49 protein-coding genes (1 of these 49 running past the window's edge) are annotated in these 57,671 nt (G+C 47.9%); 34 read left to right on the plus strand and 15 right to left on the minus strand.

What is annotated here, in order from left to right; translation table 11 throughout:
- The 4 genes from EQP46_RS04835 to EQP46_RS04850 form a co-directional block, all read left to right on the plus strand.
- A partial coding sequence (locus tag EQP46_RS04835; protein ID WP_129492577.1) for a transposase occupies positions 1 to 892 on the plus strand: 892 nt, incomplete at its 5' end.
- Positions 893 to 1,483: 591 nt separating this feature from the next.
- The gene (locus tag EQP46_RS04840; protein WP_129492578.1) at positions 1,484 to 2,668 is read left to right on the plus strand and encodes a pentapeptide repeat-containing protein; all 1,185 of its coding nucleotides are present in this window, start codon (positions 1,484 to 1,486) and stop codon (positions 2,666 to 2,668) included.
- A 336-nt stretch (positions 2,669 to 3,004) separates the two neighbouring features.
- The gene (locus EQP46_RS04845; protein WP_129492579.1) at positions 3,005 to 3,604 is read left to right on the plus strand and encodes a class I SAM-dependent methyltransferase; all 600 of its coding nucleotides are present in this window, start codon (positions 3,005 to 3,007) and stop codon (positions 3,602 to 3,604) included.
- Positions 3,605 to 3,644: 40 nt separating this feature from the next.
- A complete protein-coding gene (locus tag EQP46_RS04850; RefSeq protein ID WP_129492580.1) occupies positions 3,645 to 4,202 on the plus strand; it encodes a GNAT family N-acetyltransferase in 558 nt (185 codons plus the stop codon).
- Between the two features lie 67 nt (positions 4,203 to 4,269).
- Here the strand turns inward: EQP46_RS04850 and pyrC are convergent, their stop codons facing one another.
- A complete protein-coding gene (pyrC, locus tag EQP46_RS04855; protein WP_129492581.1) occupies positions 4,270 to 5,298 on the minus strand; it encodes a dihydroorotase in 1,029 nt (342 codons plus the stop codon).
- A gap of 374 nt (positions 5,299 to 5,672) precedes the next feature.
- Here pyrC and EQP46_RS04860 point away from each other — a divergent pair, with 374 nt between their 5' ends.
- The 3 genes from EQP46_RS04860 to EQP46_RS24195 all read left to right on the plus strand — a co-directional run bounded on the left by EQP46_RS04860 (position 5,673) and on the right by EQP46_RS24195 (position 6,869).
- Complete coding sequence (locus EQP46_RS04860) at positions 5,673 to 6,011, plus strand: hypothetical protein (RefSeq protein ID WP_129492582.1); 339 nt, start codon at positions 5,673 to 5,675, stop codon at positions 6,009 to 6,011.
- A 208-nt stretch (positions 6,012 to 6,219) separates the two neighbouring features.
- On the plus strand, positions 6,220 to 6,558 hold the full coding sequence (locus EQP46_RS04865; RefSeq protein WP_129492928.1) for a ribosomal maturation YjgA family protein: 339 nt from the start codon (positions 6,220 to 6,222) through the stop codon (positions 6,556 to 6,558).
- On the plus strand, positions 6,555 to 6,869 hold the full coding sequence (locus tag EQP46_RS24195; RefSeq protein ID WP_167482750.1) for an antibiotic biosynthesis monooxygenase family protein: 315 nt from the start codon (positions 6,555 to 6,557) through the stop codon (positions 6,867 to 6,869). The genes EQP46_RS04865 and EQP46_RS24195 overlap by 4 nt, the downstream gene beginning before the upstream one ends.
- A 9-nt stretch (positions 6,870 to 6,878) precedes the next feature.
- Here EQP46_RS24195 and EQP46_RS04875 read toward each other — a convergent pair whose 3' ends face one another.
- Entirely contained in the window at positions 6,879 to 7,649 is a 771-nt protein-coding gene (locus tag EQP46_RS04875) for a class I SAM-dependent DNA methyltransferase (protein WP_129492583.1), read from the minus strand.
- 266 nt (positions 7,650 to 7,915) lie between these two features.
- Here EQP46_RS04875 and EQP46_RS04880 point away from each other — a divergent pair, with 266 nt between their 5' ends.
- Both EQP46_RS04880 and EQP46_RS04885 read left to right on the plus strand, forming a co-directional pair.
- Positions 7,916 to 8,326, plus strand: a complete 411-nt coding sequence (locus EQP46_RS04880) for a DUF1330 domain-containing protein (protein WP_129492584.1) — start codon at positions 7,916 to 7,918, stop codon at positions 8,324 to 8,326.
- A gap of 9 nt (positions 8,327 to 8,335) precedes the next feature.
- Positions 8,336 to 8,842: a GNAT family N-acetyltransferase gene (locus EQP46_RS04885; protein ID WP_240671653.1), complete on the plus strand. Its 507-nt coding sequence runs from the start codon at positions 8,336 to 8,338 to the stop codon at positions 8,840 to 8,842.
- Between the two features lie 72 nt (positions 8,843 to 8,914).
- Here EQP46_RS04885 and EQP46_RS04890 read toward each other — a convergent pair whose 3' ends face one another.
- Complete coding sequence (locus EQP46_RS04890) at positions 8,915 to 10,918, minus strand: methyl-accepting chemotaxis protein (protein ID WP_129492585.1); 2,004 nt, start codon at positions 10,916 to 10,918, stop codon at positions 8,915 to 8,917.
- 453 nt (positions 10,919 to 11,371) lie between these two features.
- On the opposite strand from EQP46_RS04890, the gene hinT reads away from it, so the two are divergent.
- From hinT to EQP46_RS04930, 8 genes are all read left to right on the plus strand, one after another.
- On the plus strand, positions 11,372 to 11,722 hold the full coding sequence (hinT, locus tag EQP46_RS04895; protein ID WP_102318925.1) for a purine nucleoside phosphoramidase: 351 nt from the start codon (positions 11,372 to 11,374) through the stop codon (positions 11,720 to 11,722).
- The gene (locus EQP46_RS04900; RefSeq protein ID WP_129492586.1) at positions 11,722 to 13,185 is read left to right on the plus strand and encodes a COG3014 family protein; all 1,464 of its coding nucleotides are present in this window, start codon (positions 11,722 to 11,724) and stop codon (positions 13,183 to 13,185) included. The genes hinT and EQP46_RS04900 overlap by 1 nt, the downstream gene beginning before the upstream one ends.
- On the plus strand, positions 13,185 to 13,571 hold the full coding sequence (locus EQP46_RS04905) for a YcfL family putative periplasmic lipoprotein (RefSeq protein ID WP_017009066.1): 387 nt from the start codon (positions 13,185 to 13,187) through the stop codon (positions 13,569 to 13,571). The genes EQP46_RS04900 and EQP46_RS04905 overlap by 1 nt, the downstream gene beginning before the upstream one ends.
- Before the next feature lie 33 nt (positions 13,572 to 13,604).
- The gene (gene lpoB / locus EQP46_RS04910) at positions 13,605 to 14,195 is read left to right on the plus strand and encodes a penicillin-binding protein activator LpoB (protein WP_017009067.1); all 591 of its coding nucleotides are present in this window, start codon (positions 13,605 to 13,607) and stop codon (positions 14,193 to 14,195) included.
- A gap of 3 nt (positions 14,196 to 14,198) precedes the next feature.
- On the plus strand, positions 14,199 to 15,071 hold the full coding sequence (locus EQP46_RS04915; protein WP_240671654.1) for a phosphotransferase: 873 nt from the start codon (positions 14,199 to 14,201) through the stop codon (positions 15,069 to 15,071).
- Between the two features lie 19 nt (positions 15,072 to 15,090).
- Complete coding sequence (locus EQP46_RS04920; protein WP_129492587.1) at positions 15,091 to 15,942, plus strand: DUF6279 family lipoprotein; 852 nt, start codon at positions 15,091 to 15,093, stop codon at positions 15,940 to 15,942.
- 190 nt (positions 15,943 to 16,132) lie between these two features.
- Positions 16,133 to 16,675: an alpha/beta hydrolase YcfP gene (gene ycfP / locus EQP46_RS04925; RefSeq protein ID WP_129492588.1), complete on the plus strand. Its 543-nt coding sequence runs from the start codon at positions 16,133 to 16,135 to the stop codon at positions 16,673 to 16,675.
- Positions 16,676 to 17,029: 354 nt separating this feature from the next.
- Complete coding sequence (locus tag EQP46_RS04930) at positions 17,030 to 18,322, plus strand: NAD(P)/FAD-dependent oxidoreductase (RefSeq protein ID WP_129492589.1); 1,293 nt, start codon at positions 17,030 to 17,032, stop codon at positions 18,320 to 18,322.
- A gap of 93 nt (positions 18,323 to 18,415) precedes the next feature.
- On the opposite strand, the gene EQP46_RS04935 is transcribed toward EQP46_RS04930, so the two are convergent.
- The 5 genes from EQP46_RS04935 to EQP46_RS04955 form a co-directional block, all read right to left on the minus strand.
- Complete coding sequence (locus EQP46_RS04935) at positions 18,416 to 20,737, minus strand: bifunctional diguanylate cyclase/phosphodiesterase (protein ID WP_129492590.1); 2,322 nt, start codon at positions 20,735 to 20,737, stop codon at positions 18,416 to 18,418.
- A 334-nt stretch (positions 20,738 to 21,071) separates the two neighbouring features.
- On the minus strand, positions 21,072 to 21,623 hold the full coding sequence (locus EQP46_RS04940; protein WP_240671655.1) for a GNAT family N-acetyltransferase: 552 nt from the start codon (positions 21,621 to 21,623) through the stop codon (positions 21,072 to 21,074).
- A gap of 106 nt (positions 21,624 to 21,729) precedes the next feature.
- On the minus strand, positions 21,730 to 22,548 hold the full coding sequence (locus EQP46_RS04945) for a peptidoglycan binding protein CsiV (RefSeq protein WP_026024965.1): 819 nt from the start codon (positions 22,546 to 22,548) through the stop codon (positions 21,730 to 21,732).
- 39 nt (positions 22,549 to 22,587) lie between these two features.
- Complete coding sequence (gene mfd / locus EQP46_RS04950) at positions 22,588 to 26,052, minus strand: transcription-repair coupling factor (protein WP_129492592.1); 3,465 nt, start codon at positions 26,050 to 26,052, stop codon at positions 22,588 to 22,590.
- Between the two features lie 11 nt (positions 26,053 to 26,063).
- Complete coding sequence (locus EQP46_RS04955; RefSeq protein ID WP_129492593.1) at positions 26,064 to 26,630, minus strand: PilZ domain-containing protein; 567 nt, start codon at positions 26,628 to 26,630, stop codon at positions 26,064 to 26,066.
- A gap of 351 nt (positions 26,631 to 26,981) precedes the next feature.
- Between EQP46_RS04955 and lolC the strand changes: the two genes are divergently transcribed.
- The 3 genes from lolC to lolE are packed head-to-tail and all read left to right on the plus strand — an operon-like array spanning position 26,982 to position 30,116.
- A complete protein-coding gene (gene lolC / locus EQP46_RS04960) occupies positions 26,982 to 28,178 on the plus strand; it encodes a lipoprotein-releasing ABC transporter permease subunit LolC (RefSeq protein WP_129492594.1) in 1,197 nt (398 codons plus the stop codon).
- Positions 28,171 to 28,875, plus strand: a complete 705-nt coding sequence (lolD, locus tag EQP46_RS04965) for a lipoprotein-releasing ABC transporter ATP-binding protein LolD (RefSeq protein ID WP_129492595.1) — start codon at positions 28,171 to 28,173, stop codon at positions 28,873 to 28,875. Before lolC ends, lolD begins: the two co-directional genes overlap by 8 nt.
- Positions 28,872 to 30,116, plus strand: a complete 1,245-nt coding sequence (gene lolE / locus EQP46_RS04970) for a lipoprotein-releasing ABC transporter permease subunit LolE (protein ID WP_129492596.1) — start codon at positions 28,872 to 28,874, stop codon at positions 30,114 to 30,116. Before lolD ends, lolE begins: the two co-directional genes overlap by 4 nt.
- A 256-nt stretch (positions 30,117 to 30,372) precedes the next feature.
- Here lolE and EQP46_RS04975 read toward each other — a convergent pair whose 3' ends face one another.
- Positions 30,373 to 30,924, minus strand: coding sequence for a DUF2062 domain-containing protein (locus EQP46_RS04975; protein ID WP_129492597.1), 552 nt, complete (start codon positions 30,922 to 30,924; stop codon positions 30,373 to 30,375).
- A 32-nt stretch (positions 30,925 to 30,956) separates the two neighbouring features.
- Here EQP46_RS04975 and EQP46_RS04980 point away from each other — a divergent pair, with 32 nt between their 5' ends.
- The 5 genes from EQP46_RS04980 to kdsB are packed head-to-tail and all read left to right on the plus strand — an operon-like array spanning position 30,957 to position 36,955.
- On the plus strand, positions 30,957 to 33,221 hold the full coding sequence (locus EQP46_RS04980; RefSeq protein ID WP_129492598.1) for a DNA internalization-related competence protein ComEC/Rec2: 2,265 nt from the start codon (positions 30,957 to 30,959) through the stop codon (positions 33,219 to 33,221).
- A gap of 35 nt (positions 33,222 to 33,256) precedes the next feature.
- The gene (msbA, locus tag EQP46_RS04985; protein ID WP_129492599.1) at positions 33,257 to 35,011 is read left to right on the plus strand and encodes a lipid A ABC transporter ATP-binding protein/permease MsbA; all 1,755 of its coding nucleotides are present in this window, start codon (positions 33,257 to 33,259) and stop codon (positions 35,009 to 35,011) included.
- A gap of 3 nt (positions 35,012 to 35,014) precedes the next feature.
- Positions 35,015 to 36,043: a tetraacyldisaccharide 4'-kinase gene (gene lpxK, locus EQP46_RS04990; protein WP_129492600.1), complete on the plus strand. Its 1,029-nt coding sequence runs from the start codon at positions 35,015 to 35,017 to the stop codon at positions 36,041 to 36,043.
- Positions 36,024 to 36,203 carry a Trm112 family protein gene (locus tag EQP46_RS04995; RefSeq protein ID WP_129492601.1) on the plus strand — a complete coding sequence of 60 codons (180 nt, stop codon included), beginning with the start codon at positions 36,024 to 36,026 and terminating at the stop codon, positions 36,201 to 36,203. The genes lpxK and EQP46_RS04995 overlap by 20 nt, the downstream gene beginning before the upstream one ends.
- Entirely contained in the window at positions 36,203 to 36,955 is a 753-nt protein-coding gene (gene kdsB, locus EQP46_RS05000) for a 3-deoxy-manno-octulosonate cytidylyltransferase (RefSeq protein ID WP_129492602.1), read from the plus strand. Before EQP46_RS04995 ends, kdsB begins: the two co-directional genes overlap by 1 nt.
- A gap of 118 nt (positions 36,956 to 37,073) precedes the next feature.
- Here kdsB and elyC read toward each other — a convergent pair whose 3' ends face one another.
- Positions 37,074 to 37,922: an envelope biogenesis factor ElyC gene (elyC, locus tag EQP46_RS05005; RefSeq protein WP_129492603.1), complete on the minus strand. Its 849-nt coding sequence runs from the start codon at positions 37,920 to 37,922 to the stop codon at positions 37,074 to 37,076.
- A gap of 112 nt (positions 37,923 to 38,034) precedes the next feature.
- On the opposite strand from elyC, the gene cmoM reads away from it, so the two are divergent.
- Genes cmoM through mukB form a run of 4 tightly spaced genes read left to right on the plus strand, consistent with a single transcriptional unit; the run spans position 38,035 to position 45,385 of the window.
- Entirely contained in the window at positions 38,035 to 38,814 is a 780-nt protein-coding gene (gene cmoM / locus EQP46_RS05010) for a tRNA uridine 5-oxyacetic acid(34) methyltransferase CmoM (protein ID WP_192545477.1), read from the plus strand.
- Positions 38,815 to 38,869: 55 nt separating this feature from the next.
- Positions 38,870 to 40,192 carry a chromosome partition protein MukF gene (gene mukF, locus EQP46_RS05015; RefSeq protein WP_129492605.1) on the plus strand — a complete coding sequence of 441 codons (1,323 nt, stop codon included), beginning with the start codon at positions 38,870 to 38,872 and terminating at the stop codon, positions 40,190 to 40,192.
- Positions 40,173 to 40,928 (plus strand): chromosome partition protein MukE, encoded by a 756-nt coding sequence (mukE, locus tag EQP46_RS05020; RefSeq protein ID WP_129492606.1) that lies wholly within the window; start codon positions 40,173 to 40,175, stop codon positions 40,926 to 40,928. Before mukF ends, mukE begins: the two co-directional genes overlap by 20 nt.
- The gene (gene mukB / locus EQP46_RS05025; RefSeq protein ID WP_129492607.1) at positions 40,925 to 45,385 is read left to right on the plus strand and encodes a chromosome partition protein MukB; all 4,461 of its coding nucleotides are present in this window, start codon (positions 40,925 to 40,927) and stop codon (positions 45,383 to 45,385) included. The genes mukE and mukB overlap by 4 nt, the downstream gene beginning before the upstream one ends.
- 119 nt (positions 45,386 to 45,504) lie before the next feature.
- On the opposite strand, the gene EQP46_RS05030 is transcribed toward mukB, so the two are convergent.
- From EQP46_RS05030 to EQP46_RS05045, 4 genes are all read right to left on the minus strand, one after another.
- Positions 45,505 to 47,787: a methyl-accepting chemotaxis protein gene (locus EQP46_RS05030; protein WP_240671656.1), complete on the minus strand. Its 2,283-nt coding sequence runs from the start codon at positions 47,785 to 47,787 to the stop codon at positions 45,505 to 45,507.
- Between the two features lie 198 nt (positions 47,788 to 47,985).
- The gene (locus tag EQP46_RS05035; protein WP_129492608.1) at positions 47,986 to 48,492 is read right to left on the minus strand and encodes a GNAT family N-acetyltransferase; all 507 of its coding nucleotides are present in this window, start codon (positions 48,490 to 48,492) and stop codon (positions 47,986 to 47,988) included.
- 29 nt (positions 48,493 to 48,521) lie between these two features.
- Positions 48,522 to 49,217: an aspartate/glutamate racemase family protein gene (locus tag EQP46_RS05040; protein ID WP_129492609.1), complete on the minus strand. Its 696-nt coding sequence runs from the start codon at positions 49,215 to 49,217 to the stop codon at positions 48,522 to 48,524.
- 293 nt (positions 49,218 to 49,510) lie between these two features.
- Positions 49,511 to 50,725 carry an EAL domain-containing response regulator gene (locus tag EQP46_RS05045; RefSeq protein ID WP_129492610.1) on the minus strand — a complete coding sequence of 405 codons (1,215 nt, stop codon included), beginning with the start codon at positions 50,723 to 50,725 and terminating at the stop codon, positions 49,511 to 49,513.
- A 320-nt stretch (positions 50,726 to 51,045) separates the two neighbouring features.
- Between EQP46_RS05045 and EQP46_RS05050 the strand changes: the two genes are divergently transcribed.
- Positions 51,046 to 51,942, plus strand: a complete 897-nt coding sequence (locus EQP46_RS05050; RefSeq protein WP_129492611.1) for a DMT family transporter — start codon at positions 51,046 to 51,048, stop codon at positions 51,940 to 51,942.
- 65 nt (positions 51,943 to 52,007) lie between these two features.
- On the opposite strand, the gene EQP46_RS05055 is transcribed toward EQP46_RS05050, so the two are convergent.
- Positions 52,008 to 52,493 (minus strand): MarR family winged helix-turn-helix transcriptional regulator, encoded by a 486-nt coding sequence (locus tag EQP46_RS05055; RefSeq protein ID WP_129492612.1) that lies wholly within the window; start codon positions 52,491 to 52,493, stop codon positions 52,008 to 52,010.
- 344 nt (positions 52,494 to 52,837) lie between these two features.
- Here EQP46_RS05055 and EQP46_RS05060 point away from each other — a divergent pair, with 344 nt between their 5' ends.
- From EQP46_RS05060 to EQP46_RS05075, 4 genes are all read left to right on the plus strand, one after another.
- Positions 52,838 to 54,094, plus strand: coding sequence for an imelysin family protein (locus EQP46_RS05060; RefSeq protein WP_129492613.1), 1,257 nt, complete (start codon positions 52,838 to 52,840; stop codon positions 54,092 to 54,094).
- Between the two features lie 151 nt (positions 54,095 to 54,245).
- Positions 54,246 to 55,625 carry a di-heme oxidoreductase family protein gene (locus tag EQP46_RS05065; protein WP_129492614.1) on the plus strand — a complete coding sequence of 460 codons (1,380 nt, stop codon included), beginning with the start codon at positions 54,246 to 54,248 and terminating at the stop codon, positions 55,623 to 55,625.
- A gap of 9 nt (positions 55,626 to 55,634) precedes the next feature.
- Positions 55,635 to 56,663: an imelysin family protein gene (locus EQP46_RS05070; RefSeq protein ID WP_129492615.1), complete on the plus strand. Its 1,029-nt coding sequence runs from the start codon at positions 55,635 to 55,637 to the stop codon at positions 56,661 to 56,663.
- Between the two features lie 3 nt (positions 56,664 to 56,666).
- Positions 56,667 to 57,671 carry the 5' portion of a DUF1513 domain-containing protein gene (locus EQP46_RS05075; RefSeq protein ID WP_240671657.1) on the plus strand. Its footprint extends 99 nt past the window's final position, so only the first 1,005 of its 1,104 coding nucleotides appear in the window; its start codon is at positions 56,667 to 56,669; the stop codon falls past the right edge of the window.

Consider the following 57,671-nt stretch of genomic DNA (forward strand, 5'->3'; position numbering starts at 1 on the left):
TCGTCGGTCATTTCTCTGTGGCTATGATGAGCAAGCGCAACAAAGTTACGAACATCGTCGAGAGTGGATTGAAAAACGACTACTTGCACTGGCAGGTGCGTTTTGTATCGATGTATGCGCTTACGCCATCATGAGTAATCATTATCATGTGGTTTTGCATATCAATGCTGAAAAGGCAAAAGCGCTGTCAAATATAGAGGTGGTTGAACGTTGGCTCGCTTTTCATCATGGACCCGCGTTAATTCGACGCTTTATTCAGGGAGATAAACTGTCTGAGGCGGAAACTGAAAGGTGCAATGAGATTATTGAAGCGTGGCGAGAGCGGCTTGTATCAATCAGTTGGTTTATGCGTCTGATCAATCAACACGTTGCCTCAGAAGCGAATAGAGAGGACAACTGTACCGGACATTTCTGGGAAGGGCGCTTTAAAAGCCAAGCATTGCTTGATGAGAAAGCCGTCGCCGCAGCCATGGCCTATGTCGACTTGAACCCTGTACGTGCAGCAATTGCCGAGACACCAGAAACGTCGGATTATACGAGCGTGAAAGCGCGCATTGATGCGATAGAAAGTAATAAAACCTCTCCACCAGGCTTGTTTCCTTTTGCAGGCAACCCACGAGAGAATATGCCAGATGGTATTCCTTTTCGGCTAATGGATTACCTCGCATTGGTTGATTGGACAGGAAGGCAAGTGCGGGACGATAAACGTGGACATATCGATATTACTTCGCCGCCACTGCTCGAAAGGCTAGGGTTTGATGCCAAAAGTTGGTTGACCACATGCACGCAAATTGAGCAAGGTAGTATTGTCGGCACAGAAGCCGCTATAAAGTCTGCGTTACCTCACCTGCAGCGGAAGCGATTTTCCGGCTTTCGGTTGCCAAACCGCTAATAAAAACTCTCCTCTAGAACAAACGATGTCTCAGGCGTTAGCCTGAGGTTTTTGCTGCGTGTCATTCAGTCAAACTCCGTAATTTCTTCTCCGACTGAGCGCTATGATAGCTTTGGTCTGCAGAATGACGTGCTCGACAGAGAAAATGCGTCTTTCTGGATTTTCAACTGGGATGAATTTTAAACGCGCCTGTTCCCAATTAGGAAGACTGTCTGTCCCTGGTTAGGACGCCTGTCCCCAATTAGGAAGACTGTCTGTCCCTGGTTAGGAAGGCCATATCACATTTTCTTTAATTTCGTTTTAAATTTAATTTTGTTATGTCTGAATAAAACCAATAAAGGGTTTGTTGTGCGGTATAAAAATAACAAAGTTATTAATGTAACGTTTTGTATGATGATTATGGATGAGGCGAGTTTAAATAACCGCACTTCATGTTTGGTTGGAGTTAGGCATTAAAAGCATACAAGTCGTATAGGAATTTATACTTGCACGTGGTCGATACGGTTTTGTCGAACTCAGAGTGAATAGAGTGTTTTTTTTTGCTTATACTTTCGTTTTATTTGGTCGTTTTTTCAAAGGTTAATTGTAAATATGGATACGATTAAATTGGTTGAAGAAAGCTTTGCGAAACTGCCCGATGGAAAGAAGTTCGCAGAGCTTTTCTATCAACGGATTTCAGAGCATTCGCCGCACCTGATGCCACTTTTCGCGAATACCTCGATGACAAAAATGGCCGACAAATTACTTGCGGCGCTGACGGCAATGGTTGCCGCTTTGCATGATCCGGAAAAGTTGCAGAATATGCTGGGACCACTGGGGCAGCGGCACTTGTCTTACGGTGTGCTGGAGTCGCATTATTCGATAGTCGGTCAAACCTTACTTCAAACGTTCGAGGAAGAGCTAGGAGAGGAATGGACGGATGATTACGCAGCTGCTTGGTCAGAGGTTTACAGCAACGCCGCAAAGATAATGCAAGAGGGTGCAGCAAAAGCGAAAGCACAAAACCAAAGCGCCACTGAGACAGTCAAGAAACCCGTAAAAACGGGCGCTTTGGCATGGCTGTATTCTCTGCCAGTGCCAAAGCTATTGGCCTTTTGGTTGGCACTGTCTGTGGTGGTATTGGAAATTGCCGCCATATATGGGGTGCCGAATTGGACAAGGTTACTCAGTGCCTGCTCATTGGTGCTGTTAATCCTGACGATGCTTCGGGGTAATAACGATGCAGAAAAAGCCGGAATTTTAGAATGTTGGAAAACGATTGATAGCTCCCACGGCGTAAAAACATCCCGGGCGAGGCAGATTGCGATGGAGCGCCTAAACGAAAAGAAATGCGCAATGAACAGACTGGATCTGGCAGAAGTGTGTTTGATGAAAATATCATTGGATGGTGCTGACCTGAGTGATTCCAACTTGAGTGAGGCAGACCTGACGGAATCATCGCTGGCAGGGGCAAATTTTACCAAAGCGCGGTTAGACAAAGCGTTGTTGGTGAGTGTCTATGCGCCGAAAATAGACATGTCATTTGTCACCCTGGCCAAGGCTAATCTTTCATCATCCAATTTGGAAAAGGGCTCGTTTCTTTTTTGCAACATGAAAGGGGCCAATCTATCAGGCGCCAATTTGAAGGGCGCAAATCTAACTGGTGTCTTGATGGACAAAAATACCTACCTATCGGGGGCTGATCTTCGAGGAGCGATCATAGATGACAGTATGCTGGAGCAAGCCTATACCATTGGAACGATTATGCCTGACGGGAGTGTAGCCACCGAGGTATAGTATGTATAAAGGCGATAGGTTTCTGATTTATTTTAAGATCATTAAAGCAGCTCAGACCATGAACCAAAAATCTGACTCCAATTTCTATTTGGAGAACCAGAGTGCTCTGTCGTGATGCGGGATCTTTTTCATCATGTAAATACAGCCTGAAATCCTCGTTACTCCTCAGAAAGTGAAACAAATGAAAACCGTAAGGCTAATTTTTCGCGTTCCAGCCATTCCTTACTGGCGTAGATATGTCATGCTAAAACACAAATAGACGGTCACAGAGCGCCGGCGGCTGGACTACTAAGCGCGCTGCTTCTCACCAAAACCGCCCAAAAAGGAGCGCATGGCGTGAAACCGCAGCAGATAGGTCAGGCTTATAACCAAATCACTCACCTTTGGGAGAGTGAGCGCTTCAACATGAACAACGGTATTGAGCAGCACAAGAAAGCCATCGCGTTTGTTGATGCGCGAGGAAAAGCGCTGGATATTGACTGTGGTTGCACAGGCCGTTTTATCGAGCTGTTGTCTCATGAAGGCTTTACGCCAACAGGGCTTGATGTTTCGACCGAAATGCTAAAAATTGCGCAAAAGCGCTATCCTGATACCGACTTTGTTCTGGCGGATATTTGCGAATATACCCTGCCTGAAAAGTATGACTTCATTACAGCATGGGACAGTATTTGGCATATCCCGCTCTCGGAGCAACGCGCAGTGCTCACCAAAATTATCGAGAATCTGAATGTGGGCGGTGTGTTTATCTTTTCTTTCGGCGGTACCGCCGCTGAAGGCGACCACACTGACGATTATATGGGGCCAGAAGTTTACTATTCTTCGTTAGGCACGAATGGCTTTTTGTCTCTATTCATCGAACTAGGTTGTGTGATCAGACACTTGGAGTTTGATCAATATCCAGAGCTTCATACCTATCTGATTGTCGAAAAAGCGTAATCACGGCCCATTTCCAGCTCTTTACTCAGAGAGAGGCATCATGACCTTAGAAACCACCAGACTCTTGCTCAGGCAATGGAAAGAGGATGATTACTCGGCTTTTGCTGCATTGAATGCAAGCCCAGAAGTCATGCGCTATTTTCCGGCTCAATTATCTCGCTCAGAAAGTGATGCACTCGCAAAGCGATCACAGTCTCTTATTTCAGAGAGGGGCTGGGGTTTCTGGGCGGTTGAGCTTAAAGACGCGGGGCAGTTTATTGGTTTAGTTGGCCTCCATACGCAGGACGAGAATAGTGGTATTCCTCAAGCGCCTCTTGTTGAAGTCGGTTGGCGTTTAGCGTCAGAATTCTGGGGGAAAGGCTACGCGTCTGAAGCTGCCGAGAGGGCATTGAGGTTTGCCTTTGACGAGCTTAATTTATCATCGGTATATGCGTTTACCGCGTTAGATAATGTGCCCTCTCAGGGGGTAATGATAAAAATTGGTATGGTGAACAGCCATAATGACTTTGATCATCCGATGCTACCAAAAGGACATCCGCTAGAGCGGCACTGTTTATACAAAATCACGCGAGAGCAGTTTTTAGCCAAATATGAGTGATGGGTTTTTCGAAATAAAAAAGCCGAGTGCATCACTGCACTCGGCTTTTTTTGTTGGTCAACGTGGCTTATTTCACTGTCCAACTAATGCTTTCGCCTGCGCGAATAGGCACAACAACATCTGAACCAAACGGCATGGTGTCGGCAACTGACCACTCTTCTTTGGTCAGTGTTACCGTGTCACTGTTACGTGGAAGGCCATAGAAGTCTGGGCCGTTTTGGCTAGCAAACGCTTCCAAGTTATCCAGCTTGCCTTCTTGCTCAAATACTTCTGCGTAAAGTTCAAGGGCAGCATGTGCGGTGTAAGATCCGGCGCAACCACAGGCCGATTCTTTCGCGCCTTTGGCGTGAGGTGCTGAGTCAGTGCCCAAGAAGAATTTTTTGCTGCCACTGGTGGCGGCTTCAACCAAGGCTTTTTGGTGGGTGTTGCGCTTTAGGATTGGTAAGCAGTAAAAGTGCGGCTTAATGCCACCAACAAGCATATGGTTGCGGTTATACATCAGGTGGTGCGCTGTGATGGTTGCAGCAACGTTGTCGTTGGCATTTTTCACAAAATTTGCCGCATCTGCTGTAGTGATGTGCTCAAGAACGATTTTTAGCCCCGGGAAATCGTTAACGATAGGCGCTAATACGGTATCGAGGAACGCCTTTTCGCGGTCGAAAATATCAACGTCATGATGCGTAACCTCACCGTGAACAAGCAGTAACATGCCGACTTCTTGCATCGCTTCTAACACAGGGTAGATTTTGCGTGCTGATGTAACACCTGAATCTGAGTTGGTTGTTGCGCCTGCTGGGTAGAGTTTCGCCGCTACCACAACACCTGATGCTTTCGCTTTTCTGATTTCGTCAGGGGTGGTGTTGTCGGTGAGGTAAAGCGCCATGAGGGGTTCGAACTGTGCAGAAGGTTTTTCAGCCATGATGCGATCGCGGTAAGCGATGGCCATTTCGGTGTTTGTAACAGGAGGAACGGTGTTTGGCATGATGAGCGCGCGACCATTGTAGCGGCTGATGTCTTTGACGGTATTTGTCAGTACGTCACCATCGCGAAGGTGAACATGCCAGTCGTCAGGGCGTGTAATTGTTAGTGTGGTCATTAAGGCGTCCCTCCATAGCTAAAATATCGGATTGGAGCCTGTCAGCAAGGAATGTGAGAAAAAAGCAAACGCTTGCGCTCAGGCGGCAGGATAATAGAGTAAAAGGCGCGGTATTTCATCATCTTTCTCACTCAAGTGTCATTTTGGTGCGTCTTATCATGCCCCCATGTCATTAAAAAAGTCAGGCGTTATGGCGCTGTTTTCCCGCGCGGATAAGGCATTTACACGTTGAAGCATTAGCAGTGTTAACGGCTTTTCGAATTTATAATGGTGTAAATAATATTTGAAAAGGTTTGCTTAACAATTGAGCGATTGTTCCTGATTTGAACTATTCTGCTTTTTATAATGAACTGAAAACGCTTGGAGTTTTTTGCATGGGAAGCGCATCTCTTGTACCAGAAGGAATGAAGTTAAGTGTTATTTGTCGTCTCGAACCTGGGTGCCTCGGGCCACAAGGCGCCAGCAAGATAGACGATTTTTGTCAGTACATTGAACAAGACATGCTGGCGTTAAATACCGATTACATTGCGCTGAATGTCGTGCCAAGAAACGATAAAACCCTTCCTGAGATGCAATTCAATGTGATGGGGAAAAAAATGAGCCGAGCACAAGCCTCGCAATATCTAGAACGCCTAGAGAAAAGCTTGGATGATTTCGAAGCATCATTGGAAGATAAACTTGAGATTTTGATCGACAAGTACATGGGGTATTGAGCCTCCTTCAGCACTTGCACCACACTTTTTGAATAGACCGCTGAATTGACGGGCTGTTAAAGTCCGTTAAGGCACTCACTCACAAACAAAAACCATGCTTTTGTATTCTTAACGCATGTTATAACGCCTCTATATTTTTCTTTTCATCAATCGATTTCCGCGCCTTCTGTTTATGATCACATTCAATAGACATTACTTTCTTACGAGCATGGTGTTGTTCGTTATTCTTGTCTGCATCGCCATGTTCGTCAGAGACAGCTTTGTTCGTCCGTTTCTCGGTGATGTGTTGGTCGTGATATGGATGTACACATTTCTCGCTGCATTTCTCTCGGTTCGCCCTTTGGTGTTGTCACTGTTTGTGTTGGCGTTTGCCTACTGTGTCGAAATTGGTCAGTATTTCCGTTTAGTGGACGTACTCGGTCTGCAAAGCAATAAAATCGCAAGCATCGTTATCGGATCGACATTTGATTGGCTTGATCTGTTGGCGTATACGCTAGGGTGGGGTGTGATTTGGCTGTTTCAAAAACAACAGGGAGAAGAAATATGATCGCCAGGGAATGGAAAGCGACGTGTCCAAAGAAGCATGAAGAAGGGTCTATTGGGTATTTGTATGAGACGGGTGTGAAAGAGTCGTCTGAGACACCTGGATTTCTCGGTGCGCAGATATTTCAACGGGAAGTAGATGAAAGCGTTGAAATTACGTTAATAACGTACTGGGAAACGCTCGAATGTATTACTGCATTTGCTGGTGAGAATATCGACGTGGCTAAATTATACCCTGAGGATGCTCACTACGAACTGGTGCCAGATCACCATGTGAATCACTACCACGTGGTTGAAAACACGTGGCAGCGATAACGCAATCGATTAAGACTTTTTCACACAGGCCAACAGCGCATTGCCAGATGCGTTATCCCAAGAAATGATTTTGTCGTAATCGTGCTCGAAAACGTAAACGTCAAAGTAAGGCGCGAGCAGGTCTTGTAACTCGCTAAAGCTCACCGCAACCATTGGGTGTTCATCGTGCCAGATTTGCGTTTCGCTTTCGGTTGTTTTCTCTATACTCAATCGTAGCGATTGTTTGTCGCCCTCGCCGCCGTAATGCCAGCACGACTGAAACACAAAATGGCTACCTTCTTTTTCAGCACTATGACGAACAAACGAGTCATTGTTGATCTTGTCTTTGTCCACCGCGTTAAAGCAAAAAATGCCTTCAGGGCTCAGTGCGTGATAGGCGCTTTCAATTAAAGCTTTCAGTCGTTCTGTTTCACCGCTGTAATGCATCGAATACAGGAAACAGGTGATCAGATCTTTCGGTTCATCCACCGTAAACGTACACATGTCTTGAAGTGAAAATTGCGCTTCAGGGCAACGTGATTGCGCGATATCTAACATGGGTTGGTTGATGTCCAATCCACTGCTTTGATAGCCATAATCAAGGAAATAGCGAACATGCGGACCTGTACCACAAGCAAGATCAAGGTGGCGGTTTCCTTTGTTGCCAAACAGTTGATGCAGCCTGTGAATAGTTTGACTTTGCGCTTCGTAGTTGATGTCTACGCACATCAAATCATAGTAGCCAGACAAATCGGTATAGAGAGCATTAGACGACGCTTCAGAGGACGTATTGAACGACATAATAACCTGGTGGCTTGAGCCGAAAAATTGGGGTGGCGCATAGTATACTAATCGAACGAAAATGCGAAGTGTGTCACATCAAAAGATTCGTTGTTTTCATTCATTTCCCCTCTATGTGGTGTCGCGTTCGCCGCCATCCCTTTACACGGCTTTCACTCTTTTTGCGATGTGGCACTAAGCAATAACATATTCATTCTCAGCGCTTTAATGTCATTTTGGTGCGTAGTAGGGTGAGAGGTACAGTTGCTTTAAATGGACAGTTTCCTATGAACGTCACTAACGCCCTTTACCCAACAGACGCACAAATGTTAGCGCTGCATGAAGCGCACGATGATAAGCCGATACAGCTGTTGAATCTTTTTAAGTTCAAAGCGAAAGCAGAATACGCGGATGGTCGTCCTTGTACGTTAAGTGGCAAAGAGGCTTATGACCTTTATGGGCAGCCGATGCTAGAGGTATTGGCGCGCTATGGTGCAGAGGTGGTTTATTTTGCGGAAGTGACTGGGCTTATCATTGGCCATGTAGATGAGCTTTGGGATGCGATGGTGATTGTGCAGTATCCATCTCGGCAGGCTCTGTTAGATATGACATCCAGCGACGACTTCAATGCGTTACGTGTTCATCGCGAGGCGGGGCTTGAAGGGCAACTCAACATAGAAATGCGTGTGCCAGCGTGAATACAGCACATGCATGCTACTGAAGCAAAGAAGAAGGTAGAGGACAACACATTGGATAACCTCGTTATCTCGTCACTGTGTTTGGAAGACAAGCGCGCGATATTTGAATTTCTTCAAGATCCCGTGGTGATGCGATTTCTTGGCCCTCGAAGGCCTTTGACCGATGAAGAAGCATCAGAATGGTTCGAATTGGAATTGAACGCTGCAACGCGGCATGTATTCCGCACAAAAGACACGAATGATCTCGTCGGATTTTGCGGGATAAAAGTCATCGATGGCGTTGAAGATTTTGCTTATTTTTTGCTAAAAGCACACTGGGGGAAAGGCTACGCCGTGGACATGTGTCGCATGGTGGTGGCAACAATGCCGGCATCAAAGGATTTGGAACGCGTTCAGGTGTTTATCGCCAATGACAATTCAGCAAGCCAAGCGGTTGCAAGGAAATTGGGCTGGCCTCGCATCCGTGAATCAGACAATCAGTATGAAAAAGGGCACCTTTATCGCATAAGCCGGTGAACCCGCAGATAAAGCACAATAAAAGCGGGCAGCGAGACGCTGCCCGTTTGTGTTTGTGGAGCAGTGTGGCGATTACACCGTAAATTTATGCACCAATTCGTTCTGGCTAACGGCTTGTTGGTCTAAACGTTCACTTGCCCCGGCGACGTTTTGCATTGCGCTGTAGCTATTGTCGGCAATGAAGCTGATGTGTTCCACGTTTCGGGCAATGTCTGCGGACGTGGTGCGTTGTTCTGACGCGGCTTGCGCAATTTGGCTGCTCATGTCGCTGATCATCATGATGATGGCTTCAATCTCTTCCATGGCAGAGTTCGCGTCCGATGCTTGCGTGACGCTGTTGCTCATCTCATCCACACACTCTTGCATTACCGACACTGCTTCGCGAGATTGCTGTTGCAGCTTGCTGATCATGTCTTCGATTTCAGAGGTGGAATCAGAGGTGCGTTTTGCGAGAACGCGTACTTCGTCAGCAACGACGGCAAAGCCTCGGCCTTGTTCGCCAGCACGGGCAGCTTCAATCGCGGCATTGAGTGCGAGCAAGTTCGTTTGGTCGGCAATGTTGCTGATGACATCGAGAATGGTTTCAATGCTCGCAGACATTTCTTGTAAAGACGACACCACGGCAACAGATTGATCCAGGCGGGAAGATAGCTGGTGGGTGGTGCTGATGCTGCGCGTCATGATCTCACGACCTTTCGCGGCGGCATCGCTCACTTCCATCACTTTATCCATGGTTTGTTGCGCGCTGTTGGCAACGTCTTGGACAGAGTGTTCCATTTCGGTCATGGCAGCGGCCACGGCGGTGGTTTGTTGGCGCTGCTCGTTAAGCTGCGTTTTTGCCTCAAGCGTGGTGGTTTGGTTTTGAGCGGCCACTTGTGCTTGATCTTCTGCCGCATCACGGATTTGACGGAGAATGCCTTGCAGGTTCGCCGCCAACGTATTGATGTGATCGGCAAGCTGACCGAATTCATTGTGCTCTTTCACATCAATGCGCTTGGTCATGTCACCTTGCGTCAACGATTCAAGAACAGACAGCGTACTCACCAACGGCTTACGCACGCTGCGAGCAATGTGCCAGCCGATGAAGAAGGTGATCGCGAGTACCAATACACCAATGAAAATGGTCTGCTTTACACCGTTTTCAAAAGAGGTGTTTGCTTGTTGGATAGAGGAAGCCATCACGGAATTTGCTTGCTCGCGGAATTGCCCCAAAATGACCATCGCGTTATCAACCTCTGTAGCCAGATTACCAATGTTGCTGTAAAGCTCATTGGTGGCGACAAGGTAAGCGTAATGTTGATCCAAAACGCCGCCTTCACGGCTCACATCGCGGGTGAACGCATCCAGGTCTTTTTGGAACTTCTCTGTTAACTCAGGCAACTGAGAGTTCAGTGAGCGGAACGAGTAGTTAAGTTGCGTAACACTGCGTTTGTTTTCAGCAATCGCTTTGGTGACGTCATTCAACTTGTTGCTTGCGAGGGCATCAGACGTGTGCGTTTCGGTTTCTTGCAACTTTTTAAAATAGGTCTTCGAAATGATTTTAACCGTTGTTGAACCATTGTTCGCGATGAAATCCTGCATGCCTAGCGCGAGTGCCGTGTTCATGCGCTGGAATTGGCGAGCAGCGGTGACACCTTGTTCTTTTGCGGTTTGCTGACGCTGATAATTGCTGATAGCAACAGAGGCTTCAGAGAAATAACGTTTCTCTATTTCTCGTAAGGATTCGAGTTGAGAGGTCAGCTCTTTTTGTTGTGATGTCGCGGTATAGAGCTGACTCAAGGCAACATCGAATTTTTGTTGTGCGGCGTTAAACTTCTTTAGCACCTGTTCGCTTTGGGTCACGTTGCTGCTGGTGAGGTAGTCTTTGAAGATTTTGTCAGCGGCAAGCAGGCTGACACTGGCTTCGTTAGACAAAGACACCAAAGGCAATGCTTCAGAGGTGACGACCTCAAGTTGACCGTGAATTTTTTCCGAACTGCTTAAATTGAGGGTGTTCGTCGCCACAAGACTGACGGCGAGCACAGCAAACCCAGCGTACATCCTGCGGATGACGGAGCTTTGACGCGTTTTAGCCATTTGAATTCCTCCCACCAGAGCCTGCTCTAGTGCTTCCCTAAAATGCACCCGCTAAACAGATGGCGGGTTGCAATAAATACAGCAATCAATACGTAAGCGCCTTTTGCTCTCGTATTTATTTGTGGGCATGACGCTCACACGACGCTTAGGCGTTGCTCTTCTATGTCATCCGCCAGTATTTCAAAATCTTTATGGTAAAAAATCGTCAGACTTCCGAGTATTTGAACCGATTCGCAAATTTGCTGAGAGTTTGGTTAATAAACAACAGGTCAATGACACAAATGGAAAAAGTGCGTGGTGATATGGGTACTTTGCAGCGGTAAAAAGGGAAGGGGGTGAGCGAAGAGCAACAATTCTAGACACATGCGCTTTAAAAACACTGTTCAATATTGCTCATTGCGACAGTCTCTAGCATACTGACAACTTCATGAAATCATTCATTTGGAGTATCCCGTGGCCGAAGAAACCATTTTCAGTAAAATCATTCGCAAGGAAATCCCTGCTGACGTGGTTTATCAAGATGATCTCGTGACTGCATTTCGAGATATCAATCCTCGTGCGCCGAGCCATATTCTCATCATCCCTAACAAACTGATCCCAACAGTGAACGACATTGAAGCTGATGACGAATTGGCGTTGGGTCGTATGTTTACGGTTGCGCGCAAACTGGCAAAAGAAGAAGGCATTGATGAAGACGGCTATCGCTTGATCATGAACTGCAATGTTCATGGTGGCCAAGAGGTTTATCACATTCACATGCACCTTGTGGGTGGCCGCCCTCTAGGCCCGATGCTCATCGGTTAATGCGCCGTCATGCTAATTCAGCTTTCTCATGTCGAGTGAAAGCTGCTGTTAAAACGACAAAACAGAGGATTGGGCGTTCACGAACGCTGACTGTGGCTGTGTTAAGCCTAGCGTTAGTGGGGTGCGCCAATCTTTCTGTTCAATCGCTGTTTAGTCACTATTCAGCGGCGTTGCAAAGTACGCATGCACTCGCCAAGCAAGGTGAATGGAACGCGGCGTTAGCGTCGCTTCCTGATACGCCAGACAGTCCTGTTTTGGATGGCATGGAACGTGGACGCGTTGCCATGTTGGCGGGCGATAAGGCAGTGAGCCAAGAAGCACTTCAAAAGGCAGATGCCGCTGCGGTTGAACAGCAGCGTGCGGCGGTGATTCAATTGTCGGAAGGGCTGAATCAGGTCGGCTCCTTGCTGAGTAACGACAACATGCTGACGTATTCGCCGCCGGATTATGAATTGGGTTTTTTGCATCTTTACTTGATGTTGGATTACCTTCAGAAAAACGATCTCGAAGGCGCGTTGGTTGAAGTGCGTCGCGCAAACCGCGTGCAAGAAGAAGCACGTAAGCTGCGTGAAAGCGAACTTGAGCAAACCCAAAACGCGGTGAAACAGAACGGCATATCCGACAATGTGGGGGCGATCCTTTCTCGCTACCCCGATGCGGGAAAAATGCTGAGTAGCGTTCAAAATGGATACCTTTTCTATCTTTCCGGTCTACTGTATGAAGCAGAACGGAATTTGAACGGTGCATTTATTGATTACAATCGAGCACTTGCGGTTGAGCCTGATAATCGGTTTGTTGCGAATGCCGCCATGCGTGTGGCGTTTAAGCAAGGCCGACAAAGCGAATTGAAGTTGCTTGAGAAGCAGTACGGCAAATATAAAAAGCCGTCTAACGCCCAGGCACAGTTGGTGATCATCAACGAGCAGGGTGTTGTGAATGCCCGTGATGCTTGGCGTTTGCCGTTATGGCTTTATGACAGTCGCGGGAATCTGGTGTCGTACTCTGTGTCATTGCCATACTACCGTTCAACATCGAGCGCCCCTCAAAAGGCCTTAACCATTGACGGCAATGCAGTCACACCGGCGCAGTTGACAGATGTAAACGCCATGGCACAGCAGTCTTTAAATGAGGCAATGCCAGCCATTGCGGTTCGACAAGTATTACGCGTTGTGGCGAAGAACGAAGTTCGTAAGTCATTAGCCGAACAAGATGAAAGTGGTGTGGGCAACTTGGTTGCAAGCATCTTCAACGCGTTGAGCGATCAACCTGACACGCGCAGTTGGCAAACATTGCCACAAACCGCGGGTGTCTACAGTGGTTTTTATACCGCCGGACAGCATGCAGTAACCGCTGATGGCAAGACAATTAACGTAACACTCAATCCCGGCCAAACAACGCTCTTGTGGTTGTCACGACAAGGTGGAAATGTTGTGCATTGGCAGGGTAATTTAGGAGGAATCTGATGCGTATCTCAGTGATACTGTTCAGTGCAGCAATGGTCTTAAGTGGATGTGCGCAAAACACGTCCGGGATCAGCATAGACAGCAGCAACCAAAACGTCGTCCTTGGCAATGAAGTGCTGGGCAAATCTCTGGAATTTGGGAATGCAAAAACCAGTGAAGTGAACGAGCGTTTGTTGGCGCAAGTCATGGTGACGAACAAAAGCAGCGAGTCACAAAACCTGCAATACCGTTTCAATTGGTATGACGAGCAAGGGCTAGAAGTCGACAGTGGCAAATCACCTTGGCGACAGTTTATCGTCTACGGTAACGACACGGTGACGCTTCAAGGTGTGGCGTTAAATCCAAATGCTAAGAATTTTCGTGTGTCATTGCGCAACGTTCAGTGATACGTCTGATAGAGACTAAAACAGGAAAGTAAAATGAATAAGAGCGTAATAGCGCTGATGAGTGTCGCACTCATCATGGGGGGATGTTCGCAGAAAGTGAGCTACGGTGACGCGCAGGAAGTGGAAACCACCACCATCGAGTTCGGTTCAACCGACCTGCAAAAAATCGCCGTTGATATGACGGATAGCATGCTTTCTTCGGGTGCGATTTCTGCCATTACCCGTAATGATCGTCCAATTGTCTTTGTTGAATCCATCAAGAACAAAACAGCAGAACACATTGATACGGAATCCATCACTGACAGCATCAGCACCCGTATGCTGAAATCTGGCAAGTTCCGTTTCGTGGACATGACACGCGTTGATGCAGTGCGTGATCAACTTGATTTCCAAAACAACGATGCTTTGGTTAACCCAGGCACCGCGATCCAATTCGGTAAGATGGTAGGGGCGCAATACATGCTGTATGGCAACCTTTCTAGCATCAACAAACGTGCTGGTAGCGACGAAGACGTTTACTACAAAATGACCATGCGTTTAATGGATCTGGAAACAGGTTTGATTGAATGGGCAGATGAGACTGAAATTCGTAAGAAGCAGTCGAAATCAGTGCTTGGCTGGTAATACGTGCACAGTAACGCAATAGATGAAAAGGCCGCAGTGATAGAAACGCTGCGGCCTTATTGCATTATTACATCAGCAGAATATTTAGCGGGTGGGCTGAGCAACCGTTGTATGGTGCTGCAAGACGTTGAAGGGCAACGTTACGTGTGGCGACCACAAGGCGAAGGCGCGCGGGTTTTTGGTGCGAACAGGGAACATGAGTTCAATACCCTTGTCCTAGGTTATGAGGCTGGCTTAACCAGCAAGCCTGTGTGTGTAATACCGGAGGGGCTGCTCACGGCTTGGATTGACGGTGATGTGCTTGATAGTGCTGATGTAGAGACGGTGATGCCGCTGTTAGCACGTATCCATGAAATGACGCCACCCAATAACACGTTTGATCCGTTTGAAAAGGCGCAGCATTATTTTGCGCATCTCAGTGATTCGGCGAAAACGGATGCGGTTACTAAAATCCATACTCATTTTCAGCGACACGCGTTCCAAAGCGGTTTGACGCTGACCATGTGTCATTATGATTTGGGTTGTTACAATCTGATCAAGACGCCGAATGGGCAGCTTTCTGTGATTGATTGGGAATATGCTGCGCTGGGTGATCCTGCGTTGGACATCGTCATGACGGCGTTCGCAAATGACATCAACCTGTCGTCAGCAGTAAACCATTATTGCGCGCATCGACGTATCGACGATGTGGTTCACTGGATGGACATGTGTGAAAAGTGGGTGCCTGTGGCGAAATACCTCGGCTTACTCTGGTTTTTACTTGGCTATGAGCTCTATGGTTTAGCCTTGTACAAAGAACGTGCTGATACGTATCTGCATGAACTGGAAAACCTCATGCGTGGCGATAAACGGGTCGATAAAAAGACGCAGCGATAGAAAAGAGGAGAAGCAGGAAATGAAAAGGTGGCGACTGGATCTCAGACTAACGTTGCTGGCCATCGTGACGGTCCTGTTTCTTTCTGCGTGTACGAACAAGTTGGCGTACAACACCTTACCTTTTTGGATAGATTATTATCTGTCTGACTATGTCGACATGACATCGACACAACAAAAACAGCTCGACCGAGACCTTGATGCCTTTCATGTGTGGCATCGTCAAAATGAGCTTCCTAACATTCGGGCCTTGCTTGAAAACATGGAAAGCCAGCTCGAAACCCCGCTCAGTTACTCGGAAATCAACAGCTACCATGGGGTCGTGAACCAAACCATTCTCGCGTCCGTTCATGGGCTCACGCCCGCGTTGGCAAACTTGATTGCTTCACTCAGTGATGAGCAAGCCAAGCAATGGTTAAAAACAATCCAAACCAATGTCGATGAGGCCGTTGAAAAGGCCAATGAAGGGTCGCCTAACGAACAGTTAGCTCGACGCCAAGCAAAGCTCATTGAACGTGCTGAGTATTGGATTGATACCGTCAACAAGAAGCAGTCTGATCAATTCAAAGAAATGGCGAGTTACCAAATTGAAATGCGCCCCGTGTTTTATTCCATTCGAGATGGCTTGTTTGAAGAGTTAACGCTTATCTTCGAAGAAAGGGACGATCCTGCTCTGGAACAACGGCTGAATGCTTATTTTGCGAAGCTGGTGGTGTTTAAGAGCGACGACTTTCAAAGTGACATGTCTCTTTACTTAGCAAGGCGCTATGAGTTGCTGCAACGCATGGACAAACATCTTACGCAGACGCAGCGAAAAGAGCTCAGAAATACCCTAGCATCACTCAGTGATGATCTGGGTGCATTGGAAAACTGAGTGATTGGTGCGAAAGCTGACTGGTTAATTCCTCGACAAACAATGTCAATTTTGTTGACCGCTTTCGGGCTTTGTCTTTTATCCTCATAAAAAGTATGTGATAGCGGGGTGATTTATGTTATCACGTTGACTCACACGAAGAAGATCATGGTGCTCAATCTCACTATGAGCGACTTGAGAGGGAATTTTTGTGATTATTTATCTTCACGGCTTTGACTCCACAAGCCCAGGCAACCATGAAAAAGTACTGCAGTTGCAGTTTATCGATCCTGATGTGCGTTTCATCAACTACAGCACGCTTCACCCAAAACATGACATGCAACATCTGCTCAAAGAAGTCAGCAAGCACATGTCACTTTCTGATGACAAAAATCCGTTGATCTGCGGCGTCGGTCTTGGTGGTTTTTGGTCTGAGCGAATTGGCTTTCTCAGCGGCATCAAGCAGGTCATTTTCAACCCTAATCTTTTTCCTGAAGAAAACATGGAAGGACGCATCGATCGTCCTGAAGAATACCGCGACATCAGCACCAAGTGTGTAGAGAGTTTCCGTCAAAAGAACGCGGGTCGTTGTATGGTGGTGTTGTCTTCAGAAGATGATGTGCTCGACAATCAACGCAGCGCTTCACTCCTTAGTCCGCATTACGATGTTATTTGGGATGATAACCAAACACACAAATTCAAGAGCATTTCTTCCCACCTCCAAGCAATGAAAGCATTCAAAGAAAGTGCATAGCGAGAATGCGAACAGCAATGCGGGTTGTAAATGCCCGTATTGCTGAGTGTTTTTCACTTGTTTCTGATTGTTAATCAGTTTGATGGATTTGGCGATTTTTACTGCAACAGATGTATATGTGCAGATTTAAAAATTGATTGAGATCAAGTGAACTGTATAATGATTAGGTCTGAAATGAGCAGCAAATCAAAAAATAAAATGCTCATCCGCGGAAACAGAACAACGAACAAATCCGCAAGATAGAAGGCTAAAAAAGCCAATCAAAACCTCACCCACATTGCCCAATTTTTAGCTTCGTGCTGCTGCACGAGGTGACTAACAGTTTGAATTTAAAATCATGGTGAGGAAATAATCGTGACCAAAATAGTAGTAGTAGGTGGCGGTGCTGGTGGCCTAGAGCTAGCGACAAAGCTTGGCCGTACACTGGGGCGCAAAGGACGCGCACAAGTCACGCTGGTAGATCGTAAATCAAGCCATTTATGGAAACCATTGCTTCATGAGGTTGCAACGGGTTCATTGGATGAAGGTGTAGACGCAATCAGCTATCGTGCTCATGCGAAAAACCATCACTTCGAATTCCAATTAGGCAGCCTTTCTAACATCGACCGTGACACGAAAACCCTGACACTTGCAGAGTTGCGTGACGAAGAAGATGGCGAGTTGCTGATGCCTCAGCGTGAATTGTCTTACGACATTCTTGTGATGGCGATTGGCTCAACATCGAATGACTTCAATACTGAAGGCGTTCGCGACAACTGTATTTTCCTTGATAGCCCAGAACAAGCGCGTCGTTTCCGTAACGAAATGAACAACGAGTTCTTGAAGCTTCACGCGAAGTCGGGTCACGGCACCGTGGATATCGCCATTGTAGGTGGTGGTGCAACGGGCGTAGAGCTGTCTGCGGAGCTTCACAATGCGATTAAAGAACTGCACAACTATGGTTTCCAAGACCTAGACAGTTCTAAATTGAACGTGACTTTGGTAGAGGCGGGTGAGCGTATTTTGCCTGCGTTGCCGCCACGTATTTCAGGTTCTGCGCAGCAAGAGTTGATCAAGTTAGGCGTAAACGTTCGAACAGCGACCATGGTCGTTAAAGCGGACTCAGAAGGCCTGACAACCAAAGATGGCGACAAGATCCCAGCGCAAATCATGGTGTGGGCGGCAGGTATTAAAGCCCCGGACTTCATGAAAGACATCGCGGGTCTTGAAACCAACCGCATTAACCAATTGGTGGTGAAGCCAACACTCCAAACCACCCGTGACGAAGACATTTTCGTTATTGGTGACTGTGCGGCATGCCAACAAGAAGACGGTTCAATGGTGCCACCACGTGCGCAAGCCGCGCACCAAATGGCAAGTCGTTGTTTCAGCAACATCGTTGCGAAGCTAACAGACCGTGAACTGAAAGCGTACACGTACAAAGACCACGGTTCGTTGGTATCACTTAGCCGTTTCTCTACCGTTGGTAGCTTGATGGGTAACCTGACCAAAGGCTCAATGATGGTTGAAGGCCGTATGGCACGTATTGTTTATGTGTCGCTGTACCGCATGCACCAAATCGCGTTGCACGGTATGCTCCGTACGGGTCTGATGATGCTGGTTAGCCGCATTAACCGCGTATTGCGCCCATCGCTAAAACTGCACTAAATCGATACCGCTTCGAGAACAACGCATTTCTTCAAAAGCCCGGACATGTTCTGGGCTTTTCTTTTTTTGCCACACGTACTTTTTTCATTGACGTTAACGTGCCTGTTGCGGTGTTTTTTCATGGCATGCTCTATGCCAATGAATGAGCTGGTCTTTAGGGAGCGGTTTAGATTTCAGAAACCCTTGAATGTAATCACAGCCTTTTTCAGACAACCAATCAAGTTGCGCTTCCGTTTCCACTCCTTCTGCGACAACATCAATGTCGATGGCATGTGAGAGGTTAATGATAGCGGAGCACAAACGGGATGATTTACTCCCAGGAAGCGCGACGTCGGTGATGAAGCTTCGGTCTATTTTCAAAATATCAAACGGGTACAAACTCAATAAAGACAGTGAAGAGTAGCCCGTTCCGAAATCATCGAGGTATAAGCGAATACCGAGTGCGCGTATTTCCTTGAGCGCTTCTAAGGCAATATTTTCATTACCAATGAGAGTCGATTCCGTAATTTCTATACTGAGCTTTTCTGTGGGAAATGAATGGCGTGAAAGCAGTGTTTTAATGAAGTCGACAAAGCTAGGAGATTGAAGCTGCTTGGCTGACACATTGACTGTGATGCCTGGGAAATCGTCACTATCCGCGTTGAGGAACCAGCGCTCAAGTTGTTCACACACTTCAACAAACACCCAATTTCCAATGCGATGAATGTGATTTGTATCTTCAGCAATGGGAATGAAATCAGCGGGAGATACTTGCCCAATTCTTGGATTGTTCCAGCGTAGAAGCGCTTCGAAGTGTTCAACGCGATTGTTTTTTAAGATGGGTTGGTACATCAGGTAGAACTGATTGAGTTCGACGGCCTGACTGAGTTCTTGTTCTATGTTAAACCTTGCTTGAACTTGTTTAAGCATGCGCTCTTCATAAAATGAAATAGATGCGCCGCTCTCTTTGGCATGGTACATGGCGATGTCTGCTTGCTGGATAATATCCAACAAGGTGAATTGTGGGTTTGTGATTGCTGAAATGCCGATGCTGGCGCCAAGTTGTATGTTGTGTTCATCGATAATGTAATTGTCGCTGATCGCGCTGAGGTAACGCGTAGCGAACGTCATTGAGGTGACTTTGCACGTGATGCCGCTGAGGCAAACCACAAATTCATCTCCCCCAAACCGAAAAACCCTATGGTTGTCTTGCGTGATGCTCAATAAGCGCTCTGCGACGTCTCTCAATAGACGGTCACCGATCAGATGACCGAGTGAATCATTAACATTTTTGAATCGGTCTAAATCTATGAAAAGCAGTGAGAAGCCGTCGCTAACGCCTTGGCTAATCTTTTGTTTTTCTTCTTTAAGGTTTTTTTCGAGGGCAACACGATTGTGCAGGGTAGTCAGTTGGTCATGACGAGCCTGAAAACGGAGCTTTTTGGTTTGGTCTTTGACAAGTTTGCTCGCGAATTGCAAACGATTGGAATATGACCAAACGCAGGTCGCGGTTGCCACGGTAAGTAACATGGTGAGAATCATGACGATCACGCCATACATACTTTCTACTTCGCCGTAAGTCAGAGAGTGAAACTCAATCCACACACCTTCTTCGTTGCCCGGAATGGCCACTAAATGTCGAACACTTGGGTAGGTAGAATCAATGTTTGCCATTGGTGTCGTTTGATACAGAACAGAGGTACTGCCGTTGTTACTAAATTGAGGCGTGACGGTGATATTTAGGCTTCTTCCGTTTTTCTCGTGCGGCCAAATAGCATCAAAGAAGTCCTCGAAATAGAGCGTGGATGTAAGAAATCCTCTTAGTGCATTTTTATCTACTATTGCGGAGAATAGTCGTAAACCTCCCCCGTGAGCGTCTTTGAAGAAGTGGCTTTCTGGACTTCGCTGAAAGAATGCCCGTTCCATGGCATGAACAAATTCGCATTGAGCGTCAGCGCGCCATCCTACATAGGTTTTGGCATGTGTTTCAGGAGAAACATACAACACAGGAAACGTATATTTGCTGAGTGCTGACGAACAGCGAGTCTTTGTTTGAGGATGGAGAGTAAACTGCGCATAGTCCTTATCTTCCTGCTCAACCACATCACGCACAAATTGATGCGCTTTGTTTTTCAGCACTTTGGGTGTCCAAAACACAGCGTGAATACCGTGATTTTTATTCGTTCTGGATGCCAAGAATTGTTGAAAAGTGTTTTTGTCGAGTGTTTGGCTGTTTTGAAAGTATAACTGTCCGGAGAATTGTAATTCTTGGAAGGAGTACAGGGACTTCTCTAGTGCATTTAATCGCTGCTCGACTAACGCTTCAAACGTGCTGAGTTGCTTCTCTTTCTCTAATTTTTTGACGGATAGCCCACTGAAGTAAGCAAGGCCTGCGCCTATAAGAAATATCACCCAAGGTAATGTTGTTATTCGCATGGTAACTATCTGATAGATTACTGATAGACCACATTATATTGAGCAAAGTGACAGTTTCGTTTTAGATATATTTCAATAGGGTTTCAGCTGTTATAAAGTTTTTGGTTACTATCTTTATTCTTTATTTATTACAATGGCTTGCCATTGATTTTTGTCATGGAATGTTGTTTTGAGGCTCGGAGACCGTTTTAGGTTTTTGCGACAAAAAAGAGTCTTTCTTGTAATTAGATGAAATGTAGAAATGTTCGGGGGGGGGTTATACCCAAAAAAACGAACCCTATCTGAGGGTTACTTGATTTTTTGGGTGTGAATTTTATGCGTAAACGTTTGAGTGTTATTGCGTTACAAACCCAAGGTCGCTGGGCACCAAACTGTATACCAAGCCTTCTTTGGCTTCACCGTTATACATATAGCGATTTCTCGCGCGGCATTCAAAGGTAGCTTGAAGCTTTTCCGCAATGCGAATGCTGGCTGTGTTGTCAGGGTCCATCACCAGTTCTAAGCGGGTGAGGAGCAAATGGCTGAATGCGAGGCTTGCAATGGCTTCTGCGGCTTCTAAGGCGTAAGCGCGTCCTTGATACTCGGTGGCTATCCAATAGCCCAGATTGGCAAGGTTAGCGACGCTATCAATGCTTGAAACATACACGCACCCCACGAGATTCCCGCTTTCTTGCTCAAAGACTGCAAGTTCATAGCTGCTGCCTGTCAGCCAGCCTTGTCGGCTGCGGTTTATCCACGCTTCAGCATCCAATTCATCAAAACCCTCACTGCACCAATCGAGCCAAGGCGAAATGCTGTCGGCTGAAAGGCTGATGGCACGTTGTAACGGTTGAACATCCACGCGTTTCAACGCGCGTAGAAGCAGACGATCTGTTTGAAATTCCAAGTTTGCTTGCATGGTGGTAAATGCACTTAATCAGGAGAAGAAAGGCTTTCAATGCTCAACATTGAATGTAGTTGAAGAAAAACGCCCTCAGTGAGGGCGTTATGTTTTAGTTTGCTTTAGTAACCTGAATAATCAACCCCATAAGCGGGTGATCGAGGTAGTGGATTTCACCACTGCGCATACGGCGCTTCTGCTCAAAGGCATAAGGCTGAAGGAATTTCTCAATCGCGTAGCTGCGTTCTAGCTTTTGCAGACCTGCAAAGGTCACGTCATCATTTGGCGTGCTGACAGCAGCAACATTGGTTGCTTCGCCATCTTGTGCGATGTCTTGCAACACAGTGTCTGATTGACCCGCCAATGGGGCAGGGGCGGCGCTGACATCTTGCAGCACTTTACGTTCGCCCGGCTCACGCAGCACAAGATCGGTTTCTATAAACAGATAGTGCTGAACATATACACGGATGAAACCGTCGAGCTCATACATCGAACCGCTTTTCTTTTCGGTACCATCATCACCAACGGTTTGCACGCCTTTCGGTGTGCCGTCTTTGTAATAGTCGTTGCCGTAATTATTGCCGGCGGCTAAGCGCATTTTTGGCATCGCGCCTCTGCTTCCGTCATTTTGACGCCAAGCAACGTGCACCAAAGGCTTAAAGCCTGCATGGCGTGATAAGCGATTATATTCAGCGTTTAACTTCCATTCGCTTTTCGGCAAAAGGGTCAGTCCACGCGCAGCCATTGACGCAGCGTCATAAGGGGAAACTGCGTTAGAAAAGTTGATACCACCCGGCGCTTCTGGCCAGTTTTCTTTCACTGCATCAGGGCTCTGGTTTCTTTTAAAGACGATAACTTCAACGTCATAGAGGCGTTCAGCCATCGTTTGCCAGCTAATGGTGCACAGCAGCAGGAAAATTAGCTTCTTCAAAGCATTACTCCGTTTCGAATACATATGACTGCCTTAGACTCAGGCAACCAATAAATTGTCAGCAAATTGCGTTAAAAGTGTTTCGATAAACGCGACCCGCTCACGTCGATCTGTCAGCGGTTCAGCGATTTTTAGCTTTGTTGGTCCATCAAAACGGTAACGGCTCGGGTGGGATTGTAACAGACCCACCAAGAAGCCGGGATCAATTTGGGCGTTTTGAGTAAACTCGATCACACCACCTCTGTCGTGTGCGTCAATTTTTCTTACACCCAGACGTGCAGCGTCCAGCTTTATTTGCTGAATCGTCAACAAGTTCGTGGCTGCATCGGGCAATAAACCAAAGCGATCAATCAGTTCAACACGCAACTCTTCCACATCATCTTGCGACTTAGAGCCTGCGATACGTTTATACAGTGACAAACGGGTGTTGATGTCAGGGATGTACGCATCTGGTAGCAAAGCGGGTAGGCGCAACTCAACATCAGTTTGTTGATTGAGCAGTTCTTCCAATGACGGTTCTTTGCCTTCCTTCAATGCTTCAACGGCTTGCTCAAGCATTTCCATGTAAAGGGTGAAACCGATGGATTGTATTTGACCGCTTTGCTCATCACCCAGCAGCTCACCTGCACCACGGATTTCGAGATCGTGGGTTGCCAGCGTGAAGCCTGCGCCCAAATCTTCCAATGAGGCAATGGCTTCAAGACGTTTTGCGGCGTCTTTGGTCATGCGTTTTGGATGCGGTGTAAGCAAGTAGGCATAGGCTTGGTGATGTGAGCGGCCTACACGGCCACGAAGCTGGTGCAGTTGCGCTAAACCGAAGCGATCAGCACGATCCATAATGATGGTGTTCGCAGTCGGCACATCAATGCCTGTTTCGATGATGGTGGTACACACCAAGACATTAAAGCGCTGGTGATAGAAATCCGACATGATGCGTTCAAGTTCACGTTCGCGCATTTGCCCATGGGCGACCGTAATGCGCGCCTCTGGCACGAGTTCTGCCAACTCATCCGCGGTTTTCTCTATGCTGTCGATGTCGTTGTGCAGGAAGTAGACCTGGCCACCACGCATGATTTCACGCAGCATCGCTTCTCGAACCAAGTTCTTGTCGGTTTCACGCACAAACGTTTTGATGGCGAGACGACGCGAAGGCGGCGTGGCGATGATGGAAAGATCGCGCATACCACTCATGGCCATGTTCAAAGTACGAGGGATTGGGGTGGCCGTCAGCGTGAGAATATCAACATCTGCACGCATCGCTTTTACTTTTTCTTTCTGGCGCACACCAAAGCGGTGTTCTTCATCGACGATAAGCAAACCAAGATCGTGGAACGTCACGTCACTTTGCAGCAATTTGTGGGTGCCGATCAAAATGTCGACTTTCCCTTCTGCTGCATCTGCAAGGATTTGCTTTTGCTCTTTGGTTGATTTGAATCGAGAAAGCACTTCAACGCGAACCGGCTGATTGGCAAAACGGTCGCGGAAGTTCTCGAAGTGTTGTTGCGCCAATAGGGTGGTCGGCACAAGCACGGCAACTTGTTTGCTGTTGTTCACCGCCAAGAACGTTGCACGCATGGCGACTTCCGTTTTACCAAAGCCCACATCACCACACACAAGGCGATCCATGGCGATAGGCTGGCACATGTCAGACAAGACGGCATTGATGGCTTGTTTCTGATCCGCGGTTTCTTCAAACGGGAAGTTCGCACAGAAATCGAGGTACGCCTCTCTGTCATGCTTAAAGGCAAAGCCCGGCTTAGTAGCGCGTTTGGCATAAACATCCAACAATTCTGCCGCAACGTCTCGGACTTTTTCCGCAGCTTTCTTACGGGCTTTTTCCCATACATCACCACCTAAGCGGTGAAGTGGAGCAGTTTCTTCCGCACCACCACTGTAACGGCTGATCAGGTGCAGCGATGCCACAGGGACATAAAGCTTTGAGCCTTGCTGGTATTCTAAGGTGACGTATTCGGTTTCAATGCCGCCTGCTTCAAGCGTTTGCAAACCAATGTAACGACCCACGCCGTGTTCAAGGTGAACCACGGGCTGGCCTGGCTGCAATTCTGCGAGGTTGCGGATTAAGGTGTCACTGTTACTGGTGGTCTTTTTGTTGTCGCGGCGGCGCTGTTGCACCACGCGTGCACCCAGCAAGTTGCTCTCGCAAATTAGCGCAAATTTTGGGGCTTCTGAAACAAAGCCTATCTCTGCCGGGCCAACCACCAAAGTGAACTGGCTAGGTGCAGCAAGGGCTTCGTCCAAGGATTCGCAGACCATAGGGCGGATTTTAATGCGCGCCAGCAGATCGAGCATGGCTTCGCGTCGGCCTTCCGTTTCAACGGAGAAAACGATTTTGCCGTTGAAGTCTTCTGAGAAGTTACGAAGTGCACCCAGCGGCTCTTTGAGCTGCTGATTAACGGTCAATTCAGGCAACAATGAAATGGCGGCATTTTGGCGGCCAGCTTTGTTGTCTGTGGTTTCGCGCTCTAGCTTGATGCGTGGGTAGGCTTTGAATGCTGAAAACAGCTCGTCGACGGTTTGCCATAACTCATTAGGCGCGAGTAACGGGCGCATCGGATCCACGCGTCGTTGATCAAAACGGTAATCTGCATCTGCAAGGAAACTGCGTACCGAGGTTTCCAAATCGCCTGAGGTCAGAAGTAAGGTGTTTTCTGGCAGGTAATCAAACAGCGTTTCTGTGTGATCAAAGAAAAGTGGCTGCCAGTATTCGATGCCCGATGGCCATGTTTTTTTGCTGACTTGTTGGTAAATCGATTCCGGTTCGCGACGCGCATCAAAGCGCTCACGCCAACGACCACGGAACTGTTCAACAGCGTCGTCATCGGTTGGAAATTCGTGCGCGGGGAGCAGATTGATTTGATCGAGTTCTTGTGTCGAACGTTGATTCTCAGGGTCGAATTCACGAATGGTATCGACTTCATCATCAAAGAAATCAATACGATAAGGTTGGTTGGACCCCATAGGGAACAAATCGATGATCGAGCCACGACTGGCGTATTCACCATGCTCAATGACCTGATCCACATGGCGATAGCCTGAAAGCTCTAGCTGATAACGCAGTTTTTCGAGTGAAACGCGGTCACCTTTCTTTACGATCAGCGCGTGCTGAACCAAGAATGAACGCGGCATGACACGTTGTAATAGCGTACTGACCGGGATAATAACGATGCCAGAAGTTTGCTGAGGCAACTGATAAAGACGTGCAATACGGTCAGATATAATGTCTTGGTGTGGCGAGAAATTATCGTAAGGCAATGTTTCCCAATCAGGAAATACATGGCATTCGCGGCCAGTGAATTGGCTAACTTCTGGCTGTAGCTTCAATGCGGTTTGATTGTCAGGCACCACAAGCAACATCATTCTGTGTTGCTGGTTGGCAAGTTGTGCAATCGTAAGGGGCAGCGCAGAGCCAAGTAAGTTGGCAATGACGCGCGTGTCGCCCGCCTTTTCTGGGGCAGGCAAAGTAAATAGGGCTGAGTTAGTCATCGAATTGAGGCTTAGTTATTTCTTTCCATTGCGCGTTGACGAAGAAGCTTTTGTTGCTGATGCAACGCGGCACGAATGAGAACATCTTTGTCGTCTTCTTGTAATCGCGTGTATTTCACACCCACGGCATACTTACCATTCTTTTCTTTTATACCGTAGACGCTACCGTAGCAGTAAATTGCTGAGGGCGGGTTCTCAAGAAAGAGTTTAAGACGAACGTGCTGACCTTTTTGAAAGGGCTTTTTGGCGATAAAGGTTAGGCTACTCGCACCAAACGTTTCGGTTTGATGACGTAATGCAGGGTCGTCTTGTTGAGACAACATGAAGCCGAGCAGAAGATTGATTTTTTCGTTCTGGGCGTGCAAAAACTTCGACAGCGCCTGACTGTTGTCGTGGTGCAGAGATTGAAGTTCTTTTTCTACGCCACCATCAAGGTCGCTACATTCACTGGCGATCCGAAAGGCAATAGGGATCTCACGTTCGAATTCGACATCAGAGGGAACGCGCTCACCTTCGCCCAACACTTCCACATTGATTTTTAGATGTGCGTGTACCGAAAAATATTCATCCTGACTCATGATGTATCCTAATACCTTGTAATCTGTTGATTATCACGCAGTCCCCTCGATTCCTCAACCTGTAGCCTGAGTTCAGGGCATTTTTCTCGCGTTTGGTGATTTTTTCTTCTGGTTATATGAAACAGAACCGATGGCGCTGAACAAAATTCCCGCAATTGGCACATTGTTGATCTAAGTTGCTCGGGTCATAGACCCTGGGCAAACCACGAAATTGTTGAAATCCCATCATGGTGAGCGGGCTATCGTGGCAATCCGCTGACCTTAAAGGTATTCTTGCACATCATTGGTGTCAGATTGTGTCACCAAAGAAATTGCATTCAACTGCCTATAACTTTGTCGAGAATTCTCATTATGTTTCACCCTTTGCCGGTGTTTATTGGCTTGCGCTACTTAAAAGGTCGCTCGGGCGATAAGTTTGGCCGGTTTGTTTCTTATATGTCGACGGCTGGCATTACGATCGGCGTGATGTCTTTGATCACTGTGCTCTCTGTCATGAATGGTTTTGAAGGCCAGCTCAAAAACAGAATTCTGGGTGTCTTGCCTCAAGCGGTCATTGCTGGCAATGCCGAGCTTGCCCCTGATGTGAACACCATTGCGCAGTGGGATGGCATCCAGGGTACAGCGCCATTGGTGTCAACCGATGCGGTTGTGCAAAGTGCGGTGTCATTGGGGGCAGGGCGTTTGTTGGGGGTAGACCCACAAAGTAAAGAGCCTGTGCGTGCTTTCATGGTGCGTGGTCAATTTGAAGCGTTAACCGCAGGCAGCTACAAGCTGGTACTCGGCCGAAAGACGGCTAGGCAGCTTGATGTGTCTGTCGGCGACAAAGTGCGTGTGATGATCACCAGTGCAAGCCAATTTACGCCGATTGGTCGTGTGCCTTCTCAACGGAATTTCACCGTTGCGGGTATTTATGACACGGCAACGGACGTAGATGGGCAGTTGATGTTTGCCAATCTGAATGATGTGGCGCGTTTAATGCGTTTGCCGCGCACGCAACCTGCCGACCTTCGCCTATTCGTAGCCGAACCCTTTGATGTACCCAAGCTGAAAGTGAAAGCGGAATCGCTTGGGTATGCGTGGTCTGATTGGCGTGAATTGCGTGGTGAATTGTTCCAAGCCGTGAAGATGGAAAAAAACATGATGGGCTTGATGCTCAGTCTGATCATCTTGGTGGCGGCATTCAACATCATTTCTGCACTAATCATGGTGGTGATGGAGAAGCAATCAGAAGTTGCCATCTTGAAAACCCAAGGCATGAAACAGCGTGATGTGGTGTATTTATTTGTTGTTCAAGGTGCGAGCAGTGGTGTAATTGGCGCCATTTTAGGGGGTGTTGCAGGCACGCTGTTGGCGATGAACATCAATGGCATCATGGCGGTGCTCAATATCAGTTTATTGGGTAATGGTATTTCATTGCCTGTGGTTGTGAAACCCGAACAAATCTTCTCTGTTGTAGTTGGCGCGATTGTCTTGAGCCTTCTTGCTACCTTGTTCCCTTCGATTAAAGCGGCGTCTGTTCGCCCCGCTGAGGCTCTTCGCTATGAGTAATGCATTGCTAACCTGTTCAAACGTTGTCAAAACCTACCAAGAAGGTGAGCTGGAAACGCATGTACTGAAAGGCGTTTCGTTTTCAATCAACAAAGGCGAATTGGTAGCGATTGTTGGTGCATCGGGTTCTGGTAAAAGTACCTTGTTACACATCCTTGGCGCGTTAGATTCGCTGACCAGTGGCGATGTGCAATTTGAAGGGAAAGATCTGGTGAACATGCGAGCATCTGACCAAGCCACGCTGCGTAACCAGAACATCGGTTTTATTTATCAGTTCCACCACTTGCTGGCTGATTTTACGGCAATTGAAAACGTGGCAATGCCATTGTTGATTGGTGGAGAGAAGCCCGCAGAAGCCAAACGTCGTGCGTTGGAAATTTTAGATGCGGTAGGCATGGAGCACCGTGGTGAACATCGTCCTTCGGAATTATCTGGCGGTGAGCGCCAACGTGTTGCGATTGCACGCGCTGTGGTGAACCGTCCTGCACTGGTATTGGCCGATGAACCTACGGGTAACCTTGATCACAAAACGGCATTGGATATCTACGATCTGATGCGTCAGCTAAACAAAGAATTCAACACCGCCTTCTTGGTTGTTACGCACGATCAGGAGCTCGCAGGAAAAATGGATCGCCAACTGTCGATGTTGGATGGTCAGTTTGTCGAAACGTCTAAGCCAGAGGTGAACCCAGCATGATGGAACCTTTGGCGCTGTTTATTGGACGCCGATTTAGCAAGGCGAAGCGTCGCAATAAACTTGTTTCTTTTATCTCTGTGTCTTCCATGATCGGTATCTCTGTCGGTGTCATGGTTATCATTGTCGGTCTGTCGGCGATGAATGGCTTTGAGCGCGAACTTGAAAAGCGCGTGCTGGCGGTGATCCCTCACGCTCAGCTTGAAGGGGTGGATGCGCCTGTCGCTTCTTGGCGTACGATGAAGGAAACCGCGGTAGCGAATCCGAACGTTGAGGCGGGCGCGCCGTATGTCACTTTCACGGCGTTGCTGGAAAAAGGGGCAAACCTCAAACCTGTGCAAATTCGAGGTATTGACCCGAAAGCGGAAGAAACCGTCAGTAATATTCATCAGTATGTGCTGGACAATGGTTGGCAACGTTTAACGCCAGGGGAGCATGCGATTGTGCTAGGTAAAGGCATCGCAGATGGTCTTGGTGTCAAGGTGGGTGATTGGGTAACGGCACTCATTCCCTCGCCAGATCCTGATTTGAAACTGCGCGCGCCAAAACGCATTAGGTTGCAAGTGTCAGGCATTTTGAGTCTTGGCGGGCAGGTTGATCACGGCTTGTCGCTTATCCCTATTCAAGATGCACAATCTTACATTGGCATGGGCGATGCGGTAACGGGTGTCGCGTTGAAATTGTCTGAGCCACTGAACGCACGCCATATCGTTCGTGAAGTGGGCAAAACACTCAAAGAATACGTTTATTTGAAGAACTGGACGCAGGAATACGGCTTCTTGTATCGCGACATTCAAATGGTGCGCACTATTATGTATCTCGTGATGGTGCTGGTCATTGGTGTTGCGTGCTTCAACATTGTTTCTACTTTAATGATGGCGGTAAAAGACCGTGCTGCGGACGTGGCTGTGTTGCGCACCATGGGCGCGAAAGATGGCCTGATTCGTTCTATCTTCATTTGGCACGGATTGTTATCGGGATTGTTCGGTAGTTTGATTGGCTCCGTGATGGGATGTTTGATTGCGTTCAACCTGACCAGCATTGTGGGGTGGATTGAGTCGCTAACAGGGCAGGATTTCTTGTCTGGTGATATTTACTTCGTTGATTTCTTGCCGACTGAACCGCACCTGATGGATGTGTTTCTTGTGTCGACAACAGCGGTGGTGTTGAGCTTATTGGCAACATGGTACCCGGCACAGCGTGCATGCAAGTTGCATCCCGCATCGGTGTTGAGCGCGCGCTAATCGCTTAGTGACTTCCCTGATTTAACGGTTTGACAGTGAAGCCCGCAGGAATTTATTCCAGCGGGCTTTTTGTTTGCGTCATTGTTTCGAGCTTCTGGCAATTCATGGCGTTGGGAAAGGCTTGAAAGGTTAAGTGAATCGCAACGGGATGTTTGAGAAGGAGATGATTTAAGGTTCTTACAGCAAGTCACTCGCAGTCGCGCAGTTGAAAGAAAATACCCCGCCTTTGTTTTTGCAAGGGCGGGGTATTTTGTTGTTAGGACTTGTCTTTTTTCAGAACGTCTTTGAGTTTCTTTGGTAAGCGTAAGCGGCGTTTTTGCCAGCTTCTTACCACGGAATATCGCCAAATACCCCGGACGCTGAAATAGCCGATAAGAGAGAACACAATGCTCAACACAAGGCAACCCAACAAGAAAGGAGGCCCAATCTGACTCATTTGGTTAAACAGGAATTCCCATGTCAGTTCAAAATGGAAATGCTGATCGGGTGTGTCCATCAAGAACGTGCCCACTTTGTAAGCTGCGTAAAAAATAACGGGCATGGTCACGGGATTGGTAATCCAAACCAAAGCAACAGAAAGGGGAAGGTTAACGCCGAACATGATAGCAAGACCTGCCGCCATGATCATCTGACTGGGAAGCGGAACAAATGCCATGAACAGACCAACCGCAAACGCCCCGGAAGCGGAGCGTCGGTTAAGACACCAAAGGTTTGGGTCGTAAAGCAAATTGCCAAACACAGCGAGCGCTTTCTGCTTGCGAATGACTTCATGCTTAGGGAGAAATTTTTTAATTATTTTTCTTGGCATACGTCTTCATTTCACACGGGGGCGATACCAACATGAAGCTATTGTTTGGCATCGTGGTAGCTATCATCACTCTGAAATGGTGGCCGAGTATTCCTAGCTCAGGCGTTGTCATTACAACGCTGCTCATCCTTATAGCGTTACGCAGGTACGTGTCAGAGATCGTTATCGGTGCAGCCATTGGGTGTCTTATTGCAACAGGCGCTGTGGCTGTTTTTCAACATAAAACCGATACTGCACTGACGGTTGATTTGAATACTACCATAGCAGGTAAAGTTGGCAGCCTTTTTACCAAGGAAAACGGGCAAACAAGTGTAATCTTTGATGTCGACACAGTGAATGGACGCAAACTGACCGTTTTTGAGACATTTAGAGCACGTCTCTACTGGCGGTCTGAGCTGCCGGTGAAACAAGGACAACACTGGTCTGTTACCGCAAGATTAAGAGAGCCCTACGGTCGTGTTAACGAAGCAGGCTTTGACGCCGAGACCTATTTTCTCTCTCGTCATATTCACAGCAAAGGATCTGTTCGCACTGCTAATGTGTTGAATGAACGGGTTTCCGTCCGTCAGCAACTCTATGACACTGTCTATGATGACGTGAACCATTTAGGCAGTGCCCGTTTTTTGATTGCCCTGGCCTTTGGTGAACGGAGCTTGTTGTCGAGCGAAGATTGGCAGCAACTTCGTGACAGCGGGTTAGCCCATTTACTGGCGATCTCAGGCCTGCATATCGGCTTGGCATTCTTTTTCGGTTACACCGTCGCTCGATATGTGTTTCCACTGATTGTAAAACGCGATACCCATTTGTGGGTTCCACTCATGATGGGATTAGTTGCGGCATGTTTATATGCGTGGATGGCCGGGTTTTCTTTGACCACCCAACGCGCATTAATGGCACTTCTCGTTGTTTCTCTGATTCGCCAAAGTGGGTTCAGTGTCAGTCCCTTCAATACCTTCTTTTTGGTATTGGCTGCGGTGTTGGCATTTGACCCGCTTTCAATATTCTCTGCTAGTTTTTGGCTTTCTTTTGGTGCGGTTTACGCTCTTTGCATTATGGCGCTGTTTCGCCCCTCAGCCCCGATTGAAGAAAGTGCCATGCAGAAGGTTGCTCGGTACATAAAATCTCTGCTTATTATGCAATTTGTGCTGATGATTGGCATGTTGCCCCTGATGTGGACATGGTTTGGTGGCGTCAGTTTGACCGCGCTATTTTTCAACGTGCTGGCTGTCCCTTTGATCAGTTTAATTACTGTGCCGCTCATCTTGTTGGGACTCATGCTCACGCCATTGGGGGCGTCATCTTTTGTTTGGCAAGCCGCCGATCTCTCGCTTCAACCCTTAATTGGACTTCTCGGTATGGCGTCATTTGGGTGGTTAGAGACGCAAGGTCCTTCCATCCTTTTTCCCATCGTTGTGGTCTTCCTGAGCTTGATGCTCTGGTTGGTGGGGGTTCGAACCATACCTATCACTGCGGGGGTAGTGAGCCTTGCGCTGCTTACGTGGAAAAGTGCACCGAGTGACACCTCTGCATGGCGTGTCGATGTGTTTGATGTAGGACACGGATTGGCGATGCTGATTGAGAAAGAAGGGCGTGCGGTGATGTATGACACGGGCGCAGCATGGGCATCTGGCAGTATTGCCGCATCTGTGATTGCGCCAGTGTTGGCAAAGCGCGGTAGCAAATTGGATGGGTTGATATTAAGCCACGGCGATAACGATCATTCTGGGGGAGAAGATTGGGTCATCAAACACTTAATGCCTGAATGGGTTCGCTCGAGCGAAAATGACATCGGTCACTTGCCGTGCTTGCGTGGAAACCACTGGCGATGGCAACAACTCGAATTTGAGGTGCTGTATCCATTGACGTTGTCAGAGAGGGCGAAGAACCCGTCATCGTGCGTCATCAAAGTGTCTGACGGCACGCATGCTGTGCTGCTAACGGGCGATCTTCCCAAAGCGCAAGAAGCCTACTTGTTAGCTCAGCACGATGATTTGTCCGCCGATGTGGTGATTGTGCCGCATCACGGCAGCAAAACGTCTTCAAGTGAGGCATTCATTGATCATGTAAACCCATTGGCTGCCATTGCGTCGACGGGTCGCTATACGCCGTGGAATTTACCGCACCCTGATATCGTGTCACGTTATAAAAGCCGAGGCATTGAATGGTTTGAAACCGGCTACGACGGGCAGGTGAGTGCACAATTCTCAGACAAAGGTTGGAGAGTTCTTAGTCAAAGAAACGATACAGAGCCTTTTTGGTACCGCAAGAAGTTTGGAGCACCCAAAAGAAAAGAGTAGAATGCCCGCTACTTGCAGAAATATAAGCAATTCACATGACAAAATACCAAGATAGAACCACCTGGGATACGTTCAAAAAGCTGTGGCCATTTATCGCGAATTATAAATTGGGCCTCGTGGTTGCCATTATCGCTTTGGTGATCAACGCAGCAAGCGACACCTTGATGCTTTCTATGATTAAGCCGCTGCTTGATGAAGGCTTTACGTATGACAAGGTTGATGGCGATTTTCTGAAGATGATGCCCGTTTATCTCGTCCTCTTGATGTTGGTGCGTGGTGCATCAAGCTTCGTGTCGACATATGGGCTATCTTGGGTTTCAGGCAATGTGGTGATGGTCATGCGCCGTCGCATGTTCAACCATTTCATGAAGATGCCCGTGAGCTTCTTCGATCAAGAATCCTCGGGTGCGCTGCTTTCTCGTATTACTTACGATTCTGAGCAGGTTGCGAACGCCACCAGTGGCGCACTTGTCAGCCTCGTACGTGAAGGTGCGTCTATCATCGGTCTGATGACCTTAATGTTCTATTACAGCTGGCAGCTTTCGGCGATATTGCTGGTGATTGCACCGGTTGTCGCATGGGCGATTGGCTTCGTCTCTAAACGTTTCCGCAAGATTTCTTCCAACATGCAAGAAGCCATGGGCTCAGTGACGTCCTCCGCCGAACAAATGTTAAAAGGCCACAAAGTGGTGCTGAGCTTTGGTGGTCAAGAAGTTGAGCAGGCGCGTTTTGAGAATGTCAGTAACCGTATGCGCCAACAAACCATGAAATTGGTGTCGGCGCAGGCGATTGCAAACCCTGTGATCCAGCTGATCGCGTCTTTTGCGTTGGTGGCGGTATTGATGCTGGCGAACACGGAAGCGATTCGTTCAGAATTGACGGCGGGTACGTTTGCGGTCGTGTTTGGTGCCATGTTTGGTTTGATGCGCCCATTGAAAGCGCTGACCAACGTAACCTCTCAGTTCCAACGCGGTATGGCAGCATGTAATAGCCTGTTCGAATTGATGGAAATGGAAACAGAGAAAGACAACGGTCAGCACACCATTGATCGTGTGAAAGGCAACGTAACCGTTAACGATGTTGTCTTTACTTACCCAACCAAAGATACGCCAGCCCTAAAGAGCGTGAGCTTCGATCTGCCAGCAGGTAAAACGTTGGCCTTGGTAGGACGTTCAGGTTCAGGAAAAAGTACCATTGCTAATCTGCTAACCCGATTCTATGACATTGACAGCGGTGACATCAGTATTGATGGGGTTCGCATTCAAGATTACACCTTGAACAACCTGCGTGATCACGTTGCGATTGTGTCTCAGAACGTTCACCTGTTTAACGACACGGTGGCGAACAACATTGCTTACGCAGCTGAAGAAAATTACACCCGCGAGCAAATTGAGCGTGCGGCGGAATTGGCCTTCGCCGCTGACTTTGTGCGTGAAATGGACAATGGTTTCGATACCGTCATTGGTGAAAACGGTGTGAGCTTGTCGGGTGGTCAACGTCAGCGTATTGCCATTGCGCGTGCATTGCTGCGTAACGCACCTATCCTAATTTTGGATGAAGCGACGTCGGCGCTGGATACAGAATCGGAGCGCGCGATTCAAGCGGCGTTGGATGAACTGCAAAAAGACCGTACCGTGCTCGTCATTGCACACCGCCTTTCTACCATTGAAAACGCGGATGAGATTTTGGTTGTTGACGAAGGTGAGATCGTTGAACGCGGCGATCACCCAACCCTGATTCAGCAAGATGGCGCCTACGCGCAGTTACATCGCATCCAATTCGGAGAATAAGCCTTGGCGGGATGGGTAGAGAAAATTTGGTTTGAAAACCACCCGCTAGGTCTGCTTGGCGCGCCACTGTTGTGGCCGCTGAGTAAAGTGTTTGGCGCGATTGCCAGAAAACGCCGCGCTGCTTTTCTAGAAGGTAACGGTGCATACCGTGCGCCTGTGCCTGTGATTGTTGTTGGTAACATTACGGTGGGCGGAAACGGTAAGACACCCGTCGTGATTTGGTTGGTGGAACAACTGAAAGCCATGGGAATGACGCCAGGCGTTGTGTCTCGCGGTTATGGTGGTAAAGCGGAAAGCTACCCGTTTGTGCTCGATGAGCGCACTACCACAGACAACGCCGGTGATGAGCCTGTATTGATCTACCAACGCACGGGTGTGCCAGTTGCCATTTCTCCCGTTAGAAGCGATGCCGTTAAAGCACTGCTGCCGCTTGGCGTTGATGTCATCATTACCGATGATGGCCTTCAACATTACAAACTCGCCAGAGACATTGAGTTTGTGATTGTTGATGGTGAGCGTCGATTTGGTAATGAACATTACATGCCTTTTGGTCCCTTGAGAGAGCAGACCGATCGGCTCCAAAGCGTGGACTTTATCGTGTGCAATGGTGGGCAGCCTCACGCTGGCGAAATTGCCATGAGCCTCGCCCCAAGCGAATTTGTAAACCTTAAAACTGGCGAAAAAGCGCAGGCCGCGTCCTTAAACAATGCCGTTGCCATGGCAGGAATTGGTAACCCACAGCGCTTTTTCAACACCTTGAGTACGCTGGGTATTACGCCGATTCACTGCGAGCCGTTTGCCGATCACAAAGCCTTCGATTATGACCAATTGGCGGCTTTGGCGGAAAAAGGGCAGCACTTGTTGATGACAGAAAAAGACGCGGTGAAGTGCCGTGATATGTTGTCTCAACACCCACATATAGAAAATTGGTGGTATCTTCCTGTTGATGCAAGTATCAGCGAGCAAGACACCGTCAATATGATGAATATCATTAAGAAAGTGAAGGATGGATATGGATCACCGACTGCTTGAAATCGTTGCTTGTCCCGCGTGTAAGGGAAAACTGAACTACAACAAAGAAAACAACGAACTGGTGTGTAAGTTTGACCGATTGGCGTACCCAATTCGTGAAGGCATTCCTGTCATGTTAACGACAGAAGCGCGCGAATTGTCGTCGGAAGAGGTGAAGTAATGAAATTCACGGTTGTTATCCCTGCCCGTTATGCCTCTAGCCGTTTGCCCGCGAAGCCGCTGGTAGACATTGGCGGAAAGCCAATGGTGCAGTGGGTATACGAGCAATCGGTGAAGTCAGGCGCAGAAAAAGTCATTGTTGCTACCGATGATCAGCGTATTGTTGATGCGGTTAAGGCATTTGGCGGTGAAGTGTGCTTAACGCGTGAAGATCACCAGTCGGGCACTGAACGTTTGGCTGAAGTGGTCGAGCTTTACAATCTGGATGCGAACGAAATCATCGTGAACGTTCAGGGTGACGAGCCATTGATTCCACCTGTTGTGATTCGTCAGGTCGCTGAGAACTTAGCGAACAGTGTCGCACCTATGTCAACGCTTGCTGTTAACATTGATCATGCGGACGAAGTGTTCAATCCGAATGCAGTGAAAGTGGTGACGGATAAAGATGGTTACGCGATGTACTTTAGCCGCGCGACCATTCCGTGGGATCGTGACAACTTCGCTAAAGCACCAATGGAAATTCACCATAACCTGAAACGTCATATTGGCATTTATGGTTACCGTGCTGGCTTTATTAATACCTACATCAATTGGGCACCAAGCCCTATTGAGCACATTGAGTGTTTAGAGCAACTTCGTGTGCTTTGGTATGGCGAAAAAATCCATGTTGATGTCGCGATTGAAGCGCCTCCGGCGGGGGTGGATACTCCTGAAGATCTTGAAGCGGTGAGAAAAATCATCGCAGGTGCTTAATGTACTAGCGCGAGCGTGCTAGTAGCAGTATCAAGTCGCAGACAAAGAAAAACGCCCTGATGAAAGTCAGGGCGTTTTTTTATGGTTTATCGCAGTGAGCCGCGCAGCCTGTAAAGAATCAGTTGGGGACAGGCGCCAACACTTCCGTGACAGGAGAAGGTTGCTCTGGCGAGGTAACAGGGTCGCCTTGCACTTCGGCTTCTTGTTGCGCCACTTTGTCGCGTAGACGCTGCCAAAGTTGGCCTAAACGCTCATGCCAGTAACGTTCGAATTGCTCTAAGTATTGTGCACGTGGCGAATACTTAATCCATGGTTGGTGAATCTCTTTCTGCGCAATGTAGTTCGTGGGTGCGGGAATGGGGTCAAGGCCTGCACTTTTAAACTCATAGAGCGCGCGAGGCATGTGACTCGCAGAAGTGACCAAGACCAAATTGCTACGGCCGACCACAGACGCGGCTTGGAAGGCTTCTTCCCACGTATCCTTCGCGGTTTCCAACAACAGAATATTGTTCTTATTCACACCCATCGCCATCGCAACACGCGCAAGCATGCGTGCATGGCTCACTTCGTTGCCGCCATCGTATCCAGACAGGATCAGTTTTGACGTTGGGTACATGAAGTGAATGCGAATCCCTTCAATCAATCTCATGAGCGCTGTACGTGACAATTCTGACGTGGGAGGAATCTCATCATCAACGACGTGTCCGTGTCCTAGCACCATAACGTAGTCCACCGGCTTACTCGGCGTGAGAAATCCAGTGTGTTGACGTTCAAGCTTCATTAACAGCGATGAAGTAATAGGTTGAAAAGATGCCAGAGCAATTAACAGCAAAGAAACAAAAACGAGGAACGAACCAAACCCTTTGCGCTGCGTGAACCAGATGAGGAACAAGCCGAAAAAACCAACAAGGAGTAGCGCAGGGAGCGGCATCAGTAAAGTTGATATAAGTTTTTTTAGTTCAAACATGAAATGTCGCCCGAAATATAGTCAAACAGGGGTCAATATGTGCATCAAGCCTTTATTAACGGCAAGCATATGCGAAAATGAACCCCTTGAAGAATATGATAACGAAGGCACTGTGACTGAGGATAGAAATTTCGACGACATTGCCCACAAATTTGTTAAAAACATTTATGGGTCGGGCAAAGGAGAAATTCGCCAAGCTGTTGTTTGGCAAGATCTCGAGTCAATATTAAAAACACTGGGTGAATCCGCTTCACTAGACATTTTGGACGCTGGCGGCGGTTTAGCGCAATTATCGCAACAAATCGCACATCGTGGGCACAAAGTGACCTTGTGTGATCTTTCTTCACAGATGCTTGCATTGGCCGAGAAAGACATCGAAGACGCAGGTCTTCTGTCGCAATATCGCTTCGTTCACGCACCTGTGCAAGACATTGCTCAACACATAGACAAGCAAGCTGATTTGGTGCTTTTCCATGCTGTCATGGAATGGTTGAAGGATCCGCGTGAAGCGTTAGATGTCGTGTTATCACAGGTTAAGCCAGGTGGCATTGCATCAGTGATGTTCTACAACCAAAATGGCTTACTTTTTAAAAATTTAATTTGTGGCAACTTAACCCATATTGAAGAAGGGATGCCGCACAGAAAACGGTTCAAACTTCAGCCTCAAAAAGGGCTGCCACCGGAAGATGTGTACCAGTGGGTAGAAGACGCTGGCTTTACAATTTTGGGAAAAAGCGGTGTACGCACCTTTCACGATTACATGAAAGACACGCGAACAGGCGAGTACACCTTTGAACAGGTCGTGGCGATGGAGCAGAAGCTTTGCCGCCAAGAACCTTTTATTTCGTTGGGGCGCTATATCCATGTATATGCGCAAAAACCCCTCGATTAATAACAAAAATACCTGAACGCAATTTGGGTAAATAATTAGACAACAAGGATTACGGATGAGCGAAAACTCTCAGACTGTTCCTGAGTTGGTTGGTTGGGTGAAACAAAACGACTTCTCTCTCAATCTGCCGCCGGAACGGCTGGCATTCCTCCTAGCGATTGCTGTGTTAAGCAGCGAACGTTTTGATGAGGAGCTTGGAGAGGGTGAACTGATCGATGCGTTTCGCATCGTCAGCGACCAATTTGAGCAAAGCAGCGAAACCATCGCTTTTCGTGCTAACAATGCCATTAATGATTTAGTTCGTAGCCGTTTGTTAAGTCGCTTTACCAGCGAACTGACCGACGGCGCGAGCATTTATCGCTTAACGCCGCTTGCCTTAGGGATCAGTGATTATTACGCGCGTCATCGCGAATACAGTTCATTGAAACTGTCTATTCAGCTTTCGATGGTGGCGGATGAAATCGATAAAGCGCTTTCCGCTGCCTCTGAAGGCGGTGATGAAGCGTATTGGCGCAAAAACGTCTATGCCGTGCTGAAGTATTCGGTGGCCGAAATTTTCGACCGTATCGATCTTAACCAGCGCACCATGGATGAGCAGCAGCAGAAAGTGAAAGAAGACATTGCGGCCCTGCTTAACCAAGATTGGCAGGCAGCCATTGCTAACTGTGAGCAACTGCTGAACGAAACGTCGAGCACGCTTCGCGAGCTTCAAGATACCCTGCAATCTGCGGGCGACCAGCTGCAAACACAGCTTCTGAACATTCAAGAGCAAGTCCATGGTCGCGACGATCTCGATTTCGTCGATGCCATGATTTACAACTTGCAGATGAAGCTCGACCGCATCATCAACTGGGGTCAACAAGCCATCGACTTGTGGATTGGCTATGACCGCCATGTTCATAAATTCATTCGTAATGCCATCGACATGGACAAAAACCGCGCGTTTAGCCAGCGTTTGCGTCAGTCGGTGACAGAATACTTCGATAGCCCTTGGTTCTTAACCTTCGCAGACGCGGATCGCTTACTGGATATGCGTGACGAAGCTTTGGTGCTTCGTGATGATGAAGTCATGGGCGAAATGCCAGCCGAGGTTGAATTTGAAGAACTGACCGTGGTTAACGATCAACTGAGTGATCAAATTGCCGATATGTTGTCTAGGCACCGCACGACGGGCGCAGGCATCGATTTAGGCGCTGTTTTGAAAAACTATTTGGCTCAACACCCACACGCTCGCCACTTCGATTTGGCACGGATTGTTATCAACCAAGCAGTACGTCTTGGTTATTCGCAATCTGATTTCAATGCGATTCAGCCAGACTGGCAAGCAATTAACGATTATGGAGCCAAGGTACAAGCAAATGTCATCGATAAATATTGAAGATTTGATGCCGGAAGAATTGGCGAAAGCTATCGCCAACCCATTGTTCCCGGCGTTAGATAGTGTTTTGCGTGCTGGCCGCCATATTGCTAGCGAAGATTTAGATAACCATGCGTATCTGATTGAATTTGAAACACCGTTACAACACTTCTATCAGCGTTATAACGCCGAACTTGTGCGCGCACCGGAAGGATTCTTCTACCTCCGCCCACGTTCAACATCACTGATTGGTCGCAGCGTATTGTCTGAAATGGACATGCTGGTCGGCAAAGTGCTTTGTTTCCTTTACCTCAGTCCAGAACGTTTGGCGCAAGAAGGTATTTTCACCACCCAAGAGCTGTTCGATGAACTGCTGACGCTGGCGGATGAAAAGAAACTGATGAAACTGGTCACTCTCCGTGCAACGGGGTCAGATCTTGACCGTGAAAAGCTGTACGACAAAGTGAAAACTTCGCTGCGTCGTTTGCGTCGCATCGGCATGATTGTGCCCATCGGCGAATCCGGCAAATTCCGCGTCAGCGAAGCCACATTCCGCTTCGGTGCAGATGTGCGTGCAGGGGATGATATCCGTGAAGCGCAACTTCGCCTGATCCGTGATGGTGAAGCCGTGCTGCACCAACAAGGCCATGCACAATCAAGCCTTCTGAATGACCATGATGCTGACGAAGCCATTGATGCTGGCATTCTGGAAGACAACGAAAATCTAAACGATGACGGGCAGGAGGTTCAGGCATGATCCAACGCGGTAAATATCAATCGCTGACGATGGTCAACTGGAACGGCTTCTTTGCACGTACGTTTGATATCGACAATTTAGTGACCACGCTGTCAGGCGGTAATGGTGCAGGTAAGTCCACCACCATGGCGGCATTTATCACGGCGCTTATCCCTGACCAAAGTCTTCTGCATTTCCGTAACACCACGGAAGCGGGCAGTTCTAATGCATCTCGTGATAAAGGTCTGCACGGTAAGTTGAAACCGGGCGCGTGTTACGCCGCCTTGGATGTGGTTAACTCACGTAATCAACGCATTCTCTTTGGTGTGCGTTTGCAGCAGGTTGCGGGTCGTGACAAGAAAGTGGATATCAAACCTTTCATCGTTCAAGGCTTGCCTGCGAACGTGAAACCAACCGATATCCTGATTGAGAACGTTTCGTCTAACCAAGTGCGTGTTCGTCAGCTTAACGAAGTCAAAGACGCGCTAGGCCACTATGAAACGGCGCAATTCAAAGCGTTCAACTCTGTTACTGATTACCACGCGCAAATGTTCGAATACGGTGCATTGCCGAAGAAGTTGCGCAACCAAACAGACCGTTCGAAATTCTACCGTTTGATCGAAGCATCACTCTACGGCGGTATTTCAAGTGCCATCACCAAGTCACTCCGTGATTACTTGCTGCCGCAAAACGGTGGCGTGAAGAAAGCCTTCCAAGACATGGAAGTGGCGCTTCGCGAAAACCGCATGACGCTCGAAGCCATCAAGCTGACACAGCGTGACCGTGATTTGTTCAAACACTTGATCACCGAATCAACCAACTACGTGGCGTCTGACTACATGCGCCACGCGAACGAGCGTCGTAAGAAGCTAGAGCTTGCGCTGCAACGCCGTGGTGAGTTGCTGGGTTCACGCCGTCAATTGGATGATTTCCAAGGTACGTTTGGTCGTATGACGGATGAGCTAGATGCATTGTCGGACAGCCAAACTCACCTAGAACTTGACCACCAATCGGCGTCTGACCACCTACAACTGGTGCAGACCGCCGTTCGCCAACAAGAGAAAGTAGAGCGCTACCAAGAAGATTTGGAAGAGCTTGCTGTGCGTCTTGAAGAGCAAATAATGGTGGTGGAAGAGGCGACTGAACAGCTGGTGATGCAGGAAGAACAAGCGCATCTTAGTGAAGAAGAAGTCGACAGCCTTAAAACGCAGCTTGCTGATTACCAACAAGCGTTGGACATGCAGCAAACGCGTGCGCTTCAATATCAGCAAGCGGTTAAAGCGCTTGAAAAAGCCCGTGAGTTAACGGGTAACGATACGCTAGATCAAAACAATGCCACCAGCGAACTGGGTGCATTGAAAGCGGACGAAGACAAACAAACGTCTGAGCTACTGAGCTTGAAGCACAAGCTGGATATGTCCTCTGCGGCCGCGAAGCAATTTGAGCGTGGTCTTGAGTTGGTGCGCAGCATCGCAGGTGACGTTTCTCGCTCAGACGCCGGACAAAAAGCCCGTGATGTGATTGCCAAAGGTCGTGAGTTTGGCCACGTTGCACAAAATGCGGATCAGTTGACGGCGCAGCATCGCGATCTTGAACGCCAAATGCGCAGCTTCCAACAAGCGAAAACTTTGTCTGAGCAATACCAGCGCCAGTTCAATGCTGCGGTTGTGTCAGAAGAAGACGTGGAGCTTGAGCTTCAACGTCAGCAAGCGCGTCTTGAAACCGCAGAAGAAGCGGTGGGCGAACAAGCAGAAAAAGTGCGTGAACTTCAACGTAACGAAAACGACGTTAACGCCAACATTGCCGCGTTTGAAAAAGTTGCGCCAGCGTGGATTGCAGCGCAAGACGCCTTGGAAAAACTGGCAGACCAGACCGACGCTGAGCTTTATGACAGCCAAGCAGTGCTGGACACCATGCAGCAAGTGATGGTTAACGAGCGTCAAACCTTGGATACCCGTGACAAGCTGGCTGTTGAAAAGCAGGCGCTTGAAGCGGAAATCGAACGTTTAGCGCAACCGGGCGGTAGCGGCGATGCGCGTTTGCAATCTCTTGCGGATACGCTGGGCGGCACTCTGCTTTCTGAAATCTACGATGACATCACGATGGAAGATGCGCCGTATTTCAGCGCCATGTATGGTCCTGCACGTCACGCGATCGTGGTGCCTGATCTGAAAGGCATCAAAGAGAAACTGGTCGATATTGATGATTGCCCAGATGATCTTTACATCATTGAAGGCGAGGCAGAAGGCTTTGATGACAGCGTGTTCGACGCGGATGAAATGGAAGGGGCGGTGTGCGTTCATTTGAACGACCGTCAACTTCGCTATTCGCGTTTCCCGAAAGTGCCATTGTTTGGCCGTGCAGCACGTGAACACCGCTTGGAAAATCTGCGCGAGAAACGTGAAGAGTTGGTCGAAGATTACGCAAAAGCCTCGTTTGATTCTCAGAAGCTGCAACGTCTAACGCAAAGCTTCAACCAGTTCGTGTCAGTACACTTGAACGTGGCGTTCAACGAAGATCCAGAAGCGGCATTGAAAGTGCAGCGCGAAAAACGCAGTAGCATTCAACGTCAATTGGGCCAATTGCGTGAAAACGAACAACAGGTTCGCAGCCAATTAACGGGCTCGAAAGAAGCCATGGCATTGTTGAACAAACTTCAACACGTGGTGAACGCGTTAGAAGACGACACCTTAGAAGCGCGACTGGAAGAAACGGAATCACGTTTAGCGATGGCGGACGAAGCACGTCACTTTATGCGTGAACACGGTAAAGCGCTGGCGGAGCTAGAAGGTCTGGTATCGACACTCGACGCTGACCCAGAGCAGTTTGATGCGCTCACAGCGTCATACCAACAGGCTGACGAAGCGCTACAGTTGCTTAAGAAAAAGCTGTTTGCCTTGTCTGATTTGGTTGAGCGTCGTCATCACTTTGGCTATGAAGATGCGGTTGCTTTGCTTGATAAGAGCAGTGAGCTGAACGAACAACTGAAAGCCAAGCTGGTGGATGCAGAGCGCGCACGTACACGTTCACGTGACACCGTGAAGCAAGTGCGAGACCAAGTGAACCAATACAACCAATTGCTCGCGTCACTGAAAAGCTCGCACCAAGCGAAGCAAGAAACCGTGGCAGAGTTTAAGCGTGAATTGGTTGAGCTTGGCGTGCGTGCCGATGTTGAAGCGGAAGAGCGCGCACGTATTCGCCGTGACGAACTGCATGCACAATTGACGCAATCACGTCAGCGTAAGAGTGAGCTTGAAAAAGGGCTAACCTCGATTGAACTAGAAATGAAATCGCTGGTGAAAACCCTCAAGAAAGCGGGCAAAGAATACACTGAGCTGCGCACGTTTGTGGTGAATGCCAAAGCGGGTTGGGTGGAAGTGCTCAAGATTGCACGTACCAGCAATGTTGAGAAGCAGCTAAACCGCCGCGAAATGGCGTACATGTCTGCGGACGAGTTGCGTTCGCTGTCAGATAAATCCTTGGGTGCACTGCGTCTGGCGGTGTCAGACAATGAAATTCTGCGTGATGCACTGCGTGCGTCAGAAGACATGGCGCGTCCAGAGCGTAAAGTGCTGTTCTACGTTGCGGTATACCAACACCTTCGTGAACGTATTCGTCACGACATTATCCGTACGGATGATCCTGTTGAAGCGATCGAAGAGATGGAAGTGGAGTTGGGCCGTCTCACTGAAGAACTGACACAACGTGAGAAGCGCCTTGCGATCAGTTCTGAATCGGTGGCGAACATCATTCGTAAAACCATTCAGCGTGAACAAAACCGTATTCGTTTGTTGAACCAAGGCTTATCAAACATTGGTTTCGGTCAGGTGAAAGGCGTGCGTTTGAATGTGTCGATTCGTGATACGCACTCTCAACTACTGGCAGGCCTGGCTGAAAACGCGGAACAGCACCAAGATTTGTTTGGCAATAACCGCCTGACCTTCTCTGAAGCGATGGCGAAATTGTTCCAACGCTTGAACCCACACATCGACATGGGTCAGCGTTCGCCGCAAATTCTGGGTGAAGAACTGTTGGATTACCGTAATTACCTTGAGCTAGGCATTGAAGTTAACCGTGGTACAGACGGCTGGCTACGTGCTGAATCGGGCGCGTTGTCGACCGGTGAAGCAATCGGTACAGGTCAAGCAATCCTACTGATGGTTGTTCAGAGTTGGGAAGAAGAATCGCGCCGCTTGCGTGGTAAAGATGTGATCCCATGTCGTCTTCTGTTCCTCGATGAAGCCGCGCGTTTGGATGCGAAGTCTATTTCGACCTTGTTCGAACTGTGTCATCGCCTCGACATGCAGTTACTGATTGCCGCGCCTGAAAACATCAGCCCAGAGCAGGGGACAACCTACAAGCTGGTACGTAAGATCTTTAACGACAAAGAACACGTGCATGTTGTAGGTCTTCGCGGCTTTGGTGACGTCTCTAAGTCAGAGTTACCGTTTGAGGGTGAGCTTGAGAACGCAAGCTAAGTGAAGGCTTGATTGCGTGTAAATAAAGGAAAAGGCCAGCGAAAGCTGGCCTTTTTGATCGTGATGTTCAGTGCGAAGGCAAGGGTACTACGCAATCTTGAACATGCCGATCTGTTTGGTCAATTGACGAGTTTGTTCATTGATGCGGCTTGCCGTGCTGTCGGTATCATGGGTTTTTTCAGAAACCGATTTCGCCGAGAGAGCAATGTTTTCACGTTTGAGGTGATCTCTTCCGTGACCGTGGATTGTTGGCCTGCGGCTGTCGCTATCTGGGTGTTCATCGCGTTAATTTCCGTCATCATGTTCTCGATTTCGGCGAGCATGCTGTTGTTCTTATCACAATTGTCTACGCTGCTAGCGACAAACTCGTTAGCACTTGTAATCCCCGCCACGGCTTTTGTCGTTTCGGCCTGCAGAGATTGCACTTTTGCGCGAATTTCTTCGGTGGACGTTTGTGTTCGAATCGCCAGAGAACGAACTTCATCAGCAACCACACTGAACCCGCGGCCTTGTTCGCCAGCGCGTGCGGCTTCAATGGCTGCATTCAGCGCCAACAAATTCGTTTGTTCTGCAATCCCTTGAATCACATCAAGCACAGTACCAATTGAGTCGCTCTCTGCGGACAATTGCTCCATGGATGCCGTGGCATCACGCATTTTCTCACAAAGGTCGGTAATTTCTTTTACCAACTGTTTGCCGACCGTCGTGCCTTGTTTTACCGAGTTCACGACATTTTGTGAAGATTCAGAGGCGTTGTTTGCAAAGCTTGCCACCTCTGAGATGGACGCGTTCATTTCACTCGCCGCGGTCGCCACTTGGTTCGAATTCGCCGCTTGTGCATCGACTTCAGTTTGCATGCCATGAATGTTGCCTTGAATATCGGTAGATGCATTGTCGAGTGCCTTCACTGTGCTGTCTGCACCTTGGATCAACGTCAGGAAGTCTTTCAACATCACATTCATTGATTTTGACAGTTCAGTGAGTTCGTCGTTTCCTCGGGTGTCTAACTGGATGGTTAAGTCATGTGTCGTGGCAATGTGAGCAATACGCTTACTGAATGATGTGATGGGGCGACTGATGCTACTCGCAATAAGCCACGCGACCACCAGTGATAAAGCAATAATGATGGCACCAACAATTCCTGCAGTCCTATAGAGTGCGTTGTTGAGCAAAACAACTTCTTGGAGGGCCTCTTCTCTCTCTAACTCAGAAACTAGAGCCCATTTTTTGCCAAAAATATCCATGATGCTGTATGCGGCAAACACTTCTTTGTTCGCGTGATTTTGGCTAATGGAAAAACCTGTTTCGCCACCGAGCGCTGCGTTTACATGTGAGGAGCTGATGGGTTGTTGCCCTGACGATGAGGCGGTGACATTGATGCGTTCAATGGTGTCATTGTTCACGCCAGTTTGGCGCAATATGTCGACATAGGCGGGTTTGTCTTGTTCAAGTAAACGGTTTTGCGAGCGCATGAGGTTGTCGGGGCCCACAATGAAGGTTTCCCCTGTATTGCCCAAGCCGTTATCTTTCCATTGGCCGCCGTACGTCATGATCTGGTTGATGTTGTCGATAGGCATTTGGAAGATCAAGACACCGATAGTTTGGCCGTCTTTCACAATGGGTGACCCTATAAATGAGGCAGGGCTGTTATAAGAAGGTAAGTAAGGGGAGAAGTCCTCGAAGCTGAACTCGCCCTTACTGAGGCTTTTTGACGCATTAAAAACATTTGCAATGCCGCTTTCCGCGTACGGGCCCGATTGGAGGTTTGTCGCGTAATCTAGCTCTTTAAAGACGGAGTAAACGATGTTCCCGTCCAAATCGACCAAGAAGATGTCGTAGAAGCCAAAAGATTCTAAAAAGGTGCGGTAGTTTGAATGAAACACCTCATGCACTTCGCTGTATGTGGTTTGGTCAGAGGCTTTGTCGAGGAGGTGCTTGTTGCCGAGAGGGTTTTCATTGACGCCAATGTAGGCTTGCTGCAATAGCTGACCTGCCAAGCTGATGTTATTCAAGCTTGAAACCGCATCGACAGGTTTCGCATTGGTGTCCTGATAGGTCTTTCCAAACTCGTTGACGTAATAATCGCGTAGTTTGTCAGCTTGATTATCGGTAATGATGGCTTCTGTTGGCACGCTTTGAAATGTTTGCGCAAACTTCGACATGGCGTCTTCCGTCATGGTTGAGTTTGCTAAATTAATCAACTGCTTGCCGATACCTTCAAAGTATTGCTCGATCTCAGCTTTCTTTACTTCTCTCACAGAAAGCAGTTGATTTTGAATTTGATGTTCGAGTGCAAGGCTTGAAGCGCGGTTTGCAGTCATTGTCATGATTGCCGCGGTTGCGATGACGGTAACAACGCTCATTGCAATAAATGCCGTTCTTATTTTTGTTGATATTTTCATTACACAGCGTCCCTTTAGTGAATCGAAAGCTCCAAAAATGACATGCTAAGTGTAGGTAGAAACACCTGTTTTCGTGGGTTTTTGTTCGGAAAGGTATGTAGTGCTCAGAAAGAGAAGGGGATAAATTGGTTCAGCCAGCATAAAGGGAAAGCAATGCTGCTTTTCCTTTATGCGTGGTATGACATTTGGCGATGAGCATTAAAAATCTGACACAGTCGCTTCCAAGATGGCGACCGAGTAGTACTGATCGAACTTGAATCCGACGTCGGTCAAATAACCAACTTGCTCAAAGCCAAATTTTCGATGAAGCGCCAGTGAAGCGTCATTGGGTAAGGTGATGACGGAATACGCACGTTTTACCGGTGAGGCAGCCATTTGCTTGAGTAGCGCCTGCATAAGCAAAGAGCCCAGCCCCTTGGCTTTCAAATCATGGCGTAGATAAATCGTTATTTCTGAACTGATGCGATACGCGAGTTTTTCACGAAACTCGCTGTTGTAAGCGAAGCCAATAACGTTACCTGCCTCGTCTTCTTTGACCAGCACATGGTAGTAGCCGTCACTGTTGGTGAGTTTCTCAAACCAGGTTTTTCTTCGCTCGATTGACCAAGGGTCATAATCAAACGTTATGGCTGTGTTGACCACATAGTGGTTATAAATGTCGTTGATAACTGCAAGATCATCGACAGTGGCGGTTCTGATTGTCATCGCTTTACTTCCTATTTAAACGAGACGCGCTATGACTCGGCGAGCGCAAGTTTGATTGCCGCTTCAGCGTGCAACTCTGTGGTGTCGTACAAAGGGACGGAAGTATGGTTTTGTTGAACGAGTAAACCAATCTCCGTACAACCTAAAATCACGCCTTCTGCCCCCTGTGCTTTTAAATCGTCAATGATGGACAAATATTGCTTGCGAGAATGTGTATTCACTTCGCCTTGGCAAAGTTCTTGATAAATCACTTCATGCACCACGTCTTGTTGCCATGCCGGTGGCACAGAGACAGTAATGCCAAAAGATTCAATACGCTCTTTATAAAAAGGTTCAGACATAGTGAAGCGCGTACCAAGCAACCCAACGTGGCAAATTTTATCTTTCAATAAGCGCTCTGCAGTGGCATCGGCGATATGAATCAGCGGGATTGATATCGCATCAGACACTTCGTTGGCAACCTTGTGCATGGTGTTGGTGCCGATCATCATAAAATCTGCCCCCGCGTGCTCGAGTCGCTGCGCTTCATTTATCAATGCTTCGGCTGATTTATCCCATGCGTTGGCGCGTTGAAACGCCTCAATCTCTGCAAAATCAACACTACTGAGCAAGATTTTTGCTGAATGGTGTCCACCAAGTGTCTTTCTTGTCTGTTGATTTAAGAGGCGATAATAGGTGGAGGTGGACTCCCAACTCATCCCGCCGATTAAGCCAATTGTCTTCATCTCTGTATCCTTACTCGTTGAGCTTTCTCAAGTTATAACACACAGATGCCTCGTGAGACATAGCGAAAAGTAGAAACTAAGCGTGTTCCAATCGACGCTTAATGACGAGAGATATTCCAGAAAAAAACAGCAGAAAACATTGAGGAGTGAACAAGGGTGAGGAGGGCAGTAACAGCGGGTGAACAGAGCGGAAATAACGTTTCCATCCCTGCATCTGTTTAGGCATGAAAACGTTTTTAAGCTTTTACGTTTGAATAAGGCAATACACGTTAAGATGCTGCAAATTGAACAAATTAGACACTTTCGGCGGATGCTCCCAAGCCTTTGAGCCAGTTTCTATACCAACTGGAAAGTGATTCAATTGGCTTAGGTCGACAGATCAAGAACCCCTGCAATAGAATGCCAGGGTGATGTTTTGTCATGTAATCCAGATCTTCAAAGTGTTCTATGCCTTCAGCCACTAAATCGACATCAAAGGATTCCGTAATGTCCTCTAATGATTGGACAATAACTTGGCTGAATTGATCAGCATGAATTTGATTGACCAAGGTGCGATCGATTTTCACTTCCGTGAATGGCAGGCTTCTTAGTTGCTGAATGTTGGTAAAACCGGTACCAAAATCATCCAGTGATAGGCCATACCCGTGGATCCGTAATCGGTTTAGAGACTCCATTTGCTCCGACGATTTGAGCGCATATTCTTCCGTTATTTCCAATACGATACGGGATTTATCAATATTTCTATCTTTGAAGAGATCTTCGAGTCGACTGGGGATATCGAGATCAGCTAATTGTGATGGAGAGAGATTGATGCTGATTTTGATGCTATCACCAAAAATGTCCGACAGTTCTTTCATGTGATCAGCGGTCGCTTCTGCTAACTGCATGGTAATCAAATCCATCAGATCAAACCGAATGGCCGTCGGAATGAAGCGTCCAGGCAGAATGGCATTTGGCTCACCGGGGGAAATGATCCGAGCCAGTACTTCTAAGCTCTCAACACGGTTCGTTTCTGGATTGAGTTTGGGTTGATAGTAGGGCTTCACCTGTCGATGGACGATGCAGGTGATAAGTTCTTTCTTTGTCATTTGCTCATAGTGTAGAAACTTTCGCTCTTCTGCTTGATGCAACCTGTCCATCACCAGCTGCAATGCATCCATCTTGATGGGTTTTGAAATGTTTCCAACCAAGAAGACATGCTGTTGGCGAGCAACTTCTGCTGCCAGTTCAACAATGCGTACGTCCAACTCGGACACGATGCAGATTCCCCCCTTGTAGTGCATTTCCCCAAGGTGTCGAATGAGTCCCATTCCGTCGATATCAGGCATGTTTAAATCGGTGAGTACGAGATCATATCGCGTAGGGTATTGGTGCAATTCAGCCAATGCTTTGATCGGGGAAGAGAACGTCGTGACGTTGTGGTAGCCAAGGTCATTAAGCATTGTATTAATCATGACCAACACCGCCTCTGAATCATCGATTATGATGATGCGGATTGTTTCATCCATGTATCCGATCCTAAAGAGAGAGCCATATATAAAACTAGATGCTTATGCGGTGATTTCAATACTCAATGTAGGGCTTATTGCTCAATTAGTCGTCTAGATAGCCTTTTATTTAGGCATATGAGTGAGTTAGCCAATAAAAATGCGACAAGCCTAACTATTTAGGCTTTCTGCTCAATAATCATTACAGGCAGAGCCGCCTTCTTTACCGTATGTGATGCCCGAAAATGGCCAGTCATTGGAGAGAAGTCGTAGTAATCTTGCTGTTAAATGCAACGTACTTCAGCGTGCTGGAGTGCGAAATAAGGGACCAAGGAAAGAAGATGGAAATGAAGCAAAAAGACGTTGCTGAACTGCTTTTACTTGCAGCGTTATGGGGAGCCTCATTCCTGTTTATTCGCTATGCCGTGCCAGATTTTGGGCCGTTTGCACTGATCACCGTTCGCGTCGTGTTGGCATCTGTCTTGTTGTTGCCCATTTTGATGGTGAGGAAACAGCTACACGAATTTCGAGCAAACTGGTTTCATTCCTGCTGTGTTGGTTTATTCAGTTCCGCCATTCCGTTTGTACTGTTTGCATTCGCGATGATGAATGTTTCGAGTGGATTTGCTGCCATCCTCAATGCAAGCACACCCATTTGGGGCGCGATAATTGCCTACTTCTGGTTGGGAGATAAACTGACATACACGCGCATGACTGGGCTATTGATTGGTGTGGTTGGTGTGATGGTCTTGGTGTGGGGAAAGCTGGATTTTGGTTCGAGTGGGCTAGGGTGGTCTGTGCTTGCTGTCATAGGTGCTACTGTGTTTTATGGCATATCAGCGAGCTATGCAAAACGCTTCCTCAACGGTGTTCCGCCTCTTGTCACTGCTGCAGGCAGTCAGATAGGATCTTCCGTCGCGTTATTGCCATTGGGCCTTATTTTCTGGCCAGAGGTTAATCCAAGCCAAGCAAGTTGGATTGCAGCTATCATTCTGGGTTTTGTGTCGACGGGCTTTGCATACATCTTGTATTTTCGATTGATCGAGCGTGTTGGTCCAACCAATGCCATTACCGTGACGTACTTAATTCCATTGTTCGCGGCGGTGTGGGGTTATTTCTTATTGGATGAGAGCGTCACGCTGAGAATGATCTTAGGTGCTTGCACGATTTTCCTCGGCACAGCGCTCGCAACGGGGTTAGTTAAATTCGGCAAGCGCACACCTGCCAAGGAGGGGTGAGTGCAGTTTATGAAATACTATGAATGAAGAAGAGTGATGATAAAAAAAGGCCCGAGGGCCTTTTTTTAGTGTGTTTCATCGAGCGTAGTAAGAGGGGTAACTTCAAGAAGTGGTGCAGCGTCGATGTTTTCCGCGTTCATCATTGATGAAATACGCTGTACAGAAGAAATGAGCAACGATTGCTCCCACTCTTCAAGGGATTGAAAGCGTGAAATAAAACTTTCTTGCAAAGGTTTCGGCGCTTGTTGCAGGGCCTGTTGACCTTCTGGCGTCAGGTGCGCATGGACTTTACGTTTGTCCAAGTTGCTTCTAACACGCACAATAAGGTTGCGGCTGGCAAGGCGATCCAAGATTGTCGTCGCGGTTGCCTGACTCATGTTGGTGTGGTTTGAAAGCTGGCGAATGGTAACTTCGTCTAATTCATCAATGGCTCTCATTAGAACGAGCTGAGGACCCGTTAGACCAGCCTCTTTATTTAGCTTTCTTGAGTGCAGATCAATGGCGCGAATGATTTGCCTAAGCGCTACCAACACCTCTTCGTGCTTCTCCATCGAAGCGTCTCCTTTAAACAGCGGCAGGATGTTAAAAATTCGCCGAATTATCTGTTCTATACGTGAATATTTAAAGGTTTTTTCCTCGTTTCTTACCAAACCTTACACATGAGTTGCTGATTATGCGAACTCATTTGGTTTCAATCTAACCTGTGTCCTAATTTGGGTACGTGATAATTGCTGAAAGTATGCAAACTAAGGCGTAATAAAGAGAGGAAAAAGATAATAAATTTAAAACTAAATGATATTATTTATCATTAGCATTTGAAATGTATTGAGTATGAATGTAATAATCGTTATCAATTGCAACAACTGGTAACAATTCACATACTCAAGGAAAGATTATGATGCGCTCCCCCTTGGCTTCGGCCTGTTCAGTTTTGGCATTATCAGCCGTTTCTTTCACTACCTTTGCAGCCACACCAAAAGCCGTTGTTGAAAACTATGCAGACATCGCTCACGCAACGTTCAGCGATGCACTGACAACGTCTAAGCAACTTGATAGCGCAATTGATGCGTTGATCGCCAAACCCTCTGAAAAAACGCTTAACGAAGCACGCCAAGCGTGGTTGGTTTCTCGCGTGCCTTACCAACAATCGGAAGTCTTTCGTTTTGGTAATGCTGTCGTTGACGATTGGGAAGGGCAGTTGAATGCTTGGCCGTTGGACGAAGGCTTGATCGACTATGTTGCGCAAGATTACCAATATGAACTGGGCAACGCGGGTGCAGTCGCCAATATCGTTTCAAATACATCATTGAAAATCGGTAGCGAAACGTTAGACGTAAGCACCATTACGCCTGAGCTGCTTGCATCACTGAACGAACTGGGTGGTTCTGAAGCCAACGTTGCAACCGGTTATCACGCCATTGAGTTTTTGCTTTGGGGTCAGGATTTAAACGGTACGAACCCTGGTGCGGGTGAGCGTCCTTACACTGATTTTGCGTCGGGTGATGCGTGTACCAATGGAAACTGCGACCGTCGTGCTGATTACCTAAAAGCAGCGTCAGAGCTTCTTATTACCGATCTTGCTTGGATGGAAGGCCAGTGGTCAGCGACACAAGCAGACAACTACCGTGCTGCGCTATTGAATGATTCTGCTGAAAACGGCTTGCGTAAAATGCTGTTCGGCATGGGTTCATTGTCTCTTGGTGAACTTGCTGGTGAGCGCATGAAGGTCGCACTCGAAGCAAACTCGACTGAAGATGAGCACGATTGTTTCTCAGACAACACGCACAACTCACACTTCTACAATGAGCAAGGTATTTACAACGTCATGACGGGGTCTTACCAGCGTTTGGATGGTGAAAAGCTGTCTGGACCATCAGTGCTTGAATTGGTGAAAACCTCCGATCCAAAAGCGGCAGCGAAGATCAAAACTGATTTTGATAACGCGCGCAGCGAAGTGTTTAAGCTGGTGGAATCGGCAGAGAAGAACAATGTTCACTTTGACCAGTTGATCGCTGCAGACAACGCAGAAGGCAACGCACTTGTAAATGGCGCGATTGCGGCATTGGTTCAGCAAACTCGTAGCATTGAACAAGCTGCGGGCGCGATTGGAATTACCAATCTGAACCCAGACACGGCTGATCACCAGTTCTAAGTTAGCCGTGTTAACCCTAAGCCCCCAACTGGGGGCTTTTGGCGTTTTACCGAGGCAGTAAATATCCTCGCATTGATAGAACAATGTATGCCGTTCAGCGGCGGCAAATACACACCAAGAACACATGTAGACATTTCAGTTGGACGAAATAATGAAGTATCCGGTACTTAGCCTCTTAGTGGCGTTTGCCATGCCTTCCTTTGCCGATGATGTTCGTTCTGGCGGCGCAACCACCACATTGAAGCAAGGCGCAAATGCCTTTTCACAGCCTGCATCGAACCTCCCTCTCTCAGAACGCATCGATTTCAGCGTCGGGAACAGCTTTTTTAGAAACCCTTGGGTGAGTGCACCAGCATCAACCGATGCGCGTGATGGCCTTGGCCCGCTTTTCAATACCAATGGTTGTCAAAACTGTCACATCAAAGATGGGCGTGGTCACTTGCCTGAAGAAGGGGATAACAATGCCGTCTCTATGCTCATCCGGTTAAGCATCCCTGCCATGACAGCGGAACAGAAAAAACGATTGATCATGGATGGGAACATCCCTGAGCCGAACTATGGTGGCCAACTTCAAGATTTTGCATTGCCGGGCGTAGAGCCAGAAGCAAAGGTCAACATTCGTTTTGAAATGCATGTCGAAACCTTTGCCGATGGCACGAAAGTGAGCTTAAGAAAGCCGATCGTTGAACTTTCAGATTTGAGTTATGGTGAGATGCACCCTGACACAGAAGTGTCTGTGAGGATTGCACCACCCATGATTGGGCTTGGATTGCTGGAGTCTGTGCCAGAAGGTGACCTTCTCGCCATTGCTGAAAAACAGGCGGCAGAAAACAAAGGCATTTCTGGGCGGGCAAACCTGGTTTGGGACATTGAGAAAAACGCGTCCGTGATGGGACGATTTGGCTGGAAAGCCGGCCAACCTAACTTGATGCAGCAAAACGCAGCGGCATTTAATGGCGACTTAGGCTTAACAAGCCACCTTTTTTCAGTCGAAAACTGCACTTCTTCTCAAACTTCCTGCGATACCTTACCCAACGGCGGGCTGCCTGAGGTCTCTGAAAAGATTCTGAATTTTGTTGAGTTCTATAGTCAACATCTTGCCGTACCAGCACGTCGTAACACTGACGATCCACAGGTGAAGGCTGGTGAAAAGCTGTTCGCCGACGCGAATTGTGGAAGCTGTCATCAGACTAGCCTCAAAACAGCGTCTATTGAAGGTAGACCTGCGTTAAGCAACCAAACCATTCATCCTTATACGGATCTTCTTCTTCATGATATGGGGGAAGGATTGGCAGATAACCGCAGTGAATTTATCGCGAATGGGCAAGAGTGGCGCACCGCACCGCTATGGGGCTTAGGCTATACGCAAGAAGTGAATGGACACACAAATTATTTGCACGATGGTCGCGCGCGAAATGCGCTTGAAGCTGTGTTGTGGCATGGCGGAGAGGCGGAGGCCAGTAAGCAGCGCGTACTCAACATGAATAAACAAGAACGAGAAGCACTGGTTGCTTTCCTTAACTCTTTGTAGGAGAAGACAATGACATTCACTTCCATCCCTTCTCGTTGTTCGGTTGCGACTCTTCTAGTGACGACGTCACTGTTATCTGGGTGCAACATCGATTTCCCTTCGGCTTTTGCGGGTGAAAAGGAACATCCAATTTGGTCGTTGCAAAAAACACACGCTGGGAACTTTGTTTTACAGACAACGGCATTGGCTTCTGCGGTAGAAAAAGCCTGTGCTGGGGGCGCATTGGACACCCCTGAGGTGAAATCAGCATGGGTTGACACCATGAAAGCGTGGATGCCCCTGCAAGGCATTGAGGCAAGTAACCCTGCGGCGGCATCGTTAAATTGGCAAATCCAATTCTACCCAGACAAGAAAAACACTACGGGCAGAAAAATCGCGGCGTTACTGAAATCAGAAGGCCCTTATTCTGCTGAAGCCTTGGCAAAGCAAAGTGTGTCAGTTCAAGGCTTAGGTGCGCTGGAATGGCTTATCTACGAACCGATAACAGCGAACGACACACCAAACAGGTGCGCGCTTGCGAGCGCTGCCTCTCAGCGTCTGATGCAATCTGCGGAGGGCTTATCCCAAGCTTGGGAAAATGATCCATGGAAAGATCAGTCAGAGAAAGCACTCAATACAGCAAGTGTAAGCATGCTTGCGGGTCAGCTTGATTTCGTGATGAAAAAGCTCTCTCTGCCAATGGGTAAGCCGGGCTACCCTAAGCCTTATCAGGCGGAAGCATGGCGTTCAGAAGCATCTTTGGCGCTTTTAAAAGACAATGTTGCAGCAATGTATGCGTTATATTTGGCAGATCTGGATGTTGTTCTGCGTGCGAAGCAAGAAACGGAACTGGCAGACAGATTGACCAAACATTGGAAAGACACGGTAACGAGTGTGCCTTCGGGCGATGCACTCAAGCCGCTTTTAGATACACCAGAAAACTATCGATCATTGATTGGTCTTTCAAATAACCTTGAATACCTGAAGCTGGCATTATCTGATGAGGTTGGCCCAGCGTTGGGTATGGTGGTTGGGTTTAATTCGACAGACGGAGACTAGATCTTGGCTTCATCCCCCCACGGCGTCAGCATGAAACGACGCCGCTTTCTTTCCCTTTCCATTGCAGGACTTGTTGTAGGAAGTGGTATTGCAGGTTACGCAACGTACAAAAAGCGTCAGGACGATACGCGAGTAGCATTTCTTGGTTGTGCACGAGATGGTAACGATGGCTACGTTTTTACTGGTGCGAATGCGCAGGGAGAACCCTGTTACAAAGTGCCTTTGTCCACCCGAGGTCATGGTGTCGCCATTGATCGCATGCGCAACTTTGCCTTTATATTTTCCAGACGGCCTGGTGAATTTATCACGGCGGTGGATATTCAATCTGGAAAACGGCTTTCAACATACAGCGTGTCAGACCGTTACCATCTCTATGGTCATGGCGTGGTGGTAGGCGATAAGCTCTATACCAGTGAGGGAGAACGTTCGACCAGTAACGGTGTGATTGGCATTTACCAGATTTGGGAAGATGGCACGCTCGAAAGAGTGGGGGAGCACACTGGCTTCGGACTAGGGCCACATGAGATCATGGCGATTGATCATTCAACCTTGGCATTAGCGGTGGGCGGGGTGAAAACGCAAGGCCGTGAGCCATTGAATATCGAGTCAATGTCACCGTCGTTGGTGCTCATGGACATCCATTTTGGAAAAGTGCTCGGTATTCACACCTTGCCTGACCATCAAATGAGTATTCGCCACTTGGCCATGTCGCCAAAAGGGGAGATTGTCACGGCGCAACAATACAGAGGCGACAAAGATGATGTCCAACCGTTGCTTGCGATTCGTCGATTAAGTGGTGAGTATCAACAACTTGTCGCCACTACTGAACAGTGGAGCCGTTTTAATCAATACATCGGCAGTGTGGCGTGTACAGAATCACAGATTGTTGCGACATCGCCGCGGGGAAATTGCTACGGAATTTGGAACATCGAATCCGGTGAACTGGAAGAGCTTGGCCCCTTGCTTGATGCATCCGGTGCAGCCGCAAAGCCAGATAGATTCGCGCTT

Source organism: Enterovibrio baiacu, from assembly GCF_004120195.1.
Taxonomy (GTDB): Bacteria; Pseudomonadota; Gammaproteobacteria; order Enterobacterales; family Vibrionaceae; genus Enterovibrio; species Enterovibrio baiacui.

Bases quoted from the DNA above. Each gene is read 5' to 3' on its own strand.
- EQP46_RS04840 (WP_129492578.1), top strand. From the start codon at position 1,484: ATGGATACGATTAAATTGGTTGAAGAAAGCTTTGCGAAACTGCCCGAT.
- EQP46_RS04850 (WP_129492580.1), top strand. From the start codon at position 3,645: ATGACCTTAGAAACCACCAGACTCTTGCTCAGGCAATGGAAAGAGGAT.
- pyrC (WP_129492581.1), bottom strand. From the start codon at position 5,298: ATGACCACACTAACAATTACACGCCCTGACGACTGGCATGTTCACCTT.
- EQP46_RS04860 (WP_129492582.1), top strand. From the start codon at position 5,673: ATGGGAAGCGCATCTCTTGTACCAGAAGGAATGAAGTTAAGTGTTATT.
- EQP46_RS04865 (WP_129492928.1), top strand. From the start codon at position 6,220: ATGGTGTTGTTCGTTATTCTTGTCTGCATCGCCATGTTCGTCAGAGAC.
- EQP46_RS24195 (WP_167482750.1), top strand. From the start codon at position 6,555: ATGATCGCCAGGGAATGGAAAGCGACGTGTCCAAAGAAGCATGAAGAA.
- EQP46_RS04875 (WP_129492583.1), bottom strand. From the start codon at position 7,649: ATGTCGTTCAATACGTCCTCTGAAGCGTCGTCTAATGCTCTCTATACC.
- EQP46_RS04880 (WP_129492584.1), top strand. From the start codon at position 7,916: ATGAACGTCACTAACGCCCTTTACCCAACAGACGCACAAATGTTAGCG.
- EQP46_RS04885 (WP_240671653.1), top strand. From the start codon at position 8,336: ATGCATGCTACTGAAGCAAAGAAGAAGGTAGAGGACAACACATTGGAT.
- EQP46_RS04890 (WP_129492585.1), bottom strand. From the start codon at position 10,918: ATGGCTAAAACGCGTCAAAGCTCCGTCATCCGCAGGATGTACGCTGGG.
- EQP46_RS04900 (WP_129492586.1), top strand. From the start codon at position 11,722: ATGCGCCGTCATGCTAATTCAGCTTTCTCATGTCGAGTGAAAGCTGCT.
- EQP46_RS04905 (WP_017009066.1), top strand. From the start codon at position 13,185: ATGCGTATCTCAGTGATACTGTTCAGTGCAGCAATGGTCTTAAGTGGA.
- lpoB (WP_017009067.1), top strand. From the start codon at position 13,605: ATGAATAAGAGCGTAATAGCGCTGATGAGTGTCGCACTCATCATGGGG.
- EQP46_RS04920 (WP_129492587.1), top strand. From the start codon at position 15,091: ATGAAAAGGTGGCGACTGGATCTCAGACTAACGTTGCTGGCCATCGTG.
- EQP46_RS04935 (WP_129492590.1), bottom strand. From the start codon at position 20,737: ATGCGAATAACAACATTACCTTGGGTGATATTTCTTATAGGCGCAGGC.
- mfd (WP_129492592.1), bottom strand. From the start codon at position 26,052: ATGACTAACTCAGCCCTATTTACTTTGCCTGCCCCAGAAAAGGCGGGC.
- EQP46_RS04955 (WP_129492593.1), bottom strand. From the start codon at position 26,630: ATGAGTCAGGATGAATATTTTTCGGTACACGCACATCTAAAAATCAAT.
- lolC (WP_129492594.1), top strand. From the start codon at position 26,982: ATGTTTCACCCTTTGCCGGTGTTTATTGGCTTGCGCTACTTAAAAGGT.
- lolD (WP_129492595.1), top strand. From the start codon at position 28,171: ATGAGTAATGCATTGCTAACCTGTTCAAACGTTGTCAAAACCTACCAA.
- lolE (WP_129492596.1), top strand. From the start codon at position 28,872: ATGATGGAACCTTTGGCGCTGTTTATTGGACGCCGATTTAGCAAGGCG.
- EQP46_RS04975 (WP_129492597.1), bottom strand. From the start codon at position 30,924: ATGCCAAGAAAAATAATTAAAAAATTTCTCCCTAAGCATGAAGTCATT.
- EQP46_RS04980 (WP_129492598.1), top strand. From the start codon at position 30,957: ATGAAGCTATTGTTTGGCATCGTGGTAGCTATCATCACTCTGAAATGG.
- msbA (WP_129492599.1), top strand. From the start codon at position 33,257: ATGACAAAATACCAAGATAGAACCACCTGGGATACGTTCAAAAAGCTG.
- EQP46_RS04995 (WP_129492601.1), top strand. From the start codon at position 36,024: ATGGATCACCGACTGCTTGAAATCGTTGCTTGTCCCGCGTGTAAGGGA.
- kdsB (WP_129492602.1), top strand. From the start codon at position 36,203: ATGAAATTCACGGTTGTTATCCCTGCCCGTTATGCCTCTAGCCGTTTG.
- elyC (WP_129492603.1), bottom strand. From the start codon at position 37,922: ATGTTTGAACTAAAAAAACTTATATCAACTTTACTGATGCCGCTCCCT.
- mukF (WP_129492605.1), top strand. From the start codon at position 38,870: ATGAGCGAAAACTCTCAGACTGTTCCTGAGTTGGTTGGTTGGGTGAAA.
- mukE (WP_129492606.1), top strand. From the start codon at position 40,173: ATGTCATCGATAAATATTGAAGATTTGATGCCGGAAGAATTGGCGAAA.
- mukB (WP_129492607.1), top strand. From the start codon at position 40,925: ATGATCCAACGCGGTAAATATCAATCGCTGACGATGGTCAACTGGAAC.
- EQP46_RS05030 (WP_240671656.1), bottom strand. From the start codon at position 47,787: ATGAAAATATCAACAAAAATAAGAACGGCATTTATTGCAATGAGCGTT.
- EQP46_RS05035 (WP_129492608.1), bottom strand. From the start codon at position 48,492: ATGACAATCAGAACCGCCACTGTCGATGATCTTGCAGTTATCAACGAC.
- EQP46_RS05040 (WP_129492609.1), bottom strand. From the start codon at position 49,217: ATGAAGACAATTGGCTTAATCGGCGGGATGAGTTGGGAGTCCACCTCC.
- EQP46_RS05045 (WP_129492610.1), bottom strand. From the start codon at position 50,725: ATGGATGAAACAATCCGCATCATCATAATCGATGATTCAGAGGCGGTG.
- EQP46_RS05050 (WP_129492611.1), top strand. From the start codon at position 51,046: ATGGAAATGAAGCAAAAAGACGTTGCTGAACTGCTTTTACTTGCAGCG.
- EQP46_RS05055 (WP_129492612.1), bottom strand. From the start codon at position 52,493: ATGGAGAAGCACGAAGAGGTGTTGGTAGCGCTTAGGCAAATCATTCGC.
- EQP46_RS05060 (WP_129492613.1), top strand. From the start codon at position 52,838: ATGATGCGCTCCCCCTTGGCTTCGGCCTGTTCAGTTTTGGCATTATCA.
- EQP46_RS05065 (WP_129492614.1), top strand. From the start codon at position 54,246: ATGAAGTATCCGGTACTTAGCCTCTTAGTGGCGTTTGCCATGCCTTCC.
- EQP46_RS05070 (WP_129492615.1), top strand. From the start codon at position 55,635: ATGACATTCACTTCCATCCCTTCTCGTTGTTCGGTTGCGACTCTTCTA.